This is a genomic window from Tenacibaculum sp. SSH1-16 (genome assembly GCF_040104435.1).
GTDB classification, from domain to species: Bacteria; Bacteroidota; Bacteroidia; order Flavobacteriales; family Flavobacteriaceae; genus Polaribacter; species Polaribacter mesophilus.
On the sequence record NZ_JBECOV010000017.1, the window covers coordinates 1 to 55857 of the forward strand.

General features: G+C 31.2%; 69 protein-coding genes and 3 tRNA genes (1 of these 72 only partly in view). 40 read left to right on the plus strand and 32 right to left on the minus strand.

Annotated elements, in window-relative coordinates; translation table 11 throughout:
* Positions 1-412 precede the first annotated feature (412 nt).
* The 4 genes from ABMY20_RS15100 to ABMY20_RS15115 form a co-directional block, all read right to left on the minus strand.
* The gene (locus tag ABMY20_RS15100; RefSeq protein ID WP_349265689.1) at positions 413-634 is read right to left on the minus strand and encodes a hypothetical protein; all 222 of its coding nucleotides are present in this window, start codon (positions 632-634) and stop codon (positions 413-415) included.
* Positions 635-786: 152 nt separating this feature from the next.
* Complete coding sequence (locus ABMY20_RS15105; protein WP_349265690.1) at positions 787-3204, minus strand: heavy metal translocating P-type ATPase; 2418 nt, start codon at positions 3202-3204, stop codon at positions 787-789.
* A gap of 86 nt (positions 3205-3290) precedes the next feature.
* Positions 3291-3851, minus strand: coding sequence for an AraC family transcriptional regulator (locus ABMY20_RS15110; RefSeq protein WP_349265691.1), 561 nt, complete (start codon positions 3849-3851; stop codon positions 3291-3293).
* A 160-nt stretch (positions 3852-4011) separates the two neighbouring features.
* Positions 4012-6570, minus strand: a complete 2559-nt coding sequence (locus tag ABMY20_RS15115; protein WP_047789771.1) for an ATP-dependent Clp protease ATP-binding subunit — start codon at positions 6568-6570, stop codon at positions 4012-4014.
* A 308-nt stretch (positions 6571-6878) separates the two neighbouring features.
* On the opposite strand from ABMY20_RS15115, the gene gyrA reads away from it, so the two are divergent.
* Together gyrA and ABMY20_RS15125 are read left to right on the plus strand one after the other, a co-directional pair.
* Complete coding sequence (gene gyrA / locus ABMY20_RS15120) at positions 6879-9380, plus strand: DNA gyrase subunit A (RefSeq protein WP_047789770.1); 2502 nt, start codon at positions 6879-6881, stop codon at positions 9378-9380.
* Between the two features lie 16 nt (positions 9381-9396).
* Positions 9397-10635, plus strand: a complete 1239-nt coding sequence (locus ABMY20_RS15125) for a tetratricopeptide repeat protein (protein ID WP_173361126.1) — start codon at positions 9397-9399, stop codon at positions 10633-10635.
* 88 nt (positions 10636-10723) lie between these two features.
* On the opposite strand, the gene ABMY20_RS15130 is transcribed toward ABMY20_RS15125, so the two are convergent.
* Both ABMY20_RS15130 and ABMY20_RS15135 read right to left on the minus strand, forming a co-directional pair.
* A complete protein-coding gene (locus tag ABMY20_RS15130; RefSeq protein WP_073181379.1) occupies positions 10724-11497 on the minus strand; it encodes a C40 family peptidase in 774 nt (257 codons plus the stop codon).
* 25 nt (positions 11498-11522) lie between these two features.
* Positions 11523-12698: an acetyl-CoA C-acyltransferase gene (locus ABMY20_RS15135; protein WP_349265692.1), complete on the minus strand. Its 1176-nt coding sequence runs from the start codon at positions 12696-12698 to the stop codon at positions 11523-11525.
* Between the two features lie 207 nt (positions 12699-12905).
* Here ABMY20_RS15135 and ABMY20_RS15140 point away from each other — a divergent pair, with 207 nt between their 5' ends.
* The 5 genes from ABMY20_RS15140 to ABMY20_RS15160 all read left to right on the plus strand — a co-directional run bounded on the left by ABMY20_RS15140 (position 12906) and on the right by ABMY20_RS15160 (position 16865).
* Positions 12906-14948 (plus strand): HDIG domain-containing metalloprotein, encoded by a 2043-nt coding sequence (locus ABMY20_RS15140; protein ID WP_349265693.1) that lies wholly within the window; start codon positions 12906-12908, stop codon positions 14946-14948.
* 91 nt (positions 14949-15039) lie between these two features.
* Positions 15040-15121, plus strand: a tRNA-Ser gene (locus tag ABMY20_RS15145).
* Positions 15122-15145: 24 nt separating this feature from the next.
* Positions 15146-15220 (plus strand) — tRNA-Pro (locus ABMY20_RS15150).
* A gap of 7 nt (positions 15221-15227) precedes the next feature.
* A tRNA-Arg gene (locus ABMY20_RS15155) sits at positions 15228-15301 on the plus strand.
* Positions 15302-15416: 115 nt separating this feature from the next.
* Positions 15417-16865, plus strand: coding sequence for a site-specific integrase (locus ABMY20_RS15160; protein ID WP_349265694.1), 1449 nt, complete (start codon positions 15417-15419; stop codon positions 16863-16865).
* Between the two features lie 899 nt (positions 16866-17764).
* On the opposite strand, the gene ABMY20_RS15165 is transcribed toward ABMY20_RS15160, so the two are convergent.
* Both ABMY20_RS15165 and ABMY20_RS15170 read right to left on the minus strand, forming a co-directional pair.
* Positions 17765-18166, minus strand: coding sequence for a hypothetical protein (locus ABMY20_RS15165; protein WP_349265695.1), 402 nt, complete (start codon positions 18164-18166; stop codon positions 17765-17767).
* A 95-nt stretch (positions 18167-18261) separates the two neighbouring features.
* Positions 18262-18450, minus strand: coding sequence for a type II toxin-antitoxin system HicA family toxin (locus ABMY20_RS15170; RefSeq protein WP_349265696.1), 189 nt, complete (start codon positions 18448-18450; stop codon positions 18262-18264).
* Between the two features lie 181 nt (positions 18451-18631).
* On the opposite strand from ABMY20_RS15170, the gene ABMY20_RS15175 reads away from it, so the two are divergent.
* Together ABMY20_RS15175 and ABMY20_RS15180 are read left to right on the plus strand one after the other, a co-directional pair.
* Entirely contained in the window at positions 18632-18934 is a 303-nt protein-coding gene (locus tag ABMY20_RS15175) for a hypothetical protein (RefSeq protein ID WP_349265697.1), read from the plus strand.
* 55 nt (positions 18935-18989) lie between these two features.
* The gene (locus tag ABMY20_RS15180) at positions 18990-19406 is read left to right on the plus strand and encodes a hypothetical protein (protein WP_349265698.1); all 417 of its coding nucleotides are present in this window, start codon (positions 18990-18992) and stop codon (positions 19404-19406) included.
* Here the strand turns inward: ABMY20_RS15180 and ABMY20_RS15185 are convergent, their stop codons facing one another.
* The 18 genes from ABMY20_RS15185 to ABMY20_RS15270 all read right to left on the minus strand — a co-directional run bounded on the left by ABMY20_RS15185 (position 19407) and on the right by ABMY20_RS15270 (position 28520).
* Complete coding sequence (locus ABMY20_RS15185; protein WP_349265699.1) at positions 19407-19694, minus strand: hypothetical protein; 288 nt, start codon at positions 19692-19694, stop codon at positions 19407-19409. It abuts the gene before it with no gap.
* Positions 19691-20104: a hypothetical protein gene (locus tag ABMY20_RS15190; RefSeq protein ID WP_349265700.1), complete on the minus strand. Its 414-nt coding sequence runs from the start codon at positions 20102-20104 to the stop codon at positions 19691-19693. The genes ABMY20_RS15185 and ABMY20_RS15190 overlap by 4 nt, the downstream gene beginning before the upstream one ends.
* A gap of 38 nt (positions 20105-20142) precedes the next feature.
* Positions 20143-20472 carry a hypothetical protein gene (locus tag ABMY20_RS15195; RefSeq protein ID WP_349265701.1) on the minus strand — a complete coding sequence of 110 codons (330 nt, stop codon included), beginning with the start codon at positions 20470-20472 and terminating at the stop codon, positions 20143-20145.
* A 27-nt stretch (positions 20473-20499) separates the two neighbouring features.
* Positions 20500-20793, minus strand: coding sequence for a hypothetical protein (locus ABMY20_RS15200; protein ID WP_349265702.1), 294 nt, complete (start codon positions 20791-20793; stop codon positions 20500-20502).
* A 3-nt stretch (positions 20794-20796) separates the two neighbouring features.
* Positions 20797-20931 carry a hypothetical protein gene (locus ABMY20_RS15205; protein WP_349265703.1) on the minus strand — a complete coding sequence of 45 codons (135 nt, stop codon included), beginning with the start codon at positions 20929-20931 and terminating at the stop codon, positions 20797-20799.
* A gap of 8 nt (positions 20932-20939) precedes the next feature.
* The gene (locus tag ABMY20_RS15210; RefSeq protein ID WP_349265704.1) at positions 20940-21284 is read right to left on the minus strand and encodes a hypothetical protein; all 345 of its coding nucleotides are present in this window, start codon (positions 21282-21284) and stop codon (positions 20940-20942) included.
* Between the two features lie 10 nt (positions 21285-21294).
* Entirely contained in the window at positions 21295-22077 is a 783-nt protein-coding gene (locus ABMY20_RS15215; RefSeq protein WP_349265705.1) for a DNA adenine methylase, read from the minus strand.
* 5 nt (positions 22078-22082) lie between these two features.
* Positions 22083-22328, minus strand: coding sequence for a hypothetical protein (locus ABMY20_RS15220; RefSeq protein ID WP_349265706.1), 246 nt, complete (start codon positions 22326-22328; stop codon positions 22083-22085).
* Positions 22329-22355: 27 nt separating this feature from the next.
* A complete protein-coding gene (locus ABMY20_RS15225; RefSeq protein WP_349265707.1) occupies positions 22356-22589 on the minus strand; it encodes a hypothetical protein in 234 nt (77 codons plus the stop codon).
* Between the two features lie 49 nt (positions 22590-22638).
* Positions 22639-22857 (minus strand): hypothetical protein, encoded by a 219-nt coding sequence (locus tag ABMY20_RS15230; protein ID WP_349265708.1) that lies wholly within the window; start codon positions 22855-22857, stop codon positions 22639-22641.
* A 129-nt stretch (positions 22858-22986) separates the two neighbouring features.
* Complete coding sequence (locus tag ABMY20_RS15235; protein WP_349265709.1) at positions 22987-23571, minus strand: hypothetical protein; 585 nt, start codon at positions 23569-23571, stop codon at positions 22987-22989.
* A gap of 293 nt (positions 23572-23864) precedes the next feature.
* A complete protein-coding gene (locus ABMY20_RS15240; protein WP_349265710.1) occupies positions 23865-24200 on the minus strand; it encodes a hypothetical protein in 336 nt (111 codons plus the stop codon).
* 2 nt (positions 24201-24202) lie between these two features.
* Positions 24203-24514, minus strand: coding sequence for a hypothetical protein (locus tag ABMY20_RS15245; RefSeq protein ID WP_349265711.1), 312 nt, complete (start codon positions 24512-24514; stop codon positions 24203-24205).
* A gap of 3 nt (positions 24515-24517) precedes the next feature.
* Complete coding sequence (locus tag ABMY20_RS15250) at positions 24518-26404, minus strand: hypothetical protein (protein ID WP_349265712.1); 1887 nt, start codon at positions 26402-26404, stop codon at positions 24518-24520.
* Between the two features lie 95 nt (positions 26405-26499).
* A complete protein-coding gene (locus ABMY20_RS15255; protein ID WP_349265713.1) occupies positions 26500-26661 on the minus strand; it encodes a hypothetical protein in 162 nt (53 codons plus the stop codon).
* 316 nt (positions 26662-26977) lie between these two features.
* On the minus strand, positions 26978-28027 hold the full coding sequence (locus ABMY20_RS15260) for a nucleoid-associated protein (protein WP_349265714.1): 1050 nt from the start codon (positions 28025-28027) through the stop codon (positions 26978-26980).
* An 11-nt stretch (positions 28028-28038) separates the two neighbouring features.
* Positions 28039-28356, minus strand: coding sequence for a hypothetical protein (locus ABMY20_RS15265; RefSeq protein ID WP_349265715.1), 318 nt, complete (start codon positions 28354-28356; stop codon positions 28039-28041).
* A gap of 8 nt (positions 28357-28364) precedes the next feature.
* Positions 28365-28520 carry a hypothetical protein gene (locus tag ABMY20_RS15270; RefSeq protein ID WP_349265716.1) on the minus strand — a complete coding sequence of 52 codons (156 nt, stop codon included), beginning with the start codon at positions 28518-28520 and terminating at the stop codon, positions 28365-28367.
* Positions 28521-28553: 33 nt separating this feature from the next.
* Between ABMY20_RS15270 and ABMY20_RS15275 the strand changes: the two genes are divergently transcribed.
* On the plus strand, positions 28554-28784 hold the full coding sequence (locus tag ABMY20_RS15275) for a hypothetical protein (protein WP_349265717.1): 231 nt from the start codon (positions 28554-28556) through the stop codon (positions 28782-28784).
* Here ABMY20_RS15275 and ABMY20_RS15280 read toward each other — a convergent pair.
* The gene (locus ABMY20_RS15280; protein ID WP_349265718.1) at positions 28781-29035 is read right to left on the minus strand and encodes a hypothetical protein; all 255 of its coding nucleotides are present in this window, start codon (positions 29033-29035) and stop codon (positions 28781-28783) included. The genes ABMY20_RS15275 and ABMY20_RS15280 overlap by 4 nt on opposite strands.
* A 116-nt stretch (positions 29036-29151) precedes the next feature.
* A complete protein-coding gene (locus tag ABMY20_RS15285; protein ID WP_349265719.1) occupies positions 29152-29451 on the minus strand; it encodes a hypothetical protein in 300 nt (99 codons plus the stop codon).
* A gap of 237 nt (positions 29452-29688) precedes the next feature.
* Between ABMY20_RS15285 and ABMY20_RS15290 the strand changes: the two genes are divergently transcribed.
* Positions 29689-30102, plus strand: coding sequence for a helix-turn-helix transcriptional regulator (locus ABMY20_RS15290; protein WP_349265720.1), 414 nt, complete (start codon positions 29689-29691; stop codon positions 30100-30102).
* Here the strand turns inward: ABMY20_RS15290 and ABMY20_RS15295 are convergent.
* The 4 genes from ABMY20_RS15295 to ABMY20_RS15310 all read right to left on the minus strand — a co-directional run bounded on the left by ABMY20_RS15295 (position 30099) and on the right by ABMY20_RS15310 (position 31742).
* Positions 30099-30380: a hypothetical protein gene (locus ABMY20_RS15295; RefSeq protein WP_349265721.1), complete on the minus strand. Its 282-nt coding sequence runs from the start codon at positions 30378-30380 to the stop codon at positions 30099-30101. The genes ABMY20_RS15290 and ABMY20_RS15295 overlap by 4 nt on opposite strands.
* Before the next feature lie 2 nt (positions 30381-30382).
* Positions 30383-30898 carry a hypothetical protein gene (locus tag ABMY20_RS15300; protein ID WP_349265722.1) on the minus strand — a complete coding sequence of 172 codons (516 nt, stop codon included), beginning with the start codon at positions 30896-30898 and terminating at the stop codon, positions 30383-30385.
* Complete coding sequence (locus ABMY20_RS15305) at positions 30873-31025, minus strand: hypothetical protein (protein WP_349265723.1); 153 nt, start codon at positions 31023-31025, stop codon at positions 30873-30875. The genes ABMY20_RS15300 and ABMY20_RS15305 overlap by 26 nt, the downstream gene beginning before the upstream one ends.
* A gap of 192 nt (positions 31026-31217) precedes the next feature.
* Positions 31218-31742, minus strand: coding sequence for a DUF4468 domain-containing protein (locus tag ABMY20_RS15310; protein WP_349265724.1), 525 nt, complete (start codon positions 31740-31742; stop codon positions 31218-31220).
* A gap of 246 nt (positions 31743-31988) precedes the next feature.
* On the opposite strand from ABMY20_RS15310, the gene ABMY20_RS15315 reads away from it, so the two are divergent.
* From ABMY20_RS15315 to ABMY20_RS15455, 29 genes are all read left to right on the plus strand, one after another.
* Positions 31989-32450 carry a hypothetical protein gene (locus tag ABMY20_RS15315; RefSeq protein ID WP_349265725.1) on the plus strand — a complete coding sequence of 154 codons (462 nt, stop codon included), beginning with the start codon at positions 31989-31991 and terminating at the stop codon, positions 32448-32450.
* Between the two features lie 42 nt (positions 32451-32492).
* The gene (locus ABMY20_RS15320) at positions 32493-32996 is read left to right on the plus strand and encodes a hypothetical protein (protein ID WP_349265726.1); all 504 of its coding nucleotides are present in this window, start codon (positions 32493-32495) and stop codon (positions 32994-32996) included.
* A 24-nt stretch (positions 32997-33020) separates the two neighbouring features.
* The gene (locus ABMY20_RS15325; protein WP_349265727.1) at positions 33021-33833 is read left to right on the plus strand and encodes a S49 family peptidase; all 813 of its coding nucleotides are present in this window, start codon (positions 33021-33023) and stop codon (positions 33831-33833) included.
* Positions 33834-33840: 7 nt separating this feature from the next.
* Entirely contained in the window at positions 33841-34263 is a 423-nt protein-coding gene (locus ABMY20_RS15330; RefSeq protein WP_349265728.1) for a hypothetical protein, read from the plus strand.
* A gap of 2 nt (positions 34264-34265) precedes the next feature.
* The gene (locus ABMY20_RS15335; protein ID WP_349265729.1) at positions 34266-35279 is read left to right on the plus strand and encodes a hypothetical protein; all 1014 of its coding nucleotides are present in this window, start codon (positions 34266-34268) and stop codon (positions 35277-35279) included.
* A gap of 13 nt (positions 35280-35292) precedes the next feature.
* On the plus strand, positions 35293-35712 hold the full coding sequence (locus ABMY20_RS15340; RefSeq protein WP_349265730.1) for a hypothetical protein: 420 nt from the start codon (positions 35293-35295) through the stop codon (positions 35710-35712).
* A 3-nt stretch (positions 35713-35715) separates the two neighbouring features.
* The gene (locus ABMY20_RS15345; RefSeq protein ID WP_349265731.1) at positions 35716-36273 is read left to right on the plus strand and encodes a hypothetical protein; all 558 of its coding nucleotides are present in this window, start codon (positions 35716-35718) and stop codon (positions 36271-36273) included.
* A 7-nt stretch (positions 36274-36280) separates the two neighbouring features.
* Positions 36281-36553 carry a hypothetical protein gene (locus ABMY20_RS15350; RefSeq protein WP_349265732.1) on the plus strand — a complete coding sequence of 91 codons (273 nt, stop codon included), beginning with the start codon at positions 36281-36283 and terminating at the stop codon, positions 36551-36553.
* Positions 36554-36639: 86 nt separating this feature from the next.
* Positions 36640-37365: a hypothetical protein gene (locus tag ABMY20_RS15355; RefSeq protein ID WP_349265733.1), complete on the plus strand. Its 726-nt coding sequence runs from the start codon at positions 36640-36642 to the stop codon at positions 37363-37365.
* A 142-nt stretch (positions 37366-37507) separates the two neighbouring features.
* Positions 37508-38143, plus strand: coding sequence for a thymidylate synthase (locus ABMY20_RS15360; protein ID WP_349265734.1), 636 nt, complete (start codon positions 37508-37510; stop codon positions 38141-38143).
* Positions 38143-38982 (plus strand): DNA adenine methylase, encoded by an 840-nt coding sequence (locus ABMY20_RS15365; protein WP_349265735.1) that lies wholly within the window; start codon positions 38143-38145, stop codon positions 38980-38982. The genes ABMY20_RS15360 and ABMY20_RS15365 overlap by 1 nt, the downstream gene beginning before the upstream one ends.
* An 87-nt stretch (positions 38983-39069) precedes the next feature.
* Complete coding sequence (locus ABMY20_RS15370; RefSeq protein ID WP_349265736.1) at positions 39070-39618, plus strand: hypothetical protein; 549 nt, start codon at positions 39070-39072, stop codon at positions 39616-39618.
* Positions 39611-41122, plus strand: a complete 1512-nt coding sequence (locus ABMY20_RS15375; protein WP_349265737.1) for a hypothetical protein — start codon at positions 39611-39613, stop codon at positions 41120-41122. Before ABMY20_RS15370 ends, ABMY20_RS15375 begins: the two co-directional genes overlap by 8 nt.
* Positions 41123-41365: 243 nt before the next feature.
* On the plus strand, positions 41366-41692 hold the full coding sequence (locus tag ABMY20_RS15380; RefSeq protein ID WP_349265738.1) for a hypothetical protein: 327 nt from the start codon (positions 41366-41368) through the stop codon (positions 41690-41692).
* Positions 41692-43011, plus strand: a complete 1320-nt coding sequence (locus tag ABMY20_RS15385) for a hypothetical protein (RefSeq protein ID WP_349265739.1) — start codon at positions 41692-41694, stop codon at positions 43009-43011. Before ABMY20_RS15380 ends, ABMY20_RS15385 begins: the two co-directional genes overlap by 1 nt.
* 29 nt (positions 43012-43040) lie before the next feature.
* On the plus strand, positions 43041-43925 hold the full coding sequence (locus ABMY20_RS15390) for a DUF6712 family protein (RefSeq protein ID WP_349265740.1): 885 nt from the start codon (positions 43041-43043) through the stop codon (positions 43923-43925).
* 56 nt (positions 43926-43981) lie between these two features.
* On the plus strand, positions 43982-45385 hold the full coding sequence (locus ABMY20_RS15395; protein ID WP_349265741.1) for a hypothetical protein: 1404 nt from the start codon (positions 43982-43984) through the stop codon (positions 45383-45385).
* A 2-nt stretch (positions 45386-45387) separates the two neighbouring features.
* Positions 45388-45774 carry a hypothetical protein gene (locus ABMY20_RS15400; protein ID WP_349265742.1) on the plus strand — a complete coding sequence of 129 codons (387 nt, stop codon included), beginning with the start codon at positions 45388-45390 and terminating at the stop codon, positions 45772-45774.
* Positions 45746-46162: a DUF1353 domain-containing protein gene (locus ABMY20_RS15405; RefSeq protein ID WP_349265743.1), complete on the plus strand. Its 417-nt coding sequence runs from the start codon at positions 45746-45748 to the stop codon at positions 46160-46162. Before ABMY20_RS15400 ends, ABMY20_RS15405 begins: the two co-directional genes overlap by 29 nt.
* Positions 46163-46167: 5 nt before the next feature.
* On the plus strand, positions 46168-46656 hold the full coding sequence (locus ABMY20_RS15410; protein ID WP_349265744.1) for a phage holin family protein: 489 nt from the start codon (positions 46168-46170) through the stop codon (positions 46654-46656).
* 4 nt (positions 46657-46660) lie between these two features.
* A complete protein-coding gene (locus ABMY20_RS15415; RefSeq protein WP_349265745.1) occupies positions 46661-47086 on the plus strand; it encodes a M23 family metallopeptidase in 426 nt (141 codons plus the stop codon).
* Positions 47087-47088: 2 nt separating this feature from the next.
* Complete coding sequence (locus ABMY20_RS15420; protein WP_349265746.1) at positions 47089-47709, plus strand: hypothetical protein; 621 nt, start codon at positions 47089-47091, stop codon at positions 47707-47709.
* A gap of 3 nt (positions 47710-47712) precedes the next feature.
* Positions 47713-48474, plus strand: coding sequence for a hypothetical protein (locus tag ABMY20_RS15425; protein ID WP_349265747.1), 762 nt, complete (start codon positions 47713-47715; stop codon positions 48472-48474).
* Positions 48475-48476: 2 nt separating this feature from the next.
* Positions 48477-48977, plus strand: coding sequence for a hypothetical protein (locus ABMY20_RS15430; RefSeq protein ID WP_349265748.1), 501 nt, complete (start codon positions 48477-48479; stop codon positions 48975-48977).
* Between the two features lie 10 nt (positions 48978-48987).
* Positions 48988-49266, plus strand: a complete 279-nt coding sequence (locus ABMY20_RS15435; RefSeq protein ID WP_349265749.1) for a hypothetical protein — start codon at positions 48988-48990, stop codon at positions 49264-49266.
* Between the two features lie 2 nt (positions 49267-49268).
* Positions 49269-49721 (plus strand): hypothetical protein, encoded by a 453-nt coding sequence (locus ABMY20_RS15440; RefSeq protein WP_349265750.1) that lies wholly within the window; start codon positions 49269-49271, stop codon positions 49719-49721.
* A gap of 64 nt (positions 49722-49785) precedes the next feature.
* Positions 49786-53133 carry a hypothetical protein gene (locus ABMY20_RS15445; protein ID WP_349265751.1) on the plus strand — a complete coding sequence of 1116 codons (3348 nt, stop codon included), beginning with the start codon at positions 49786-49788 and terminating at the stop codon, positions 53131-53133.
* Positions 53133-55268: a hypothetical protein gene (locus ABMY20_RS15450; protein ID WP_349265752.1), complete on the plus strand. Its 2136-nt coding sequence runs from the start codon at positions 53133-53135 to the stop codon at positions 55266-55268. Before ABMY20_RS15445 ends, ABMY20_RS15450 begins: the two co-directional genes overlap by 1 nt.
* Positions 55258-55857 carry the start of a hypothetical protein gene (locus tag ABMY20_RS15455; protein WP_349265753.1) on the plus strand. It continues 1230 nt past the right edge of the window, so only the first 600 of its 1830 coding nucleotides appear in the window; its start codon is at positions 55258-55260; its stop codon lies beyond the right edge, outside the window. Before ABMY20_RS15450 ends, ABMY20_RS15455 begins: the two co-directional genes overlap by 11 nt.

Consider the following 55857-nt stretch of genomic DNA (forward strand, 5'->3'; position numbering starts at 1 on the left):
TCGGGTCGACACCCCAAGCCTAATCGGGTCGACACCCCAAGCCTAATCGGGTCGACACCCCAAGCCTAATCGGGTCGACACCCCAAGCCTAATCGGGTCGACACCCCAAGCCTAATCGGGTCGACACCCCAAGCCTAATCGGGTCGACACTCCTTGCCTAAGGGGAGTGTCATTCACTGCCTAAGGAGAGCAACTTCAAACAACAAAAAAGGTAAAATATTCGTATTGTGTAGAAAAATGTTTGTTAGGTGCTGTGGTGTATAAAGAAACCATTTATAAAAAATAAATACACCCCAAAGAGAGGTGTATTAAAGTATAAAGTTTTATAAACAGTTAATTTAACAGCTTACAAAAGCACAGATGTTCTTGTTTGTTTCAATTTGTACCGTAAGTGAGAGTCGTGTACTTGCTTTTATACTAAAGGTTCAGCTTTAAAACCTTTACTTTTTACAATAGCAATTACTTCATCCGCAGTAATTCCTTTAGAACTTGCGGTAAGAACTTTATCATCAAAATTAGTATCTACATTCCAATGGCAAATACCTTCAGCATTGTCTAAATCAGCTTGAACTTTTGATACACACCCTCCGCAGTTAAGGTTTGTTTTGAATTTTAACTCTTTATTATTTTCCATTATATTAAAAATTTATTTGTTATTGAATACCGCAAATTTCAGCACAACGGGACTGTTTGTTGTTGTACAATTTTAAGATTGATTTGTGAGATTTACAGATTTATTAAGTGAGGTTTAAAACGTTCCGACACTTGCTAGTGCCGAAACACTTGTTACTTTTTCCATTTTAATCGTAAGCTATTGCTAACCACACTAACACTACTCATAGCCATAGCTGCACCGGCAATCATAGGGTTTAATAAGAAACCATTAAATGGATATAAAATACCAGCTGCAATAGGTATACCAATAAGGTTATAAATAAATGCCCAAAATAGGTTTTGTTTAATGGTAGCCACCGTTTGTTTTGATAGTTTTATAGCCTGCGGAATTTTACTTAGGTCAGATGATATAATGGTCATTTTAGCAACATCCATCGCAATATCACTACCTTTTCCCATGGCAATACTTACATCAGCAGTAGCTAGGGCAGTACTGTCGTTAATACCATCACCCACCATAGCAACGGTTTTTCCTTGTTGCTGTAACTCTTTTACAAAATCAGCTTTGTGTTGTGGTAATACTTCAGCTTTGTAATGTTGAATACCTGTTTCTTCTGCAATAGATTTTGCGGTAGCTTCGTTATCACCTGTAAGCATGTATAATTCAATATCCATAGCTTGTAGTTCCTTAATAGCTTGTACTGAGGTTTCTTTTATTTTGTCTGAAATAGCAAGTACAGAAAGTGCCTCTTTGCTATTAGCAAACCAAATAACGGTTTTAGCTTGTTTGCTCCATTCGTCTGCCTGTTTTAAAAGTTCGTCCGCTATGGTAACCTTATTTTCAGCCAATAACTTTTTATTACCCACAAAAAAGGTTTCTCCATTATAATCAGCCTTAGCACCTTTGCCCGTAATACTGTCGAAATTTGTTAGTTGGGTAGTGGCAGTATCTCCTAAAAACTTTACAACAGCTTCTGCTAATGGATGTTCAGATTTTTTCTCTATACTTAAAAGTATGTTCTTAGCAGTATCGTTATTCTGTAACCAAGATATACCAGTAACTTCTGGCTTTCCTTCGGTAATAGTTCCTGTTTTATCTAAAATAATAGCGTTTACTTTTTTAGCAGACTCAAGGCTTTCAGCATCTTTAATTAAAATACCTTTTTCGGCACCTTTACCAACGCCGACCATAATAGCGGTAGGTGTAGCCAGACCTAGAGCACAAGGACATGCAATAACCAATACGGTGATGGCTGCTAATAATCCTTGAACCACTCCGTTATCACCACCTAAAATAAACCATATAATAAATGTAATAACAGCAATACTCATTACTACAGGTACGAAAATACCTGCAATTTTATCAACCAATTTTTGTACAGGAGCTTTACTACCTTGTGCATCTTGTACCATTTTAATAATTTGAGCCAGCATGGTTTCTTTTCCAACCTTAACAGCTTTGAATTGGAAACTTCCTTTCTGATTAATGGTTCCCGCAAACACTTTTTCATTTTCTTCTTTTAGTACCGGAACAGGTTCACCACTTAACATGCTTTCATCTACATACGAGTTTCCTGTAGTAACCATACCATCTACCGCAATTTTTTCTCCTGGTTTAACAAGAATAGTATCATTTACGTTCACATTTTCAATAGGGGTTTGCTTTTCCGTTCCGTCAGGTTGTATCACAACCACAGTTTTAGGTTGTAATCCCATCAATTTCTTAATGGCAGATGAGGTGTTTCCTTTGGCTTTTTCTTCCAATAGCTTTCCTAACAGAATAAATGCGATGATAACTGAAGCTGCTTCAAAATATACATGTGCTTCTAATCCTCTAGATTCCCAAAACTTAGGAAACAACATATTGAATACACTAAAAATATACGCTATACCTGTACTTAAAGCGACCAAAGTGTCCATGTTTGCAGAACGATGTTTGGCTTGCTTCCATGCATTGATAAAAAAGTCTTTACCAAACCATAATAACACGGGGGTAGAGAAGGCCCACATAATAGGGTTAGCGTAAGGCATGTTCATAAAAAACATACCAATAACAACTACAGGCAACGAAAGTAATACCGACCACATGGTTTTGGTTTTTAGTTGCTTGAACTTCTTTTCATGAATAGCTTCGAGTGTTTCTTGTTGTTTGGTTTCATCTTCAATTAACAAATCATAACCCGCACCTTGTACTGCTTTTTGCAGTTTTGTAGCATTGGTCATGTTTGGAAGATATTCTACCGTTAAATTTCCATTAGCAAAATTTACCGAAGCATTTACTACACCTGGTTCGTAGCTAACAATACTTTCAGCACTTCCTGCGCAAGAGGCGCAAGTCATACCTAATACTGGAAATACTTTTTTAACAGTGGTTACACCGTAGCCCAAATCTTTTATAGCGGTAACGGCGTTCGCAAGAACTTCTTCGTTAGTAACCGTAATAGCAGCTCTTTGGTTGTTTAGTTCTACTTTATGGGTTTCAATTCCTTCAACATGTGCTAACCCTTTTTCAACGATTAAAGCACAGTGTTCACTTTCCACACCTTCTAGAGGTAGGTAAATGATATCTTTATTGTTATTTGTTGCCATTTTTTTACTGTATTAATTGTACAATACAAAGTTGGCATTAAGTTAGAGAAAATTTATTGTGGAATTTTGGAATTGATTTATAAGATTTACACCTCGTCTAATGGTTTTCTTCTGTCTTTACGGATTTTTTTAAAGTGACTCGGCGTTAATCCTGTAACTTTTTTAAACTGATTGCTTAAATATGCCACGCTTGAATAGTGTAAACGGAAAGCAATTTCACTTAATGATAATTCATCGTAAACAAGTAGTTCTTTTACCTTTTCTATTTTTTGAGCAATAAAATACTTTTCAATAGTAGTACCTTCTACTTCTGAAAAAAGATTGGATAAGTAATTATAATCGTGATGTAGTTCGTTGCTTAATAGTTCAGATAGATTGATTTTTGTTTCACTTTCTTGATGGTGTACCAAATTGATGATTAAGTTTTTTATCTTTTCAATAATGCGCCTTTTTTTATCATCAATAATCTCGAAGCCTAAATCAAGTAAAACCTTGTCCAGGCTTTCTTTTTCATCTGAAGTAAGTTCTTTTTCTAGTATAACCTCACCTAATTTAATGCTTTTTACACCAACACCTAATTTATCTAATTCATTTTGAATGACTAGGATACAGCGATTGCAAACCATGTTTTTAATAGTGAGCGTCATAGTATTTTTATTATAGTTTGTTAGGTTTACAAAGATAAGGATAAGTGCTTGCTATGAATCAAAAATTATTCCAATCTTATAACTATAAACACTACGATAGTATTGCTAAGGTAGGAGATAAAAAAATCCCGAGTATTTTTTACTCGGGATTTTTGTTTTATTAATCCTCGTCTATTTCAGTACGAGTTTCAGTAGGTTTTTCACCTTTTTCTATTTTAATAATGAGTTTTTGCTCAGGCTCATTTAAGTCCATAAAGATAGCGTCACCTTCATCTAGTTTAGAGTTAACAATTTCTTCAGCTAGTGCATCTTCAATATACTTCTGAATGGCTCTTTTTAATGGACGAGCTCCGTATTGTTTATCAAAACCTTTATCAGCAATATAATCTTTAGCCTTATCGCTTAACGTAAGCTTATAACCTAAATCATCAATACGTTTTAGTAATTTATCTAATTCAATATCAATAATTTTATGAATGTTTTCACGTTCAAGAGAGTTAAAAATTACAATATCATCAATACGATTTAAAAATTCTGGAGCAAAAGATTTCTTTAAAGCACCTTCAATAATACTTTTGGCATGGGCGTCTTCTTGTTCTTTTTTAGAAGAAGTTCCGAAACCAACACCACCACCAAAATCTTTTAGTTTACGAACTCCAATATTTGAAGTCATGATAATAATGGTGTTTCTAAAATCTATTTTTCGACCTAAACTATCAGTTATATGCCCGTCATCTAAGACTTGTAGCAGCATATTAAATACATCAGGGTGTGCTTTCTCAATCTCATCTAATAAGATTACAGAATAAGGTTTACGACGTACTTTTTCAGTTAATTGTCCACCTTCTTCGTAACCAACATATCCTGGGGGCGCACCTATTAAACGAGAAATAGCAAACTTCTCCATGTACTCACTCATATCAATTCTAATTAAAGAATCGTCAGAGTCAAATAACTCACGAGCTAATACTTTTGCTAACTGTGTTTTACCTACACCCGTTGAACCTAGAAAGATAAAAGAACCAATTGGTTTGTTAGGGTCTTTTAACCCAACACGGTTACGCTGTATAGCTTTTACTACTTTGGTAACAGCTTCATCTTGACCAATTACTTTACCTTTTATTAATTGAGGTAATTCTGCTAAACGACTACTTTCTGCTTCGGCAACACGATTTACAGGAATTCCTGTCATCATCGATACTACTTCAGCTACATTATCTTCAGTAACAGTTTCTCTATGTAGTTTAGAATCTTCTTCCCATTGCTGTTGTGCAGACTCTAAAGCTGTTTCTATATTTTTTTCGTCATCACGAAGCTTTGCAGCTTCTTCGTACTTTTGTCCGCTTACCGCTTTAGTTTTGCGTCCTCTAATTTCTTCTAGTTTCGCTTCTAATTCTAAAATTTGTTGCGGAACTACAATGTTTGTAATATGAATTCTCGATCCAGCTTCATCTAAAGCATCAATAGCTTTATCTGGTAAAAAGCGATCAGTCATATAACGGTTGGTTAATTTTACACAGGCTTCAATAGCTTCATCAGTAAAAGAAACATGATGATGCGATTCGTATTTACCTTTGATATTGTGTAGAATTTGTATGGTTTCTTCTACGGTAGTAGGATCTACAATTACTTTTTGAAAACGACGCTCTAAAGCACCGTCTTTTTCAATATTTGTTCTGTATTCATCTAAAGTAGTTGCACCAATACATTGAATTTCTCCTCTGGCTAAAGCAGGTTTTAACATATTAGAAGCATCTAACGAACCAGTAGCTCCACCAGCACCAACGATGGTGTGAATTTCATCAATAAAAAGAATAATATCATCGTTCTTTTCAAGCTCATTCATTAAAGCTTTCATGCGTTCTTCAAACTGACCTCTGTATTTTGTACCAGCAACTAAGCTAGCTAAGTCAAGAGAAACGATGCGTTTGTCGAATAGAATTCGTGATACTTTTCTATCTACAATACGTAAAGCTAACCCTTCTGCAATAGCAGATTTACCAACACCTGGCTCTCCAATAAGCATTGGGTTATTCTTTTTTCGTCTACTTAAAATCTGAGAAACACGCTCAATTTCTTTTAAACGACCTACAACAGGATCTAACTTTCCTGAAACAGCTAAGGCTGTTAAATCACGCCCAAAGTTATCTAAAACTGGAGTTTTAGATTTTTTAACTTGCTTTCCTTTTTGAGGTTGTTGCCCGTAAGGGTTTGATTTTTCGTCAGCAAATTCATCATCAGAAGGTGTTTCCCCTATAGGAGAAATAAACGAGTCATCATCTACGTGTAGTTCTTTGTACAAGTTTTTAGCCTGCTCATAGTCTACATCATACTTTTGAAGTAATTTAGTAGTAGGATCATTTTCGTTGCGCAAAATACATAATAACAAATGTGCAGTATCTATTGCATTGCTTTGGTATAGTTTAGCTTCTAAAAAGGTTGTTTTTATAGCTTTTTCTGCTTGTCTGGTAAGGTGTAAGCTCTTTCTTTGAGGGCTTGAAAAAGATGGGGTTGTCGGATTTAGTTTTTCTAGTTTATTACGCACTAAATCTAAATCAACATCAAAAGTTGTTAATATTTCAATGGCTTTTCCATCACCTTTTCTAATCAAACCCAACAAAAGATGTTCTGTTCCAATAAAGTCATGACCTAGTCTTAAGGCTTCTTCTTTACTGAAAGTAATTACATCTCTAACCTGTGGTGAAAAATTATCGTCCATATATTTATTTTCTATCTCTGTAAAGTTAGTAAGTTTTTTTCTTAAAAATTACAAAAAAGATGCCAATAGTTTTTAACTGACATTCTGACGAGTAAATTAAGAAATTATTGTTTAATATAACATATAAAATTGTTAATAAATAAACGTAAAACAGTTAGTATATTTTTTGTGTAAAACTGAGGGTTGTAGTATCTTGCAATGTTTTAGAAAATGCGGAGAACTAGAAAGCATTTTAAAAAGTGGGTTTTATCAAGTGTAAAATTCACTTTTTTGACGAAAATAAATACTAATATTTTAAAAGAAAATATATGACAGATGGCGAAAAGTTGATTCCTATCAACATTGAAGAGCAAATGAAGTCAGCATACATCGATTATTCAATGTCGGTGATAGTATCGAGAGCGTTACCAGATGTAAGAGATGGTTTAAAACCAGTGCATAGAAGAGTTTTGTTTGGTATGCATGAATTAGGAATTAAATCCACAGGAGCATATAAAAAATCTGCAAGAGTTGTAGGAGAGGTATTAGGTAAATATCACCCACACGGAGACACCTCGGTTTACGATTCTATGGTACGTATGGCTCAAGATTGGAGTGTACGTTATATGATGGTTGATGGGCAAGGAAACTTCGGTTCTGTTGATGGAGATAGCCCTGCAGCGATGCGTTATACAGAGGTGCGCATGCAGAAAATATCAGAAGAGATGTTATCTGATATAGAAAAAGATACTGTAGATCATAAATTAAACTTTGATGATACGTTACAAGAACCAACAGTACTTCCTACACGTATTCCTAACTTATTAGTAAATGGAGCTTCTGGTATTGCAGTAGGAATGGCAACAAACATGGCACCGCATAACTTAACAGAAGTTATTAACGGTACTGTAGCATATATTGATAATCGCGACATTGAAATTGATGAGTTAATGCAACACATCAAAGCGCCAGATTTTCCAACAGGAGGGATTATTTATGGTTACGATGGAGTAAGAGATGCTTTCCATACAGGTCGTGGACGTATTGTAATGCGTGCTAAAGCAACTATTGAAGAAGTTAAGGGACGTGAATGTATAGTTGTTACTGAAATTCCTTACCAAGTTAACAAAGCAGAAATGATTAAGAAAACTGCTGATTTGGTTAATGAAAAGAAACTGGAAGGTATTGCAAGCATTCGTGATGAATCTGACCGTAAAGGAATGCGTATTGTTTATATATTAAAGCGAGATGCAATTCCTAATATCGTTTTAAATAAACTATTTAAATACACACAATTACAAACATCATTTAGTGTAAATAATATAGCTTTAGTTAAAGGGCGTCCTGAACAGTTAAACTTAAAAGAGTTAATCCATTATTTTGTAGAGCATAGACATGAAGTAATTGTTCGTAGAACAGAGTTTGAATTAAAGAAAGCAGAAGCACGTGCACATATTTTAGAAGGATTAATTATTGCTTCTGATAATATTGATGAGGTAATTTCTATTATTAGAGGTTCTTCTAACGCAGATGAAGCACGTGAAAAATTGATAGAGCGTTTTGAATTAACAGAAATTCAAGCACGTGCTATTGTTGAAATGCGTTTACGTCAGTTAACAGGACTAGAACAAGATAAGTTACGAGCAGAGTATGATGAAATTATTAAGACTATTGCCGATTTAAAAGATATTCTTGCAAATGAGCCGAGACGTTATCAAATAATCAAAGACGAACTATTATATATCAAAGAGAAATATGGTGATGATCGTCGTTCTGTAATTGAGTATGCAGGAGGAGATATGCGTATCGAAGACATGATTCCTAACTCTAAAGTTGTTGTTACTATTTCTCATGCAGGTTATGTAAAGCGTACAAATTTAGATGAATACAAGGTTCAGAATAGAGGAGGGCGTGGACAAAAAGGTGCAACTACTCGTAATGAAGATTTCTTAGAACATTTATTCGTAGGTACTAACCATCAATATATGTTATTCTTTACTCAAAAAGGAAAAGTATTCTGGATGCGTGTATATGAAGTTCCAGAAGGAGGAAAGAATACCAAAGGTAGAGCAATTCAAAACTTAATAAATATCGAGCAAGACGATAAGGTAAAAGCGTTCTTAGTAACAGGTGATTTAAAAGATGAAGATTATATCAATAATCATTATGTTATTATGGCAACAAAACGAGGTCAGGTTAAGAAGACGCCTTTAGAACAATATTCTCGTCCAAGAGCTAATGGTATTAACGCAATAACTATTAAAGAAGGTGATGAGTTACTAGAGGCGAAGTTAACTACTGGAGATAGCCAAGTAATGCTAGCACTTAAATCGGGGAAAGCAATTCGTTTTGAAGAAGCTAAAACACGTCCAATGGGAAGAACAGCTTCGGGAGTTCGTGGTATTACATTGTCGCATGAAAATGATGAGGTAATTGGTATGGTTGCTGTTAATGATATGGAAAGTAATATCTTAGTTGTTTCAGAAAAAGGATATGGAAAGCGTTCTAAATTAGAAGATTACCGTATAACGAATCGTGGAGGTAAAGGAGTTAAAACGTTGAATATATCAGAAAAAACTGGTAATTTAGTCGCTATCAAGAATGTAGATGATTCAAACGACTTAATGATTATCAACAAATCAGGACTAACAATTAGAATGGCAGTGGAAGATTTACGTGTTATGGGTAGAGCAACTCAAGGAGTTAAACTGATTAACATTAAAGATAATGATGATATTGCTGCTGTAGCAAAAGTAATGCATGAAAAAGATGAAGAAGAAGATGGCATGGAAATTGAAAATGAAACAAATGATAGTCAAGAACAACAATAAATAAATCATAACAAAAATGAAAAAACAAATCTTAGCCCTTTCTTTAGGATTAATGTCGTTAGGGGCATTTGCTCAAAAATCAGAACTTAAAGCTGCTGAGAAAGCTATAAAAAAACAAGATTTTACAACAGCATTAAATACTTTAAATGCTATTGAAGGATCTTTAATGATGAACGGAGAAGATAAATATAAATCTAAATTTTATTTCTTAAAAGGTAAAGCATTAGCAGCAAAAAAAGATTACAAGAATGCTGGTGAAGCTTTCAATGCTTTAATAGCAATGAAAGAAAACAAGTATACAGATGAAGCTAAGCCTATCTTAAATCAGATGATTCAAGAAGTTTCTAAAAAAGCGGTTGATTTATATAATAATAAAAAGGATTATAAAAATGCAGCTGAAGACTTCTATTTGACATATGTGTTAAGTCCTACAGATACATCTTTTGCTTATAATGCTGCAGTTGCTGCTACCCAAGCTAAAGATTATGATAAAGCGATTGAGTACTATAGAGAATTACAAAAAATAGGTTACACAGGTATTGAAAAGCAATATGTAGCTACAGATAAAACTACAGGAAAAGTTGAAAGTTTTGGAAATGACAAGGCAAGAAGAGACTTAATGGTAAAAACAGGAAACTATGTAAAACCAGACGTAAAATCTTCAGATTCAAAATCAGCAACAATTGTTAAAAATGTAGCTTTAATTTTAAAAGAGCAAGGAAAAACAGATGAGGCTATTGCAGCTTTTAAAGATGCTCGTGCTTCTAATCCAAAAGATTTAAATTTAATTTTAAACGAAGCTCAACTATATGTTGACATGGGTAAAATGGATAAGTTTGGAGAATTGATGAATGAAGCTGTAGCTTTAGACCCTGAAAACCCAACATTATATTATAATTTAGGTGTTGTAAATTTCAATGAAGGTAGAATGGATGATGCGAAGAAGTATTACACGAAGGCAGTTGAGTTAAAACCTGATTATGCAGATGCTTATATGAATTTAGCAGTAGTAGTTTTAGATAAAGAAAAAGCTATTGTAGAAGAAATGAATAAAAACTTATCAAATTTTAAAAAATATGATGAGTTAGCAGCTAAACAAAAAGAAGTTTATAAGGAAGCAATCCCATTTTTAGAAAAAGCAGATAGTTTAAATAGAAATGTAGATACTGTAAAAACTTTAATGAATTTATATGAGGTGTTAGAAATGAGTAATAAAGCGGCTGAATATAGAGACTTATATAAATCAATGCAATAGTAGTAGAAAAATTAGTTGTAAAAAAAACCGAAATTTTAGAATTTCGGTTTTTTTTATAACTAATTTATAAGGTAATCTGTAAAACTATTTATTCAACTAAACGCTTAATTACTCTAAGTTTGTGTGTGTGTTGATGTGTATCAATATTATAAATACCGCTATGATCCAACTTGTCAATACGAACTTTTCCATGAGCGTGTATAATGTTGTAATCATTCATAATAATCCCAACATGGGTAATAATACCTTCTTCATTATCAAAAAAAGCTAAATCACCAGGCTCACTTTCCTCAATAAAACTCAAAACTTCACCTTGAGTTGCTTGTTCCTTTGCATCACGTAGAAGGTTGTATCCACATAATTTATATACTGTTTGAGTAAACCCAGAACAATCAATACCAAAAGGCGATTTACCTCCCCATAAATAAGGAACATTTAAGAATAAGAAAGCGGTTTCTACAATTGCAGATTTTGCTAGTTTACTATTGCATACTTTGCCCTCATATAAAAATGAGGAATTATTAATGTTAATTTTATTGTCTTTAAATAAAGGAAGTCGAGCTCCCATAGGAATAGTAGTTAAATTACTATTATTATCAGTAATAAAATCAATTAATTCACCGGCATAGTGTTTTTTTTCTTTTAATAAAAGACTGTGTACCTCTACTGAAATTTCTTCATATTGTTTATTGTCAACATATCCTTGATAACCATCAAAAGCTAACCGTATTTTACTCCATTTTTTAGTTTTTTCTAAAACTTCAAAGTGCTCACCAAAAACAACTTGATTTACCATTTCTGAAGCATCAGAAGGCTCTGATCGAAGAGGTACAATACTTAAATTACAAATTCCGAAAGACATCTACTGGTTGGGGCTTTTAAAAAAATTATACTCTTTCAATAACCATTGCACTAGCACCACCACCACCGTTACAAATACCGGCAGCACCAATTTTAGCGTTATTTTGTTTTAATATTGAAGTTAAAGCAATAATAATTCTAGCTCCTGAAACGCCTAATGGGTGTCCTAATGAAACGGCACCACCATTAACATTTACTTTATCAGTAGATAATCCTAAGATTTTCATATTTGCTAAACCAACTACAGAAAAAGCTTCGTTTAACTCAAAATAATCAACATCATCAATAGAAACTCCAGCTTTAGCTAAAGCTTTAGGTAATGCTTTTGCAGGAGCAGTTGTAAACCATTTTGGTTCATGAGCAGCATCAGCATATCCTTTAATTTTAGCTAATGGAGTTAAGCCTAATTCAGCAGCTTTATCTGCAGACATTAATACTAAAGCAGCTCCTCCATCATTAATTGTGGAAGCATTAGCAGCAGTTACTGTACCTTCTTTTGTAAATGCAGGACGTAAAGCAGGTATTTTTTCCATTTTTACATTCTTGTATTCTTCATCTTCAGAAAAGATAATAGGCTCACCACGACGTTGAGGTATTTCAACAGGAACAACCTCATCTGCAAATTTTCCTTCGCTCCACGCTTTAGCAGAACGGTTATATGATTCAACTGCAAAAGCATCTTGATCCTCTCTTGAAAATTTATATTCAACAGCACATTCATCAGCACAAACTCCCATAGCTACTTGTTCGTAAGCATCCACTAATCCATCTTTCTGCATTCCATCTTCCATTTTAATAGGTCCAAATTTTGAACCTGTTCTGGCGTGTTGGTAATGAGGAATCATACTCATGTTTTCCATACCTCCAGCTACAACTATTTCGGCATCACCTAAAGTGATAGTTTGTGCAGCTAACATTATAGACTTCATTCCTGACGAACAAACTTTATTTACAGTAGTACAAGGCACAGTATCTGGTATTCCTGCAAAGATTGCCGCTTGACGAGCTGGAGCTTGTCCTAAACCTGCCGAAACAACATTACCCATAAAAACTTCTTCAACCATTTCTGGTTTTAGGTTAATTTTATCTAAAGCTCCTTTAATGGCTATAGCACCTAATTTAGGTGCAGGGGTAGTTGATAATGTTCCTAAAAAACTACCAATTGGAGTTCTTGCAACCGATACTATTACTACTTCTTTCATGTGCTACTATTTGTTAATTTTTTATTTATCCCAATAACCAAAAGTGACTAAAATAATAAAGCTGTTAAGTGCTTAATAACTATTTTCTGCTATTAATTTCATGTATTGGGTGAATTGTATTAAGATTTGTTTTGCGAAAATAACCATTTTATGCCAAGTACTCAAATAATAGAGAAAGGTTATATTTACATTTTATAAAGATCAAAAATGAACGACTTAATTAACAAACTGTACAAAAATAATACTGTAATTTACAAAGCATTATTGTTTTTGATTACGGTAATTGCTATAGTATATTTATTTCCTAAAGGTGGGCAGTTTAAGTACGATTTTAGACAAGGAAAACCTTGGCAATATGACAATTTATATGCTCCTTTTGATTTTGCTATTCAAAAAACTACAGAAGAAATAGAAGAGGAAAAAAACGAACTTAAAAATAGTTCAAAAAAATATTTTGTAGTTGATACATCGATTAAAGAAGAGGTAACTCATTCATTTACGAACCAAGTTAAGAGTATTGACTCATTATCAACAAACGTAATTAGAGACATAATTAGAGAAGGAGAGAAGCTTATAAATAAAATTTACGTACATGGTTTTTTAGATGATGCAAGCATTGATAAAGCAGATAGAGAAGATGTGATAGTTTTACGTAAAGGAAACTCCATTGATGATGTTCTGTTTTCAAGGTTAGTACAATCAAAAGATATTTTAAGCTTTTTAAGAACAAATACAGAGGGACTTCAGTACTATAAACAACGCCTGTTAATAAACTATTTGTCAAATAATTTGCGCCCTAACGTAACCTATGATTATAAATACAGTGAAAAGGAGTTAAATGAACGTTTTCAAGGTATTTCTTATGCTAAAGGAAAGGTTTCAAAAGGAGAATTAATTATTTTAAAAGGAGACATTGTTGAAGGAAGGAAATATAATGTCTTAAAGTCGTATGAAGTAGCGTCAAGCTCTAGAATTTGGACAAAATCTAATTATTATTGGATTGTATTCGGATACACAATTTTAGTAGCCTTGGCATTGTTAATGTTATTATTATTTTTAGAAAGATATAGGTTTGAGACTTTTAATGATAACAATAAAGTAACTTTTATTTTCTTCAATATCTTTTTAATGATTTTTGTACAAACTATGGTGGTAAAATACAATTCTGGTTATTTGTACGTAGTTCCGTTAAGTATTTTACCAATTGTACTAAAAGCTTTTTTTGATGCCAGATTAGGTTTATTTACTCATGTACTTACCGTATTGTTGTTAGGATTTATTGTACCCAATAGTTTTGAGTTTATTTACTTACACATTATTGCAGGGATTGTAACTATATTAACGGTTTCTGAACTGTATAAAAGAGCAAGTTTATTTATGTCTATTGGACAAATTACGCTAATTTACATGGTTACTTATTTTGCCTTTTCTATTCTAAAAGAAGGGAATGCAGATAAGATAAATTGGATGTACTTTGGGTTATTTGCAGCAAATGGATTGTTGTCGTTCTTAGCAGTGTTTTTTATCTATTTTTATGAAAAGCTTTTCGGATTGGTTTCTGATGTAACATTATTAGAGCTTTCTAATACAAATTCAAAACTATTAAGAGATTTAAATGAAAAAGCTCCAGGAACGTTCCAACATTCAATGCAGGTGGCTAATTTAGCTGAAGCAGCAGCGAATGAAATAGGAGCGAACTCTATGTTAGTAAGAACAGGAGCTTTGTATCATGATATTGGTAAAATGGTAAAACCAATGTATTTTACCGAAAATCAATCCACGGGAGTTAATCCACATAATGATTTATTACCAGTAGATAGTGCACGTATTATTTTAGATCATGTAATTAACGGAATAGAAATAGCAAAAAAATATAAACTACCAGATAGAATTATAGACTTTATTCGTACACACCATGGAACAAGCGTTACCTATTACTTTTATAAACAAGAACAAGAAAACAATCCAGATGTTGATATTCAGAAGTTTCAATACCAAGGTCCAATTCCGTTTTCAAAAGAAACAGCTATTTTAATGATGTGTGATGCAGCAGAAGCTGCTTCTAAAAGTTTAAAAAATCCGACAGCACAATCGATAGATGTATTAATTGATAGGATTATAGACAAGCAAAAAAACGATAATCAGTTCATAAATTCAGATATTACTTTTAGAGAGATAGAAAAAATTAAAAAAATTATAAAGAATAAGTTGATGAATATCTATCACTTACGTGTTGAGTATCCAGAATAGGTGATTTTTTTAGCAAAAAAATTTGTAGAAACGTATATATAGTTATACATTTGCACTCGCAATTTTTAATTCACGTTTCGACAAGAATTAAGGAGAGGTGGCAGAGTGGTAATGCAGCAGCCTGCTAAGCTGTCATCCTTCGGGATGCCCGGGTTCGAATCCCGGTCTCTCCGCAAAAAGTTGTAGATGACACTAATCGGGGTGTAGCGTAGCCCGGTCATCGCGCCTGCTTTGGGAGCAGGAGGTCGCAGGTTCGAATCCTGCCACCCCGACAACAATGGTCGCGTAGCTCAGCTGGATAGAGCATCTGCCTTCTAAGCAGACGGTCACAGGTTCGAATCCTGTCGCGATCACTTCAAAACCTCAGTATTACTGGGGTTTTTTTGTATCTGTACTTTTCGTAGCTTTGTAAAAATTACGTGTTTTTACGTGTTTTTAAATGTATTTGTAGGACTAAAGTAGGACTGTATGAAAGGGAAAATTAAATTAGATATAAAAAAAGGTAGATTAAGAAAAAATGGATTTCCAGTAATTATAGAGCTATTTCATAAAAAACAAGTTCGTTTTAACCTTGGGTTGTATTTTTTTGAACATGAATGGGATTTTGAAAAAGAAGAGCCAATTAATGATAAAAGAAGTATTTTATTAATACGAAAAAAGAAATCATTACTAGATGACTTAATATTTTCTTCACTTACTGATAATTCTATTTCAACCGATTATATAAAAGCTGTATTACTTGATGAAGCTCCAATAGAAAAAGGAGAGTACGATTTTTTTTCATTTGCTAAAACATTAATGGATGAAATGATTAAAATGAAAGATGCTAAAGGTTTTGACAAATATGGAAATGCGAATGTTTACAGAACTGCAACAAATCAGTTAAAGCTTTTCAGAGAAAAACTTTTATTTAAAGAAATTGATTATAATTTTTTGCTGGGGTTCAAAAATTGGCAGATTAATAAAAATTCAAAACCTACAGCTAACACATATTTAAGGACTTTAAGAGCTATTTATAACGAAGGAGCAAGAAGAGGTTTAGTAAATGATATAAAACCCTTTAAAGACATTTTTAAGGGGATAACTCAAAAGCAAAACAGAACCAAAAAACGTCACATAAATTCTAACTCCATTTTTGTTTTAGAAAATATGATAGGTTTGCCTGAAGGACAACAAATAGCTGTTGATTTATGGTTATTACAGTTTTATCTAGGCGGACAAGACTTTAAAGATATTTATTACTTAGAAAATTATCAAATTGTAAAAAGTAGAGTTTTTTTTAATAGTGGTAGATCTAAACTAGATGGAAACGGTTATCAATTTGATTTAAAATTATTTGATAAAGCTCAGTCGATAATCAATAAATACCAAGTCGATGGAAGGTTTTGTTTTCCATGGAGAAAAGATTTTAAAGGGTATAAAGCATTTATTCGAAGAGTGCAGGAAAATTTAAAGAAGGTACAATCGAAATACAATGATCATGTTTTAAGAATTTCTAACCAAAATAAAGTAAAATACCATTTAATTGAGGTTCTACCGTTAGGAGGAAACTTATCTCCAAAAGTATCAAGACATACATTTGGAACTTTAGGTTCTAGACTATTTGTTGAACCTGATTTACTAAGGGCTCTTATGGGTCATGAAAGAGATGACGTTGATACTATTTATAAAGATGTGTACCCTGAGAATATAAGAGATGAATGGCATTATCGAATTATTGAGACTAATAATGTTAGTTTTGACTTCATGTATGTTTATGAAGTTGAGTATGTAACAAAGGATAAAAGTAATAGAGTAAAAAAATTTAAATATGCTAATAATATCCTTAGTAAGGAGCAATTAGAATACAATGGCTCTTCCAAATACTATAAATTGTCTAAGGAAGAAAAAATTGTAATAATTAGAGATGATTCTTAGTTTGTATTATAATATATACTTATATTTGATTTAAGTATATGGAGACGTCCATTAACTTTTTCTTTTTCATAGCAATTTCCACTCTTCGGAGTGGTTTTTTTTACTTTACCCTTACTATAACGTCTTCACAAAACATATTTAAATTCCAATTCATTCTACTACATACAAAATTTGATAACCTCCATGCCTGAGGCAAATCTTTTACCCCTCCTATTTCGTAAACTTCCTTAGTACATTTGTTTGTGTAAATTGCTGTCATAATAAATAATATTTTTATATTTCAAATATAAGCACTTATTAAAGAATAAAAAAATAATTCTTCATATATAAGCACATATTTTATATATTTGTTCTATGAATGATCGAATAAAAAAACTTTTTAGCTGTACTGTTAATAATAGGGTAGTTGTAATTGAAACTAACTTTCGTTTATTTCACAAACTCCTTAAAGTTGTAGAGCCCAATTGTAACTCTGATAGATGGTACATTGATAGATTTAAAGAAGATAGAGAATTCTCTCAAACTATAGATGGGAAAGTTTATCATTTTCAGAAACTAGTTTAAAACATTTTTGACTGTTTTAATTTACTTCTTTTAAATCTCTATAATTCTTCTTAAAGCTACATAAAATTCAAGATGTCAATGGTCATCATGCTATCTTTTTTGTTTTTGCTTTATTACTATTATTAAATTAGCAACATCTTAAGAGACGTTTTAAGTTCTTTTTTTATTAAAATGAAAATAAAATATTTAAGAAAGATTCCTGTATTAAAAACAGGAAATAAAAAACCCACTATATAGTGGGTTTAATACTTTTAAGTTTAAAAGTGTGTGTTTTGTGAGAGCTTAGTTTTTCATGTTCTGTTGTTCTTCCTATCCAACCTGCTAATTTTAATAGCTTAAACTAAAACGATATCTTCGATATCCGCTGCTAATCTATGTAAACCATTTGTGATTTGCAACATTTTTTCGCTAGAAAGCGGTGCCAAACCTTTTACATATTGTCTGAATAAACTTTTATTCAATCCTATATATTCGGCAAAGGCTGATTTATTGATAACGTTATAGTGTGTAAAAAATTGTTCTAAATCTACCGAATAATTAATTGTTGCATTTTTTAAATGGGACGCATCTTTTCCCATTTCCTCAAGATAATCAATTTCGTGTTTTAATGCTTCTTGTAACGCTTCTTTTAATTCGGCTATTGTAGCTTCTGTAGCTATTATACCGTCTACTTTTAGAATGTAACCTGAGAAACCTGTGTTAGTTTTCTCAATTACAGCTGTTAGCGCATTTGACATAATTGTTTGTGTTTTTGTGATGTTGTAATACTTTCCTGTTAGTTTTAAATATGAGATAAAAAAGTCTTTTTATAGCTTCCTAAAGGAAGCAGGGGTTATTTTAACCCTGCCTTCTTTAAGATACTGTTTAAGGTGCCTGGAGCTACTTCTTTACTTCCATGTCTTGGGATAGGGATTTGCCCCTCTTTGGTCTTGTGTCTGTACAAATCATGTCTAGAGCCATGTCTGTGCAGATACCAACCATCTGCTGAAAGTAGTCTTAACACCTCATTAATTTTCGCCATGTAAAATTATTTAGTTAATAAAAAGAACTTTAGATTTGACTCTCACCTCAAATCTGATACAAATATATAACAATTTTGTTATATAACAAAATTGTTATATTAAATTTTTTCTTTACAACTTATAAAACCTTAACAGATAATAGTTATTTATATTTTTGTGAATTAATAAACATTAATTTGAATGAATGTTACACTACTTGAAGAGCTTTGCAAAAAGCATGGTAGAATTGTTTTTGAGAACTTTAAAAGTTCTGTAGAAAATAATCCTTTCGGAAAAATAAACGAGGACATTGTTAGTGATTGTTTAGAGTTTGAAATCAACCAGGAGTTTGGAAGAGGTGTTTTAAAAGAATGGATAAAAACAAACAATCTGAACTCTAAAGCTCAGATTGATGTGGTAAGTGGTATTATTAATAATTACAAGGTAACGATTGTAAAGACTTCGTTATTTTGGGTTAAAAAGAAATATGGAATTAAAATTTAATACTACTGTTAATAAATTATTTTAAATTTATGATTATTTTTAATAGATATTGTCAATGACAAACCTTGTATTAACTTTTATTGGTGTGTTAATAGCTGTATTAACTTTTTATTTTCAATTTAATAAAGAACCTAAAAAGAAAATTTCCAATCTAAAAGAAATGGTGTTAGTGCAATTCAAAATAAATCAACAACTATCTATAGATCTTAAAAATTCTCTAAAAAGTTTTACTTCTAAAACAGGTTGCCATAATGAAATTTTTATACCTGGTTTTTCTTTTTCTCAGTATATCGAGTTGCTTGATGATTCACAAAAAACCAATTTATCTAATAAACTTTATCAAGAAATTAAAAAGAACAATATCGATAACGAACATTATTATCACTCAGCTTTAGAAAGTCTAAAAACTCAATACGAAAGCCTTAATATCCTATACAATGCTGTAAAAATCAAATTTGATAACATCTCATAACTACTGTTTAATTGCTTCAATAGTTTCTTTTATCCTGATTTCTTCAGTTAGTGATTCCGCTTTGATACATATATAACCATTCTCTTTTAACTCATCTAAAAGTTCATCTTCACGGAAATCAGATATTTTTTTGTGTTTCACATGATCTTCATCTACCATGTTCAAATAACTTTGAGCATAATCTTCAACATCCCAATCACAAATATTTTGCAGAATAAAAGTGTTGAAACAACCTTTATAATTTTCCCTAGTGTGAATTTTTCCGTTTAGTTTGATTTCGTTTATCATGATTTTTTCTGTTTTAGTGATTTAATTCTTTCGTTATATGGAATAGCGTATTTTTTGAAAAACTCATTTTTTTGATCTATTCCTTTACAAAGTTTGATTCCAATATCAATTAACCCATATTCAATACTTGGGTAGCCTTTTATTTGTTTTTCATGTAATAAAGAACGTTGAGTGTAAATTGACTTGTGTCCAGAATAAGCAGAATAAAAACTATCTACTTTATTTAGCCCATTTTCAACTGCATAACCATTATAATTTCCTTTCCATGAAACAATAAATTTTTCATCAGAATAATAACTTCCATCTTTATTTTTAAAAGCTTCGTCAGGGTTGCCTGCATCTAAAAGTGTAACTACCTTTTGTAGTGCTTTTTTTCTTGATGCTGCTATTTGTTTATTGTTGTATTTCATTTTCTTGCGATTTGGTACCGTAAGTGAAAACCTACAGATTAAATGTTGTTGCGAACTAATGATTCTATCATTGCAACAATAACTGCTGCACTTTGAATTAACTCCACACGACAAGGTGCTGGATTTTTAGATTCTGCTACTTCGGCAATTTCTTCAATCAAAATATCCATGTATGTTAACTCACCCGACTTAACTTTTCTATCCACCGTTCTACGAGCTTCTTCTTCAGATGGAATTTTATAATGCTCACACATTTCTGAGCCTTTCCAATCAATATATTTGTGATTTAAAATAGGGTGATTTTGAACGCCCCATTTAGCATCTTGTCTTTTTCTTTCTTCTCTAATTTCTTGTAAAATATTTTCCATGTTTTGCGTTTTTGCGTAGCTAGACAGCTACTGTTTGTTTGGTATTGACTCAGAATTATAAGTTTCGTTTACTAAATGTCTCTTTCTGTTTTGACATCCGTTATCATCACAATAATTCATTGTGCATTTTTCTTGTGGCGTTTCACAGAACGACCAAGGTTTTTTGGATTGGTTTAATTTTACTTCCATTTCGTCTATTTTTTTTAATCGGCTTATAAGTTGACGCTCTAACCAATTCTCATAAGTTTCTAACTCGTCGTTTTCATTACCTGTTGAAGTAGCGTTATAAGCGTTGTATAAGTATTGTTTGTTGTATTCCATTTCCTACTGTTTATTTGATTCTTCGTATTTTTTAACTAGTCTCGCGCTTAAATCTGCCATTTCAGCATCAGAAATTATCATTGCTAACCATAACTCTCTTATAGCGTTTTTACGTTTGTTGAACTTTGCCTTAGTCATAATTTCTACTATTTAATTAGTCTTTGTTTTTTATGTTTTAATCTTGGATAGAAAACTTCTTCGTCTCTATCATAAACATATTCCGTTTCACAACTAGAGCATTTTAAAACAGGAACATTATCTTCTACATCATCATCAAATTCAATATGATAATTAGTATGTTCAACATGATTACCACATTTTAAACAGTTTAACTCAGCAGTAACATTTACCTCAATATTAAAATCCCCATAACTCATTCCGTTTTTTACTGCTGATTCTAATTTTTTATTTCGCTTGATTATTTCGTCTCTATGATCCTGACGTGATAAATCAACCTTTTCTTTATTTATATAATCGAATGGTGTTTTCATATCTCTTTTATTACAGATTTAATGAATACGTTACCTTTTTTGGTTTTACGTAATTCGTGATTAATATTTCTTGTCTTATGTTTTTTAAATTTCTTCTTTCCTCGAGATAGATTACATTCATTTTGTAATCGGAAGCAAAATCTAAAACAGGTTCAGTTGCAAATTCAGACATTGCAGAATTAATACCTGAAGTATCCATTATTTTAAAACAGTCCTCAGTATCATTAACAGTCCATTTATTAACTTTGTAGGTGTGTTCTGTACCTAAGTAAACAGGATCTAGATAACACAAACAATCACTTTTAGGTGTTACTTTTTCATTAAATGAAATTTTACCTAATACCTTACGAAAATCAACGTTTGTAATTTTTGCGTTTTTAAGCATTTGAAAAGTTGGTTCAATACGATCAATTAAATTTCTTTTACAATGACCTATTCCAAGTCTTATAGTATCTCCCTTCCCCATGTAAGTGAAATTAGATAGCAATAAAAATCTAACCGCTTTTCTAACTGGATCTGTTTCTTCATTTTTTAGGTAGTACTTGATCAAACTTTCCGAAACTGGCAATAATTCCAATTGCTTTTTTAATTCTTCTTTTTGATCAAGCATTACCAAGTACAAATTTGTTACGTCTGAATCAGCATCATTAAGTATTGAAAACTTAGGAGTAGGCAAATAAAAATAACTACCACCTGCGCCAAAGAATAACTCAATTCTCATTCTATGAGGTAAAAAATTCGCATGAAGCTGTTTTGCTAATTTGCGTTTATTTCCTAGTCTTGTTAATACCACTTTATCTACAGATAAGTTAGAATGTATATTTTGTACATAACACCATCTTTTAAAGCTGTAGACGGTTTAATCCACCAATCACACTCACCGTATAATTGTAACAATCTTTGAATTTTATTGATTTGTTGTAAATAAAATTCGTTTCTATCTATGTAGATAATTTCTCCTTCAACCCTAAGAAGCATTTTTCCATCGTCTACAATTTTTCCTAGTTTCTCAATTAAATCTGAGTAAGTCATTTTTTTTGCCATAGTTTGCTTTTTTGCGTAGCGGAAATGCTACAGATAAGTTAGAATGTATATTTTGTACATAACACCATCTTTTAAAGCTGTAGACGGTTTAATCCACCAATCGCATTCTCCATACAATTGTAATAATCTTTGAATTTTATTGATTTGTTTTAAATAAAATTCGTTTCTATCTATGTAAATGATTTCTCCTTCAACACGAAGAAGCATTTTTCCTTCATCTACAATTTTGCCTAGTTTCTCAATTAAATCTGAGTAAGTCATTTTTTTTGCCATAGTTTGCGTTTTTGCGTAGCGGAAATGCTACTGTTTATTAAGCTTTACCTTTTACGAAAGTCAGATCGTAACTTCCTTTTTCTTTTAACCAAGTCATTGCGGTATGCCCCCCCATTATTGTTGCTTCATGTTTAATCTCATCAACAAATGTTTCTCCTCCTGGTGTTCTGTAAACTTCTACCTTATCACCAACTTTAAAAGCAGAATTAAAGGTGTTAACTTGATTTTCTAATTGTTCTTTTGATAATTGTATCATAATTTTTGCGTTTTTGCGTAGCAGAAATGCTACAGTTTAAAAACACAACGAGTTACCGATACTCCGTTTATTGCTCTTGAGCTCTGAGGCGTTGAGAATATTCGCCCTTTCACTCATTGTGTTTGGTTATTATATATTTTTAGGATTATTACTACATCTTCCTTTGTGAGCATTAAGAGCATTTTTACTTGTAAATTCTCTTTCACAATACTCGCAAGTGTTTTGTTTTAATTCGTTAATTTGTTGCTGCAACTCGCTAAACACTTGCTCTTTTTCGCTATAAGCTTGAAGGAGCTCGCTCAATCCTTGCTCTTTTTCTGTTTTAATTCGTTGATATTTAGCCACGAAAACAGATATTAATTGATAGCCTATAAAGGCCATAAAAAAACTGATAAAGCTTAGTGTAACTGTATCATTAAGTGAAGAACTGTTTAAAATATCAAACACTAATAGCAACATGAAAGCGTCCATTACAGCAATTATGTAAGGTGTATATTTACTGTGATCGTTTACAGAAACAATTAATAAACCAGTTGATAATGCTACACCTGTAAAACCTGCAGCAACACTTCTTATTAACATATTTGATATAACGGGAGTTAATATATCAATAAGGAGCACAGATATTTTTAATGCATAACCTAGTATGTAAAGTAGCACAGCTAGCGAAACTGCTCGTAGGCTTGTCATTTTATCTTCTAACGTATATTTCATAGCTATTTTATTCTTTTAATAGTGTGTTTTATACCACCTATATATTTATAATTTTGTTTTTTAAATTGAGGAGATTCACAAAATAGATTTAGTTCTCCTAGATTGTTGAATTCTACTGTATCTCCTATTTTTATTTGTTTTTGGTCTTTCATAAAATCGGTCATGTCTTTATTAATAATTTGTAATAGTTTTTTGCAATATGTTGTTACACTTGCTACATTTTTCAGCAGTTACTTCCCAAGAGGCAAAACCATCGATAACCACTAAAGAAGTTTTTGTATGCAAACAATTTTTTACTTTTTTGAATCGAGTTGATTTATTGATTTCTGAATGTTCGTTTTTTGATAATCGTTTTTGGCTAGATGAATCTGATCTATCAATATGTTTTTTAGTCCCCAAGCTTCATGGTATTTAAGTGTTATACTTACTTTTTTATGAGAGTTTAATAAGTCTAACTTTTTTATCAACTCCCTTCTTTTTTTTTCAAACGTATCTGAAAGCGTGTAGCCCACCGAAAAAAATATTTTTGTTTCTTGGTTAAGTGCATTGAACGGTATTTCATAAATCAAGTTTAAAACTGTGCTAATTGCCACTATTTCGTCAACACTAAATTTTAGTTTTGTTTTCATAGCTAAACTGTGTGAGAATGAACTAATTTTTTTGTTTTATTGTCGTAGAATAAAAGCTTATTTGTAACAGAAGTGTATTCTGTTTTTTTATTAAACCTTCGTATCATTCCATCTATTAAATCATTAAATGATTTTCTATTTTTACTCAAATGATTATACCATACAGGGTTACTTCTTTTTCCGTTTGGTCCTTCTAACTTTAAATGATGCTGTTTGTTTTTAAGCATAATCACCATTTTTAATACACTACATGTTGGGCAGGTAATTTTATTCTCTTTACCACAATTACATTTTTTACTTATCTGATCACTCATTTTTTATGCTTTGTTTTTGGTAGCCCTAGCACTTAATGCTTGTAGCTGAATTTGATATTTTTTTGGTAAGTTTTTTCTTACGTATTCAAACAATTGCTGTTGTGTAATTTTTCCTTCAAAATACTCGTTCAGCTTCTTGTTAAGTTTTGTGCTGTAACGTTGTTCCTTCTCGTTTGTTTCTATTTTTATTATTTCACGCTTACGCTCGTTTGATTTACGTTTAAGCTTCTTTTTTGCTGCTTCTTGTTTAGATTTCTTCTCAAGGTGCTTTTGCCAAGCTTGATGAAGTCCATAAAAACCGACCTCTTTTTTGTGGGTCCTGTTAACATCAAAATAAAGTGATGGATAAAGTGCATTAATTCTGCTATGAACAAACCATTTACGAGCATATTCAAGTTTCCAGCGATATTCTTTAAGCTTGGGTATTAAGTCATCTTTTTGAGTTATTCCTGCAAAAAGTTGATTTTGAAGCATGCTAATTGCATTGTACCAACTACCTTCTAAAACATTGTGGTTTTTCCAAATTTTTGCGGAAGATTTCACAAAATCATGCACTAAAAACAATTTTAACTCATCTAGGAATAGCCCTGAATATTGAATTATATTTTGAATTTGATCATATCTAATCCCTTTGTAAGAATCAAACTTACCTAGTGATAACATTTTTGAAAAATCTGCTTGTTTTAGCATTGTTTTTTCAACTTCAGCTAATAGTTTTGGATTGTGCTGCGGCCTTTTTTTGGATGATTTCATAAAATCAGGCAGCAATTTCTTTATATCCGCGCGGCTTGGTGCGGTATTTTTTTTATCTTCTACCTGGTTAGTGTTCTTGTAGCTGTCTGCAAGACATCCATTGTTGCTTTCGTTCTCCTCCAGCATCGAACCGGATTTGTTATGATCTGTGATATTTTCACAGTCATCTATTTTATTTTCTTTTGATAAAGTTCTAGTAGTATGATTAAGAATACGAAACTTTTTCGTTTTAGAGGGGTTAAGGCTAGGGTTATCAGTATGTTGCGACTTAGGTGGATTTCCGTCTAAAACATGTAAGATTTTAAAGCTAATATTGAAAAATACAGGTCTGTTTCTATCAAAAAAAACATAGTTTTCTATTACTCCAGCTTCTATTAATCTTTTAACTGCATTCTGAAGCGACCTAGGTGTTGTTTCCAAGCGTTTATTTCCATTCTGCTTGTGCTCTGCAGTATTAGTGTAATTTATTTTTAATTTAGGGAATGCGCTTTTATGTGCTGTTGTAGGTCTTTTGCTATTCATCAACTTATAATTGCGGATTTTTAATTGTTTTACATAAAATCCAACAAACACATTTAGTATATCGTTTAAGTTGTTATATAGTTTTTGTAGTCTTTTTTTACGTACATAATTAGCTCCTAAGCAACTATTAAAACTATCTACCTTTTCATTATACTCTTTAGTAAAAAGACCTTGGTTTTCTTTCTTAAAAGCTTCTATTTTAGCTAATATGTTCTTATCTTTAGTTTGAATTACTTCTTTATTGAAATTATTAATTTCTTTGTTATACTCTTTTGTTTTAGCATTATATTTATCTCTATAAGCCCTGTAATTATCCATAGTAATATTAACAGCATCCCTATCCATATATGGGTAGTTTATATAGTGATAATACTTTTTTACTGTTTCTTTACCTTTTTTTGGAATATAGTATCCGTGAGTACTATTAAAGTCTTCTACAGCTTTGTTGTATTGCAGCTCTGAATATCTTTTTCGATATGCCTCTGCTTTGAAATTTTTTATTGCGTGAGCAACTATTTCAGTAATTGGGTGTTCTTCTAAGAAGTTTTTTACACTTTGGTTATACTCACCAATTTTTGTGTAAGAGTAATTTTGTGGGGTAGTATTATTTTGCATACTTTTGCGTAGATAGTGTAGACATCTTTGATGCCTACCTGATTAGTATTAAGCGGGCAATGATGGTCGAATATTCTTGCCTGCTTTTTTTGCATCTAACTTTCCAAGTTTTTTATTAAAAATTCTGCTTGCCTGGTTGCATAATCTTCTGATGTATCTATATCTTCAAATTCTGAAGGTGTTTGTAAAAATTGCTTGTTCCACTTTTTAAAAGCCTTTGCTATTTTTACTTTTGTTGTAATTATTTGTTGACTCATTGTTTTTGTTTTATTTAAGAGGTTTTGATATTATCGCCACCTCTTATCTATTTATAATGAAATAACATTGCTACTATATTCAATAGTAATATTTTGCTTAGGTTGTGTAAATCTCAAAATATCAGAAGTCAATTTACACCCTCTTACTCCAACTATATCATACATGTTATCTCTTACTTAGGTTCTTGTTTTTGAATTAAAGACTAGACAGTAAAAAACCTCCATAGACAATAAATTGCAATGCCTAATAAAATAGCTAGTACTATATAATCTTTTGTGGTGAGATATTCTGGTTTATTAAACTTCATTAGATTAATTATTTTTCGGCGTTGTAAAACACTTTATAAAACTTCATTTTTTTATCTTCATCGTATCCTTGTTCCAAATACTCTGTAGAAGCATCTGGCGCGTCTACATCAACTTTTATTTGGATATTAGTATCAAGCTTTATATCAGTTTTAAACTTGCTTTTAACTTTCTTTAAAACGGGGTCTGATACTTCAAAATTGTTAAGAATTTTAACATCGTTAAGCTGTTCAAAGTACTTTTTATAATCTTCAAATTGCTTAGCATTTTTTTCTTCAGGAAGCACTATGTTTTTAAAATCTTCATAGTTTATATCTTCGTGTTCTTTAAAATAATCAACTGTATTAGCTAAAAAAACATTTTGTTCTTTCTTTCCAAGCTCGGGTTTTAAAACTTCTTCTGAGAATTCTTTACACAGTTCTAAATAGTTTTGTGTATGAAGATTTCGATCATTAGCATACTTAACATTTAAAAAGTTTTTTATCCAATATTGTGTGTCGTATTGATTATTATCTACTGAAAGAACCACAGTACCTTCAACATCTGAAGTATTTAATATTAAGCAGCCTTTATCTAGTTTGTTTGGAGAGATTCCTTTTTGTACAACTACATCAAAATTACTATCATCTAAATAGGTCTGAAAAAAATCTACCTTACTTTCAATTTTAAAAACACCAACAGCCTCGGTAAGCATATCTTTATATTCAATACCCTCAAAAAGAACCACAAGTACATCACCGGTTTTAATTTGAGCAGAATTAGACTGTTCAAACAAATGATTTACTATGTTTATTGAATTTTTTATAAAGGTTGAGTCGTTATCAAATACTTCAGAAGCATATTTATTTAAGTTATTTAACCTAGTATCTGAATGATGTGTAAAACGATAACTTTGAGTAAGATTACTAAAAGGCTTTAGTAAAAAAGGCAGTAGAAGTTCGTAGCTTTCTTCATCAAATTTCACCAAATCTGATGAAAAGGAATTATGGCCACTATTGTATTTATTAGCTACTTTATGAATAATACACTTACTTATTTCTGAACGGGTTCTTTTAATCATAACTTTGGTTTTTATATTCCTAATCGTTCTAATTCGTCTATAATGGATTGCTCTTTGTATTTCATGGTTGATTTTTTATACTTACCAGGATCCACTTTTAAAAGCGTTCTTGGATCTTTTAATTGTTCATTTAACCAATACACCGTAACACCATATTTTTGTTTCGCTTCTTTACGAGTTATCCATTTATGACTTAATGGAACTGATTCTTTTTGTTTAGCATTTGCAATTAATTCTTTAAGTGCTGCTTTATCAATAACAGCCAACCCTAACGTATTTAAATGATCTACGAATTGCTTTGCTTGCTCTATGTTTATTGCTGCACTCATTACTATTATTACTTTGCTAATATGAAAGTTCTATTAGGTCCTTGAACCCACTTACGGCCTTCTAATACTAATTGTTTTTCTACTTTTTTAGCTATTTTTAAAGCTGCTTCACCTTTCTTTTTTTGGAAGCTTATTGATATTTCTGCTAAACTATTTTCTTTCATAATTGTTTATTTTTGGTAGCTAAAACTATTAATATGATTAAGTACGAGATAAAAACAGGATGTAGCTTTTTGAATGAAAAAGCACGACAACAAAGAGACATCGGATTTAAACCTAAGTTAAAAGGTATGAGATGTGGCAAATGCTCTGAACATACAGTAATAAAATTTGTAGAAACAGATTTTACGCATGTAAAAGCAGTATTTAATAGTTGTTGTTCTGAATTTGAAAATCGCATAAAAGACAAGCTTTGGAATAAAAATTAATTATTTAAAAGTTCTTTTGGCCTAATTACAAAATAGTTTTTTTCAGCAGAACCGTTAACTTTAAAAAACTGAACTAAATAACTTATTGGATAAACATTTTCGCAGATAATTAATTGATGTTCAAATTTTTCAAAACCTTCAAACTGATAAAAAACAGAAAAGGAGTTGTAATGAACTTTTATCTTTGAAAGCATACCTGGTATTATTAAATCGGCAGCTGTTGGTTTATGATAAACTTTTTGTTTCTCCATGGTTAAAATTTCTTTTAAGTAGCAAGTGGCGAAGCGTACGCCACTTGCTTAAGTACTTAGTGTGTTTAATCCCCAAAAAACTACTTTCTAAATACCTATTGTTGCTAACTATCTACTTAATTTTTAATACCTAATATTATTTCTGCTTCTACTAAAATGTTTTCAATGTTTTTTACATTTCCTAAAAACTTATCGTAATGAAGCTCTAGTTCTTTATAAGTGCGAAATATTTTATTGTTGGTGGTTACTATTTTTAAATAATCTAAAAAGTCATCAAAACGTTGTTTTCTACCAACACAAAATGGTATTGCACTAGGAGGTACCTTATAGTCTTTAGTTGTTTTCTTGTAAAACACTTGATGCTTTTCTGAATAAAACACCTCTTGATAATTGCTCTCACTGGTTAAAACACTCATAATTATTTTATTTTTTTGTAAAAACAAAAGCAACTAAACAGCCATGACCAGTGAGCTGTAAAGTTGCCTTGTGATTGGTAAGGCATCTGCCTACCTGATTAGTATTGTTTATATTTACACGAGTTTTGGTCATTTTAACACGTAAACTTTTTTATATTTGTTTTGTAAAGACTCTACAAACATACAGAAAAAATATGTATTCATACATATAAAAACTGTAAAAAATACAAAAAAAATATGACAACTGATTTTATCTCTCACAATATCAAGTACTTAGTAGAAAGAGAAAAAGAGACAAAAGATGCTTTTGGAAGGATGTTTGACCTTAATAGAGGGTCAGTAAGTAGTTATATTGAAGGGAAAAGCAAACCTAAAATTGAAACATTACAAAAAATAGCTGTAAAGTTCAATGTAACAATTGATGATTTAGTAAATAGAGATCTTTCAAAAATAGACAAACTAGATGAAGTTTTACTTCCGAATGATATTATAAAAAAGTTTGACGAGATAAGTGACGATGAGCTAACATTATATATTACAAAAAACAAGAAGAGAATATTGGAGAATGAAATAATATCATTATACATTGATAAGTTAGCAACTGAAAAAGCATTAAAAATATTAGCTAATGAGATTAAAAATAAAATTTAAATATACTTAAAAACAACTTCTTTTTCATGCTGGGTTAAAGGCATGTCTCTTAATAACTTTGACTTAATTAAGCTTAATTTTTCTAACTCTTTTAAGTTAAAGTTAATTTCATTTTGATACTCTACAATTTTACAGGTTTTAACCTCTTCAACCTCTTTCAATAAAAACCTCCTAAAGGTTTCTGGAGAATCAACACCATTTTTAAACCTATCAAACCCATTATTAAGGTCTCGTATTTTAGCCTTTATTTCACTCGCCTTTTTCTTGTTTATATTCATGATTATTGCTTAATAGATGATTCAACAAATTCCAGACCTTTATCAAGTAGTTGTTCTTTATATATATATTTAATTTTAACAAGTTTTACATAATCTAGAAATCTTAAGATTGAAAACACAGAGAAGCCACTAATACACAACCCGATAAATATGTAAGCAATTAAATTAAAATCAACATCAGGTATTACAACCCAAGACATAAAGAAAGTGGCAGACACCAAGGGAGATAATAATGAGAATTTAAGCGTCTTTTTGAAATGACTTATATTCTCATTATCTAAAAAAGTAACAAGTATTAGTATTCCAATAGTTACAAACAACAGACTTGAATGAGTACCTGCACTGTACAAAAATCTATGGATACTTGTGTAGCCTAAAAATTTATCATTAAGAGGTTCGTCTTTCACTAATACATGTACAAACGGCAATATCCCACTTAAATAAATGAGGATATTACCAATTGTTTCTATAGTTAAAATTCTAAAGGAATCATTAACCTTTTGTGGTTGGTGTTTCAACTTTGTCTTTTTCGATGAGCTTAAGATCTTCATTTTGTTTTTGTAATTTTTCTAAATCAGAATCTGTACATGCATTAAATGTTACTGTTAACATAGTTACTACTGCTAAAGCGAATACTTTTTTCATTTTGTTTTTGTTTTTAGTTAATAAATAAAAAAACAAAAGTAAGTTGTAACTTTTTAGTAATAAAGGACAGTAAATAATTTATTTACATAGCATTACATATACTTAATTTAAAAAGTTATGTATTTAAGGGAAGTAATTTTTTGGGAATACTTCGCAAATATACATTTTTATAAGTTCTTTTTAAGTTTATTTTTACCAATCTTCATCTTTGGTAACAGTTTTTCCTGTTACATAATTGTAAAAAGATAGTGATAAGTTATTTATAGTTTTTTCTAAGCTTGGAACAGCATCTTTAGCTGCCCTCTTAACTTTTCCTGTTTTCTTTTTGAAAAAAGTTTTATAGCCAGTACCTACAGAATTAGCGTTTTTAATATCTATATAAAACCTGTATTTACCTTCTTTAAAAGAAATTTCTAAATTATACTCAATATCATAATACATCTTTGATCCTAAAGCTTTATACCACCAAGCATTTTTTTCTAACCCATTAACTCTAATTTTTTTATTAGGTATGTTAGCTTTAAGCACATAGTCTGGGGTATTGTAATATTCTTGAACCCAATTTAATGCATTATTATAAATTTCGGGCGCTTTCATTCCTTTAACTTCTACAATAATAGGTTTTATACCATCTCTAGACAGTTTTAGCTGAGGAATTTCTTGACAACTTGTAGAAATTGCAAAAAATAAGATTGGAAGTAGTAGTAATTTTTTCATCAAATTTTTTTTGTAAAAGTGCGAAAATAATTTGTATAAACAAAGTCCACAATACACAATACCCCTAATTTTTTTAGTTTTAAATAGGGATAACCCTGAGTTTTTTTTAACACTTTTTAACATTTAACACTAATAATAAAATAACTTATTATTAAAACATAAAATAGTACATTTGTAACAAAGGAATTACTTGCCTGGTTAGTAAAATAGTTAAGTAACAAAAAACTGTATTTATACTAACCTCTTATGATTACAATTCACTTACCTGTAAAAAAATACTTAAAAAAGTATTTGATATCTAAGTACGGAGACAACTTTAATGTAACAATGAATTCTGCTTTAGGTATAATTGTTAGCTCTGTTTTACAAAACAAAAAATACATTTACAATTACACGCTTAAAAAAAACAAAAGTGAAGATGTTTTTGTGTTTAACGTGTCTTTAAGACATTTTAAAGACAATGGCTGCCACATTACAGAGCATCATTTATACTACATTAACAAAGCTTTAGAAGATGATTTTGCTCAAGATATTTTTATGCAAGCAATTACCAATAAACATAATTTTAATATAGCTTATAAGGATACCATCATCGCAATTTTACAAACTTACCATATTGATGAGAGCGAACTTTCATACTCTACCATTAGAAAGCGATTTAACAGAAATAAAGATGGAATAATGAAAAAATTAAAAATATCTGCGTAGCAAAAAGGACAAAAAAAAAATAGCCAAAAAATATGCCGATTTATGAATACAGAATTATGCAATACACCAGAAGATTTTATAAGAGAAATAAGACACGTTATAGTGTACAACGCTTCTGTTTTAACCTTTAATCAAAACCTTAAAGGTCTTTACCCGCCTACTATTGAATACTTATATAAAATACCAGTACAGACGCCTGAGAGCTTTAAAAGAAGGTTTAGATTAAAGAAGCAGAACAAAAACAACTATTTTACAATAGATCTTTCGTTTCCTTTTTTTGATTTAACCTTTCAAAATAGAGCAAAATTATACGACTTAGCAAAAGATAATAATTATGTTGTTGTTGTAGCATCTAACAGAGAAATGATGGTGCTTGGTAACGATAGAGAACGCTTAAGTATTGATGTTATTGATAATATACAAGATAACAGCAGGGGGAAAGATCATTTTTCTATCCAAATTACTGGAGAAACAATTATACATCCTTTACTTAGAAAAGTTAGCGAGCCTTTCCGTGTCCTTTTCTTTGCCAACCGACTACAATAAGTTTGCTTGCATAAAGAGTATTTTATGCAAAACAACCATTTTATTAATCAACCCTTAGCAATAGACAAAGGATATTTAACTTCAGTTTTAACTGGAATTATAATGTCTTATCAAAAGGAAAACTTTTTAAGTGAGTTAGAAATTGAAGCTGTAGCTATGCACAATATAGAGCTGCAAGCAGCAGAACATCAATCAAACGGTTCAGAGTCTTTTCCGGTTGTCCTTAATATTATTGGTCCTATTATTAAATACTCTTCTTGGAATTATTTAGGTACGCAGTCAATCATTAAAATTTTACAAAGACTTGAAAACGACGATCGCGTAATCGCAGTCGTTTTAAATATTGATTCTGGTGGTGGTATGGTTTCCGGAACCGCTGAATTATGTAACGTATTACAAAATTTTAGCAAACCTACTTATGCTTTTACTAATGGATATATGTGTAGTGCTGCACTTGATATTGCTGCTGCATGTAAACACCGTTTTTCTCACCCTAATGCCGACTTAATTGGAAGCTTAGGCGTTATGATGAATTACCAAGATTACTCAGCAATGTTTGAGAAATGGGGTGCTACAATTTACGAAGTGTACGCACCACAATCTACCGAAAAGAACAAAGAATTTAGGGAATTACTAAAAGGAGACAAAACTTTATATGAAGAGCGATTAGCATATTTAGGTAATGAGTTTATTGCTAGAGTAAAATCTAACATTGGTAAATCTATTAAAGATGATGGTAAAGTTTTTAAAGGAAAAACCTACACACCTAAAGAGGCTTTAAAAGTTGGTTTGATTGATGGAATAGCGACCCTAAAAGAAGTATTAACACAAATTTAAAAAATAGATGAAATACGCATTACTAGCAGGTTTACTTGGTGTTGAAGCTGTAAACCTTAAAGCAGGAATATTTGGCGGAAAGCCTTTTGCTTCTTTTGATGAGGAAGCTTTAGAGAAAATTGAAAGCGCTTTACAAGAAAAGGACACTTCTGGATTAACAGAACAAGTAGCAACTTTAACTCAAGAAGCAAAAAACACAACCGATGCGGTTACAGCTGCTTTAGAGTTAAATGAGTTAGCAGTTGAGGAAAACGCTTCTGTTGCCGAACAAATTAAAGCTCTTGGTACTAAATGTAAAGAGTATGGAGAAAAGAAAACTGTACACACTGCGATTACTAATGATGGTAAAGAAACTGATCTAGACGATGGATTAATTGAAGGCTACATTGACCCGAATGCCGAACATAATAAACTTTTAAATAACATTTAAAAATGAAGGTAGAAGAAATTAAAAAAGAAATTTTAGGGTATTTAGCTAAGAACCCAAAGCTTTTACAAGCTGCAATTTTGTCTCAGGGTATTTTATTAAATCAACACTCAAGAACCATTACAAAAGTAAGAGGTGAGTACCCTACTTTACATTCTTTAATAGGTCATGTAGTTCAAGGATTTAGCTCAAAGAAATGGACGCCATTTGGAGAAGTTCAGTTCAGAAATAAAGTGATGAAAAATTATCATCAAAAAGTAGATTTTACACTAGATCCTGCTGAAATTATTGGAACTGTTATTGAATCAATGTATGATGAAAATAAAGCACTTAAAGATAAAACGATTTCAAAACATGGAATTGAATTGTTACTCAAAAAAATTATTTCTGATGTAAATATTTTATCTGTGCATGGTGTGTATGATCCAGCTAAAATTGGATTAGATACTCCTGAGTTTGGTTTCTCAATGGATGGTTTAAATGAAATCATTAGAAAAGGATTGTTAAACACCGATAATCCGTATTACTTAATACCTGGTGATGCAGTTACTGAAACTAATATTGTGGATGTAATGACTTCTTATGAAAGAAACCTTCCTGAACATGCAAAATCAAGGGTTAAAAAAGTATTCGTTTCTGAAAACGACAAAGAAGCTTATCAGATTAATTATGAAGAAAGATTTGGACAAAACAAATTCCAAGACAACAAACTAAAAACTCGTTTAGGTAAGCGTGAAATAGTTGGTATCCCTGGCTTAACTAATGGAACAATTATTTCAACTATTGATAACGGATTTGTTAAAATGGTTGATGTTATAGATAATCCTGCTACAATTACAGATGTTCAAGTAGATAAGCGAATCTTAAATGTTTTAGGTGAGTTTACTTTAGGGTATGATTTCGCAATTAATGAATTAACATTTGCACATACACCAGATGGTACCAAAAACAAAGGTTTAGGAATTACAGAGTTAAACAAACTGTATTTCCCAGAAGAACAAGGTTTAATTGGAGTATAATACTTAACTAATTATGTCAAAAAATAAAACTAAAACTTCTGAAGTAAACAATACTTCAGAAGTTTCAAAAGAAGAAACATTAAAAGCTAACGAGGAGGCTTTAGCGAAACGTGAGCAAGAAGTAGTAACTAAAGAGGAGGCTTTAGCGAAACGTGAGCAAGAAGTATCAACCAAAGAGGAAGCTTTAGCGAAACGTGAGCAAGAAGTAGCAACCAAAGAGGAAGCTTTAGCGAAAGGAACCACAAAAAAAACTCCAAAACCACAGATAGGTTTAGATTTTAATTTTAGAAATGAGAAGTATAAATTCTCAGATGGCGCTCCAGTTAAAATTAGATTTGGAGGAAAGGTTTACACCCAAAAACAGCTTGCTGAAGATGAAGATGCTTTAGTTGAGTTATTAGGAGGAAATTCAAGTTTAATTAAAAAATTATAAACTATGGGATGTTTTGACAACGTTGCACATGAGAATATAGATAACTGTCCTAATGTTGAAGTTGCCGGAGGAACAGCAACACGATTACTATACATACCTGCTCCACATTTAGATAAGTTGGATTTACCTTCTGATTTATCTTCTTACAATTCAAGAATGACTATTCCTGAAGCTAACCTAGTAGTTGCTACAGATAAAGGGTTTAAGGGAATTGATGTAATGGTGGATGAGAGTGAATTAAAATCTACTTTAGTTGGTAATAGAGGAAACAAAAAAGCTAAAAGTGAATTGGAATTTTACATTCCTGGTTTCAATCCAAAAGTATTAGGTTTTGTAGACGCCTATAAAAACGTGCCAATGGTATTAGTAATTATTGATGCTAATGGCAATAAGTGGGTTTTTGGTACTAAATTAAATCCTGCTTTTGTTGAAGGTGGTGACGGAACTACCGGTAAAAAGTATGAGGATAATTCAGGAGTTGCTTTTAAAGCTGCTGCTAATAGCAAACTGTATTACTACCCAGGAGCCATAACTGAATTAAAAGATACACCAACACCATAGTGTAGTTATGGATTTGAACATATATTTTAAGAACTTATTACCTGGAAGTAAAACCTACTTACCAGGTAATAAAATTGTTGATTTAAGCAAATTACCAGCTGATTCTTTAGAATTGTATTTAACCGGATTCCCTCACATAGGATTGAAACCTGAAGCTGTTGAATTGTTTAAAAAAAACAAAATACCGGTTAGCAAACTAAAAGAACTTATTGAGCTAAAAATAGCTCAAAAAAATAAAACTGATGTTAAACTTTTAAAGTCATTATTACCTAAAAAGTAACCTTGCCATTTTATAGTGATTTTTATTTATCGTGTCTTTAAAGCCTCTATTCTTCCCCAAACTATAATAGGGGCTTTTTTTATGTTATGAATGTAAAGCAGCAATACAAAAAACTAATTAGTGATTATTTGGCGTTAGGTGGCAACCAACGTTTTATTGATAAGCTACCTAAGCTATATTCTTTACAGAATGAAGCAAAGATTCGTGCTGAATTGAGAAAACTAAAACAAAGATTGCCAAAAACTACTGAAGTTAAAGAAACTCTGGTTGAAAGAACCACTATCGAAAACAATTTGAAAAAGATTGTTATTAAACCCGAGTCATCGTTAAATGATATTGGTTTGATTTCTGAGTATCCGGTAGAACTTCATCCTGTTTATTTAGAGCGAAGAAATGAGTGGATTAAAGCCTGTTCATTAAAAATTCAACTAAACAATGTAGCAATTAAAGACGAAGAGGAAGCTTTTAGATTACAACTTGAAATTTATAAAAGCATAAATATTGTTGACGCTGCTAACAAGGAATTACTTCATTACAAAACTTACAAACGTTTATTGCCAAAAGATGTTAAAAATGATTTTTCTACCCTAACAGAAGTTGAGTTATTAAAAAAACGCAACAACCTACGCAGCAATATATCTAACAGGAAAAAGACTATTGAAAAAATCAAAATTTCTTTAAGTAAAGCAACCGATAAGAATAAATTAAAATTAACGGACAAGTTATCTAGCAAATTAGAACAGTTGGAGGAATTCCAAATTCAAGTTGATAACATCAATAAGTTATTAGAAGAAAAAGAAACAAGGGGTTGATAAAAATCCCCCAGCTTTAAAAAATATCTCACCACTTTTTAAACAAGAGCCACACAAGCTACTGGAGGACGTAAGTCTTAACAGTCTCGCTTGTGTGGCTTTTGCTATGAGTGGTGAGAACAGCAAAATTAAAAATTTAATAATGAATAAGTACCATAAAACTTTAGAAAAAATACTAAAAAAAGGTAAGAAACAGTACAACAAAAAAGGATTAATAAAATATCTTATTAATGAAAAGTTAGAGTTAAAACCAGTTGATTTACTTGAAATTCTTGAAGGTCATGCAGTTGCAAGAAATAAACTGAAAAATGAACTTGATTTGTTCATGAAAGGAGAAAGAAACACAGAAAAATACAAAGAAATAGGTGTTTCTTGGTGGGATTATTGTGGTCCTATTTTGGTTAACTCATATCCTACTTATTTCGAACAACTTCCACCTTTAATAAATAGGATTAACAAAGAAAAACGTAACTCAAAAAACTATGTTTTATTCCTTGGAGCAAATAATACTGAAACTAATCAACAACCTTGTTTGAGCCTAATTCAATTTCAAATTGACAGAGGAAAATTGGTTTTAACAGCTTATCAAAGAAGTAGCGATGCCTCTTTAGGGTTGCCAGCAGACATCTATCACTTGTATTTAATTAGCAGGCAAATAAACCTACCACTTAAAAGTATTACCATAATGTTGGGTAATGTTCATATTTATGAAAATAACATTGATAATACTAGAGAACTAATAAAAGGAAACAAACCAAAATTTAATTTAAATACATAATGAGTAAACAACATAAAAGCTCACCATTACCTTTTCAAGGACAAAAAAGAAATTTTATTAAAAACTTTAAAGAAGAATTAAAAAAATATCCTGAAGACGCAATTTATATTGATTTGTTTGGAGGTAGCGGTTTACTGAGCCACACAGTTAAACAACAAAACTCTAAAGCAAAAGTAATTTACAACGATTATGACAATTTTAAAAAGCGATTAAATGCGATACCTGAAACTAACAAGTTGTTATCTAAGATTAGAGGTTTGGTGGAAGATATTCCAAATAAAAAAGCTATACCAGATAATATAAAGTTTAAAATATTAGATATTGTTACGGAATCAGACCGAAATGGTTATGTTGATTATATTTCACTATCAGCTAACTTGCTTTTCAGCATGAATTACGTTCAAAATCTAGAAGATTTTAGAAAACAACGATTTTACAATAGGGTTCGAAAGACTAATTATGATGCTAGTAATTACTTGAGTGGAGTTACTTTTGTTAAGTATGATTATAAAGAATTATTTGAAAAATACAAAAACGAATCCAACGTAGTGTTTTTGGTTGATCCACCATACTTATCAACCGATTGCTCAACGTATAATAATTACTGGAAGTTGTCTGATTATTTAGATGTTTTAAAAGTATTAATGAATACTAATTATTTTTATTTTACATCAAATAAATCAAGTGTTGTGGAGTTGTGTGAATGGATAGAGACTAACACTGGAGGTAAAAACCCATTTAATAATGCTAAAGTTATTTACCATTATAACAATACAACACATAATACAGGTTATACTGATATAATGCTTCATAAAAAATACACAACAACAATTACTTAAACAACACAAAAAAAGCCTTGTTAAACTAATTAACAAGGCTTTTTTATTGTCCTTTAGTACGTTCTCTGCTGCAGGTATTTTAGCAGTATGGAACTGACAAAATTTTCAAAAGATAATACTTTTCAGCTTATTAAAGCTTCATTTTTAGATGATACAATTGAGTTGTCTAAAGAAGTTGCAGAAAAAAAGAAAAGACTTCGACATGCTTTTGCTATGCGTCTTAATAACAAGTACAACAAAGGTCAAGTTTTAAAAAAACTTCTTGACGAGTATGGTGTTAGCCAAGCAACAGCTTACAGGGATTATAATATGGCCATGGAGTTGTTTGGCGAGTTGGACAAAACTGATAAAACCGCCGAAAAACTTGTAATTGCTCAGGGGTATTGGGATATATACCAAAGAAACTTAAAAAAAGGCAAAGATGAGATAGCTCTTAGAGCCTTGGAAAAATACCAAGCTTTATTTGATTTTGAGGATAATGGAGAAGTTATAGATCCAAATAAAATACAAGCAAATGTATATAACATACACATGTCGAGAAAAGGAAATAAAATACTTAAAAAGGTTTTAGCAGAAGGAGTAGTAGATTTTAATTCAATGGCAGAAGATGCTGAATATGAAGACGTAAATGAGTAAATATTTACCACAAAAAAAACTAATTCTAAATCCTTTACAGATTGCTGCTATTGAGGCAAACAGGACTCATAAAGCAAAGCATATTAATATAGAAGCGGGTAGGGGTTCTGGAAAGTCTACCTTATTAGGGTGGTACATGAAAGAAGGTGTTAGGCAGATGCCTAGAGCTACCGGTGTATTGGTTGGTGAAACTTTTGTTCAAATTAAATCAAGAACATTACCATCTACAAAAGAAGGTTTGGAAATGTTCGGCCTATATGAAGGTATAGATTATGTAGTTGGTAAAAGTGGGCAAAGTATGGGGTTTGAGCTTCCTTTTCAAGCTCCCAATAGCTGGAGTAATGTTATTCATTTTAGAAATGGTTTTGTATGGGTAATGGTTTCGTTGGATAATCCTGATTCGGGACGTGGATTAAACTCATACATAGTAATAGGCGATGAAGCTGCATTATTAAGTTACGAGCGTCTTTTTAACAATGTACTTACTACCAATAGAGCAAAGAAAGTAGAATTTGAAAAATGTTCATTGGTAAATGCAACTATTTTTACTTCATCGGTAGCACTAACAAAAAAAGGCGATTGGTTTACACAAAGAGAACAGTTAGCTAAGAAAAAACCTAATGAATATGTGTTTTTGAAAGCACCTGCACACGTTAACATCGAAAACCTTAAAAAAGGTTGGATTCAAGAAATGCGAGAGCAAGCTGTCTCTGAACTGATATTTAATGCAGAAATAAAGAACATTAGACCTAAAGGAGTTGCTGAAGGGTTTTATGCACAACTTAAGGACCATAAACATTACTATAAACACAAGTACGATATAAATCTACTTGGAGGGGTAACCGAAAAGTATATTGCGAGTTGTAAGTACGATACTGATTTATTGAAGAATCAGCCTATAGATTTTGCCTTAGATTTTGGGGGTAGGATTAATACTGGTATTGTATCTCAGTATCTAAAGTCTTTAAACCAAGTCAACATACTTAACGAATTCTTTGTTAAAAATCCACACAAACTATCTGATTTAGTTAAGAAGTTTATAGACTATTACCAGGACCACAATTGCAAGGAAGTAAACTTATATCACGATCGTTCTGGATACAAAGCAGAAGCTAACAGTAAAACAACTTTAGCTCAAGATGTAGAGAATCAACTAAGAGCTGCCGGATGGAAAGTAATGAATAAGACTCCAAATTCTAATAACCCTGCGCACATGTTGAAGTTTAGGCTTATTAACGAGATACTTTCTGAAGCATCACATGGATTACCACACATAAGAATAAACCAGGACAACTGTCCTAACTTAATTATATCAATGGAGAACGCAGGGCTTAATCATAAAGGAGATGCTTTTGAAAAAGATAAAAGCAGCGAGAGATCAACAGTTATACTTCAAGAGCATGCTACTCACTTATCTGACTGCTTTGATTATTTATTATGGTGGAAGTTCTCTTACTTGATGGACTACAACTATCACTCATCATACATAGTTACTAACCTATAGCTCAAAAAACACAAAATCAACAGGTATAATTTCATATTTCGCTCTTTTCAAAAACTCAAATTTTAATTTTTAGTAAGGCGGCTGTGGTATTTTGAGTAATTCAATGAGAACTTTAAGTATATTTTTCCATGTAACTATCTGTAAATAATCGTCTTAGTTTTTTAAGTATGATAAAACAACCTGTTTAAAGGATAAAAAAAGTGTGTCCTTTATTTACCACCCCCGTATTAGCACCTTTGAACCATGGTAGAAAACATAAGTTTAAAGGATGTTCTCATAGACATGAAGAAATTGGATGAAAATAAAAACCCAATTCCTTTTACAATATCAGTCAGGAGCTTTGATAAAAAAAATAAAACTGGAGGGAAATATACCACTTACTTTAACGCAACATTAATGCAGCAAGGAAAAAAAAGGAGCCTAACCAGCCTTAAGGAAGGTAAGGAATTGAAGAACCCTAATCATTGGGAAAACAAAACAAGAAATTTAAAAATCCCTGATTTAGATAGACCTCAAAAAATAAACATTCTGTCAATTATTAAATATAACGGTTTTAATGTAGTGTACTAATGGAAAGAATCAGTTCAAATATTTATGCTGTAGGAAACACAGTTTCTTTTTTTGACAAAAAGAGCTCCCGACATACATCAGTAAAGAAAAAAAAAGGAAGCAATGATACCGGAGAATTTTCTGCATGGGGAGAAGATAATTTGTCTCCACAAAATTTCTATAAAAAACTTGTAAAAACTGACGCAGCTGTAGGAGGGCTTGAAGTTTTAATATCTGCGCATTACGGCACCGGTTTTAAATTATATGAGGAAATAGAAACTGAAAAAGGAGTTGATTTAAGAGAAAGATTAATACGTTCTTTTCCTGATATTCACAGTTTCTTTAAACAAGTAAGATGGCAAATTTTCATAAGTGAAATAGTTGCTGATTATGAGACTTTTAATATTTGTTATCCTGAATATTTATTATCCCCAGATAAATCTAAAGTTATATCAGTTAAAAGGCATCAATCAGCATACTGTCGACTTTCTATTCCTGATCAAAAAACAGGGTTAATAAATTATGTTTACATCAATTCTGATTGGGAGAATTATGATGAAGATTTAACTGAAAAAGTTCAATTTTTTAGTCCAGAAGTTAGCGTGGAAGAAGCAAGGGAGTATTGTAAAAAAAAGAATATCGAAAAATTTATAATACCAGTAATTGCTCCACTTACAAATGAAAAAAATTACCCTGTTGTAAAGTGGCATAGCTCATTTAGAAACGGTTGGGTAGATGTTGTATTATCTGTTCCGGAGTTTAAGAAATATATGTTTGAGAATCAAATTAATTTAAAACATTTGGTTTATGTAGCAGACGATTTTTTTTCTCATAAATACGGGCAAAATATTTGGCAAGAGTTTGACGAAAAAACACGAGAAGAAAAACGCGTTGAATTAGTAGGGAAAATCGATGAACATTTAAGCGGTAATAAAGCGAGTGGACGTTCTTTGGTTTCACCATATTTTCGTGATGGTAATGGAAACCTTATAAAAGGAATTGAAGTGGTTCCTATAGATGACAAAATTAAAGACGGAAACTTTTTACCTGATGCAGCCAGTGGTAATTCTCAAATTCTTTTTTCTATGGGTGTTGACCCTTGTTTGTTGGGTGCTGGAATTCCTGGCGGAAAAAATCTTAGCGGTTCTGGATCCGATAAAAGAGAAGCCTATACTATTCTATGCTCAAGAATGCCAATAAGAAGAGCTAGAACTCTAGAAATTTTTACAAGAATTAGAGATTGGAATGGATGGAACGAAAATTTGATAGGTAAATTCCCTAACATCAACCTAACAACACTAGACAAAAACCCCAACGGAAGTAACGAACAAACATATTAAAAAGGACAAAAAAAAAATAGCCAAAAAAAATGCCATTATTTACTACTATAGAAGGTGTAAAAAAACATATTAATGTTTCAAAAAATTTAGATATAAAGTTGTTAATGCCTTACAAGGTTGAAGCTCTAAATAAAATTTATGAATTTATACCACAAGATATTTTTGAAGAAATAGAAACCACACATCCAGAAATATTCACGAGTATAGAAAGAGCTGCAGCAAACTATATGGTAGCATTTTCTATTCCATTTATTAAAATTCATATATCAAACACAGGTGGGCAAAACTTCGATGACAATAAATTAACCAAAGCGGATTGGTGGGATGTAAGAGATTTTGGTATAGCAGCTGTGAAGATAGCCGACAAAGCATTATCAAAAGCAATTAACTTACTTTTAAATACTACTTTAAAAAGTCAATTAACTTTTTTAAACTCAAAAGAGTTAATAATATCTACTCCTCAAGAATTTTCTAATATTTATGAAATTGGAAGCTCATGGGACGTTTTTAAAAGGTTAATCCCTTTGATGAGGAATTCGTGGAAAATCTATTTAAGTAATCAATTAACAGGCTGTACGATTGAAGAAATCAAAGTTGATGAAGGAACTAATGAACTTTTAAAAAGCATTGTAGCCTATTTTACTATTGCTGATGCAATAACAGAACCAACTTTGCTATTCACTAATACGGGGATAGTAATTCAATGGGAGGAATTACCATGGCAAAAATCACAAGTCCTAGACTTTAAAAACCTAGAACTACTTAGTAAAAAATACTTAAAAAAAGCAAACGATTTATTGGTGTTACTTCATAAAGAGTTAAAAGACAATCCTGAAAAATTCCCTTGTTATCAATTTAATTCAACTATATCGCACAGGCCTACTATAGCCAAGAAATCAGGTTTATACCTATAAATTCACGTCCTTTCTGTATTCTGACCGCATCTTTAATTTAGCTTAAAAATTTTTACATGGGTTATAAAATTAAAACAGTTGATGGAGAGCTTAAAGAGTATGCTTTTGATATTGGTGGAGTTTTAGCGTTAAGAAACTTTAAAGCAGTAACTAACGGTAACAGGTTAATTATTGAGTCTCATGAGAAGGCAAACTTTACCATTCTTGATGCTCTAGTAAATGAGGTTGAAATTGATGGAATTGTTTATGATGACCCCACAGCAGCTCAAGAAGCTTTACAACGATTAGTTTTTAACCCGTTGGTGCCAGTTATTTTGCCGCAGGCTTTACGTGATTTAATAATTACTTCTTTACAACCAAATAGTATTGCCGATAATTTAACAACTAACGACAGTAGTAAAACATTATCTGCAAAACAAGGTGTTGTTTTAAAAGAGTTAATAGACGCTGTAAATCAAATTCTAACATCAGATGACACATCTTTAGACGAATTACAAGAAATTGTTTCTTATATTAAACAAAACAAGACAGATCTTCAAAATTTATCCATATCAAATATTGCCGGATTAATTGATGCTCTAGCTAGTAAAATAACACTTAATCCAACAGGTGACGAAAATAAGTATTTTAACGAAAAAGGAATAGCTGTTCCTATTGTTATTCCCGAACAAGTACAGTCAGATTTCAATCAAGAAGACAATACTAAGCCCGATTATATAAAGGGTTATCCCTTAAGTGTTTTAAATCATAATAGCGCTGTAGCTTTTGAAACTAAAACATTACAATTTGACAAAAATTTTGAATTTAACAACTCAGAAAAAGAAGTAAAACTCATCACGGAAAATTTCAGAACTCTGTCTTATAAAAAATCACCAGTCTCAAGTATAAGCACAGGCAATGTTAATATAAACACAACAAAAACTAATCAAGTAAGTCTAGGACTTGTGTTTTCTTCTAAACAATTTCATGTTTTACAATTAATTTATTTATCAAGAAATGATTTTGGTTTCTCAGGTGTTTACCCAGTTAAGCTAGTGAAGAAAATATACCTTGTAGGTAAAAACGCTAAGTTTGATAACAGTAGTGAAATTTTATTACTTACAGAAGTTACCGAAAATCAAAGTAGAATTAATGATTCAAAAGAACATTTTAAAATTCACAATGTTGACTTTTATACAGATAGTTCTTCATCGGTTAACAATGTACACTATAGTAAGATATCATTTTTAGAGAAAAAGTATAATGAAGGTGGAGTTGAAATTGAATCAATTAGCAAATCGTACTACGTAAGATCTTTAAACTACTCAGGAAGCCTTGGTGATATGTTAATTGAAAATGTAGACTTTGCTATAAAATTGGAAACCACAATAGAATTTACAGATTTAAATAATTCTGAAAACAATAACGTAGTTTTTAACTCTTTTTTAGAATTAAAAACTTTAATAAATGAAAAAATTTAACAATGAAAAAAATATGCACCACTACAAAAGTTCGTCAAGGTAACGATGGACAAATGTATTATGTTTCAAGAGAAATTTTAAAGTTCAATCAAACGCACAATGGTTTTGTTGCTATTTATAAAGAGGAGCTTTTTGATATTGTTGACTCTAAAATAGTGGTAAAAGAAGAATACCCTCAGGTTGACTCAGAATTTACTAATGAACGAGTAGCGTCATTATTCTCTTTAATCAACCAGCCAATATTAACTTCTGAGAACTTTGTGGATAAATTTAATGCGCTTCAAGTACAAGCTATGCTATTTGATACTATAAATCAAACAGAGCTTGGTAGATATGGAACAAAAGAATGGATAGTTTACAATGAAGATCAATTACTTGCAACAACCTAAATATATACCACTAGCTTATATAACATCGAGTAGTCGTGATTTCATCACCACTACAGCCATTAATGTTGAGCTGTCAGATGGTAGAGAAATTATAATACCAAAAGGCTATAAAACTGATTTAAGCAGTAAGCCAAAATGGCTATGGAGCTTTTTACCACCATTTGATGAAAGATTAATTTCCTCGTTAATACATGATTTTTTATGGACTAATAAATTAGAAGAAATAAAACACCATGGAAATATTTACAAGGCTTTTGTTTTTTCTAATAATGAATTTAATAAATGGAATAAGTCATTAGCGCCAAATAGTAAATTAAAGAACTGGTTAGAGTACCAGTTTCTAAAAAATTTTAGCACCCCCTTTTATATAGGAAAAAAAAACATTTAACCCTCATGAAAACAACTCATATAGATTATTCTACTTCTGGAATTTTTAAAGCTATAAGCTACGTGTTTTTTTGCTTTTACACTTGGTTAAATAGCATAGGAATAGATGCCTATGCTTTTTATACACTTATAATATTCATGTTTTTAGACATCATAACAGGTTTATTAAAAGCTAAAAGAGTACCTAATTTAAAAAACCCAAGCTCAAGAGAAGGGAAAAAAGGAATTTTATCAAAAATTATAATGTTTGTCATCCCTGTTATTTGTGGGTTGATGTGGGGGCTTTTTGATAAGCAAAACGCTTTAAAAGTAGTTAATACATTATTAGTTGCATTAGCTATGGCAGAAGGTTACTCAGCAATCGCTAATGCGGGTTCTGCTTACTCACGAAAAAACTTAGTTGAATATGATGCAGTAACATACGTGTTTAAATCTATTTCTTCTATTATAAAAAACTTGCTAGAGAAATTACTTAATAGTTTAAAAAATCAATAAAAAAATGAAAGCGCCATTAAAACCTATAATATTAAGAGGAAAAGACTCAACCGGCAATGGTTGGTTTGGAGCTTCAAGAGGTAGCCGTAAACATGAAGGAGTTGACTTTGTTGGTGTGCCAGGGCAAAATGTATACGCCTGTGAAAGTGGACGTGTAAGAGTAGGTAATGTCTACCAAGGTTCAACTAAAATGAAATTAGTTGAAATTAAAAATGATACTTATAAAGTAAAACAAATGTATGTTTTGCCAACTGTAAAAACAGGGGATGTTGTAAGTGAGGGTGATGTTATTGGTACGCTTCAGGATGTAGCTACTTATCATGGTTCAAATAAAATGAAACCTCATTGTCATGTAAGTGTTTGGAAATTTGGTTTATTAACAGATCCAGAACCAATAATAGTTCCTTGCAAATGTTTAAACCCTTTTTAATTATGTGGTTATTAAAATTATTAAACTTTAAAGATTTAAAGTACTTAATCATCATTGCATTATTTGGTTTTGGTACCTATTTATACCAACAAAACAAGGAGCTTAAAAAAGAAAACCAACGAACGGTAAACAATTATCAAACAGCTTTAAAACTTGATAGTTTAGAGATAGCAATCTTTAAGGTAAAAAAAGATAAAGAAATTAAGGAGCTGTTACAGCAAAATAAAGAGCTTAATAGCCTGGTAAAAAAATCTAAAGTAAAAACCAAACGAATACAAGGACTTTACTATCAGAAAATAAGTTATATAGATAGTTTAAAAAAGACAATAAATGTTACTCCGATAATAAAGTACATTAGAGATAGTACCCCTTATACTATTCCATGGAGAGATTCAACAACGTGTTTAGATATAAGAGGCAAGCTTGTTTATCGTAATGATAGTTTAAACGTTATTATTAATAAAAGAGAATTCAACAATGAAACCGTTTTAATAAAACACGAAGGAAGGCGTAAGAAAGTAAAGTGGCTCTTAGGTTTACGTTTAGGACCTCGAGATATTACGTTTACTCCAGAATCTAAATGCGGAAAAAACAAAGTTATTATTATTGACAAAGACAAATAATTGATGAATATTACTACTCCTCAGGACTGGCAAGAACTAAACAATTGGCAACAAAGAGAAATTGCATATTTATATCTCAATAGTACAGAATATAATTTTGAAAAAAATATTCTACAAATCCTTAAAGTAACCATTCAAAAAAACGATACTTTCCTTTCTAAAATAAAAGCATATAGTGTGTTTAGTCAAGTAGCACCTGATGTACTTATGCAGCATCATAAATTCCTATTAACAACCCCATCATTAAATATATTTCCAAAAGTTAAGAAGTTAATTGCTCCAGGTCCAAGACTAAATAACATATCAATAAAACAGTTTTCAGTAACAGATGCAATTTTTTTTAAATGGAAACAAACAAATGAAGAAGTGTACCTATATCAATTAGCAGCTTCTTTATATAGTTTAAAAACCGGATACGACTCTTTAAAACTCCCAGAAGTAGCTAAAATAACCGACAAGCTTCCATTAAAAACAATTTATCAAATAGCATTAGTTTATTTGTCAGTAAGAACACTAATAACAAGTAAATACCCTATTGTATTTCCTAAACCAAAAGAAGATGAAGAAGAGCAATTAAAACCAGTTTTTAAAAAGAAGTCTTACACACCATTTAGTAAGATTATAACCACCATGGCAATGGACGAACGACAACCGTTAGGAGTATTAAGTGAATGCAATAAAACCAATGTCTATGATTTTTTTAATGTATTAGAAGAATCAATAATTCGTCATGAAGAACAAGAAAAGGCACTAAAAAAATCTTAAATATGAATAATGGATATCTTGAAATAAAGCACTACTTCAAACAATTAGTTGAAAACAGTAATTTTTTAAAAGACTTTTCTGGTTATTTCAATAGGGAGCTGCAAAATGTAATTGGCAGTTCTGATGGCGTTGATAATCCTTACTTAGCACTATACAAGTATAAATTAGGCTTAGAGGGGCCAGAACAAAACACGGTAGCAGTTAGGAAAATCGGATTCGCTATTATGTTTGACAATGTGGATTCTGAAGACTTTGAGTTACAATATAAAAGCGTTGATGATGCAGAACAATTTGCATTAAAAGTTATATCAAGAATTAAATACGATAACAACCTTAAAAATCACATTCTTTTTAACTCCTTTATCAAAGATAGTGTCCAAATTTTACCGGTTGAACTTTCAAACACCTCATTTGGTGTAGAAGTTTTATTAAGCTTAAGAAACAAACAGTCATTAAGTTTAATTGCTGAAGACTGGAAAGACATTAATAGTGTTTGTGATTAAAAAATAAATTATGGAGCAATACATAGAAGAAGCTAAGGATTTATTATTACAATATTTCGAACCAGAATTTAGCGGGAAATTACCCATTCATCTAACCACCTTAGAAGTTTTTAAAACACTTAAAGGTATTGTGCCTTCAGGTATATTTAATGAGCATGATGTTTACGACATACTAATTGAGTTAGGTTTTTCAAAAGACCTTCAAATATTTTATAAAAAAGATGAAGAAGGAAATGAAACCAATGAGGTAAGCCATCAATTATTCATGTGGATTTTATATAAGAAATAACCATGTTCAAGAATGAAAGAGAAATAGCTAAAAAAGCAGAACAAATGCTTGAAACTTCGCTAAGAAGTAAAACAGCAAGTTTTGCCAATCATGTTAACAACACCAATACGCCCTCTTTAAAAGAAGCCACTGCTAAGGCTAGGTTAAAAAAATACGGATTAGTTCGTGCTGGTACCGCTAAATATTACATGCGCAGTTTATCCATTAAAATGGCACGTCATGGTTTTATACAACACTATGGAGTAGACACTATACGAGAAGCAGGAAAAAGAACGCGACATAAACCAAAGGAAACAACTTACCGTTTCAAACATCATATAATGAATATGAAACCAAAACCATTTATAAACAAGGCGGTGGAAGATAGTAATGTAATTGAGTTTGTTACTACCAATATTGCTAAACACAGAAGTGAAGAAGTTTTAATTAACATAACAGGAATAATAGGAGATTAACCTTTTTCAATGTCCTTTCGCAAAATAGAATCTATGCACACTTTTGAGCATAGATTTTTTATTTATGGGAAAAACAGTTACTACTACTGCAGTACTTAAAATTAATGGTAAAGAGATACAAAATACATGGTCTGCCTTATACAAAGAAACCAAGAAACTTGAAAAAGAGTTAAAGAAACTACCTCATGAGAGTGAGGAGTTTATTAAAAAATCAAAAGAGCTCGATAATGTTAAAAAACATTTTAAAGAAGTTGATGACAGTATAAAGAGTACCAATATTTCTTTAGAAGAAGGAGGTGAACACTTAGCTATGTTTTTGGGTGGATTAAGCTCTGGAAATATTATGCAAGCAAAAGCAGGTCTTTTAGCATTAACATCTAACTTAAAAGGCCTTTTAATTACACTAAAAGCAGTTGCGTTAACACCTATAGGGATATTCGTTTCAATTTTTGCAGGAATAGCTATTGGAACAAAGAAGTGGTTAGACTACAATAAAGCCTTAATTAAAACTACAAAACTAACAAAGCAACTTACTCAATTAACTGGACAAGCTTTAACAGAACACAGAGACACGGTTACAGCAATTTCAAAGCAAAATGATAAATCATTTGAAGAAATTTTAAAAGGAGCAAATTCTTTGTCTAAACAAATGAATATTTCACAACAAGAAGCTTTAGAGTTATTAAACCAAGGTTTTATTAGGGGAGCTGATATTAATGGAGATTTTCTAGATAAGGTTAAAGAATACCCTATACATTTTAAAAATGCTGGTTATTCTGCACAAGATTTTATTGATGTTGCTACTCAGGAAGTAAAAGGGGGAGTATATAACGACAAGTTATTAGATGCTATCAAAGAATCAGATCTAGCTTTAAAGGAGTTAACAAAAACTCAAGAAGATGCATTAAAAAATGCCTTTGGAGATAAGTTTACACAATCTCTAAAAAAAGGATTAGCTTCAGGAGAAATTACTACAAAACAAGCAATAGACAATATTATTAAAGAGTCTAATAGAGTAGGGCTTAATCATCAGCAACAACAACAACTAATTGCGGATATCTGGAAGGGGGCAGGTGAAGACGTTGGTGGATTTAACGAGATAATTAAACAATTAAATGCTTCTTTTGATGAAGGTAACAAACAGTTAACTGATTTAGAAAAAGCAACACTTAGAGTAACTGAAGCCAATGTTGAGTACGAAAAAGCGGTGTCAAACTTATTTGATGCCACACAAAGCGACTTTCCTGTGTTTTTAGAAAGCTGGAAAGCTTTTGGTACCGAAGTTTTAACTGGCATTTTAACCACTTTTGATAGAATTATTACATCACAAGACAAACTCTTAAAAAGAGCAAGTGATAAAGGAAGCTATAAAGCTGCTGAAACAATAGCTGACAATATGAAACTTTTTGGTAGCGATGCTAAAAAAGAGGCAGAGATAGAAATTATAGCCACTGAAAAAAACATCAAAAGGTTAGAAAAAGATTTAGCAAATGTAGGATGGGAACTCATCGGAAACAAGAAGGAAATACTAACCGAAAAAATAGCAGAATATAAAGCGTACCAAAATGAGTTGGTGAAAATTACTAAAGGAACCTCAGGTATATTAGATAAAATTTTAAAACAAAGAAAAGAAGATGAAGAAAAAGGGAAAGGAAATGGAAATAGCACTGGAGGTAAAATCACGAAAGAAAAAAAGGACAATACATTAGAAAAAACACTAGAAGAGCAAAAGAAAGCAAACAGAAGACTTTTAGAGCTGGAACACGAACTACAAAAAGAAAAACTACAAATAAAAAAGGATAGCTTAAACAAAGAAGTAGAATTAATAGAACTAGATTTTAAAAGGCAAATTGAAAAAATAAAACAAGGAAATTTAGATATTCAAAAAGAAATAGAAAACACAAATAGTACTATTTCATCATTCCAAAAAAGAAAAGCAAACACAAAAGACCCAAAAAAAAGAGCACAATACAACACCACTATAAAAGCTTTACATCAGCTTAACAACAAACGTATTGAAATTAAGAAAGAAAACGATGCTATTCTAATACAACTCGAGAGCACAAAACAATATAAAATAGCAGCTCTTCGAGAAAAGTGGTTTGTTAAAGATTTGAAATCACAACTAGCCAAAATCAATAAAGAAAAAGAGTTAGAAGTTGATAGAATCAACACTATATCAATCTATGAAGAAGCTGTTCAAAAATTAAAAAATGATTATGGTATTAAAGACCTTAGTACTGTAAGAAATATAACTGAAGCTAAAAATAAACTTAGAGAAGAAGCAAATAAAAAAGCTTTAGACCAACAGATAAAGTTTTTAGAAGTTCAATCCGCTTTACTAGAAAAAGAACTAGAAGGAGCCACAGGTCCTGCTGCTGAGCAACTAAAAAAGAACCTCCAGTTTTTAGAAGAAAAGCTCACTAAAATAAGAGGAGTTTTACAAGGAAAATCTGATGATGATGAGTTAGCGCAAGAACAAGAACAACAACAAGCCCTTGAACAAACAGATATTTTAGGTTTTTCTGCTGCACAATGGCTTGATACTTTTGATAATTTAGATACTACCGAAGGAAAACTGCAAGCTGTTGGTATGGCCATGCAAGCATTAGCTAATGCCGGTCGCATGTTTGCAGAACACCAAAGAGCTAATAACGAAAAGGAGCTTCGAGATTTTACTAAGTACCAAGAAAGAAGAAAAAAAGCATTAGAAAAAAAACTTGACTCTGGGTTATTTACTCAAGAAAAATACCAGAAGGAAGTTGAAAAATTAGAAATTGAAGCTGCTAATAAAAAAGCTGAATTAGAATATAAACAAGCAAAAGCAAACAAAGTTGCCAACCTTTTTGAAGCTATGGGTAGTACTGCTGTAGCAGTAGCCACCGCATTAAAAGCTGGCGGGGTTTTGGGACCTATTTTAGCAGGTATAGTAGGCGCTCTAGGAGCTGTTCAAATTGGTTTAATAGCATCACAGCCATTACCACCTAAAGCTAGTTATGCTAGCGGAGGTTTTACAAAAGGATTAGGTTTTAAAGATGAAACAGGTCACGAAGTTGCGGGCGCTGTGCATGCTAATGAATATGTAATTCCAGAGTGGTTACTAGCGCAACCAAAAGTAGCTAATGTAGCAAAATGGTTAGAAGCTAAACGAACTAACAAAAATGAATCATTTGCTGAAGGTGGTTCGGCAACCGATATTGAAACATTAAATAGTCAATCACCTGATACAAATAGTTACTCAAACGACACAAATATAATGCTCCTTTATGCAGTAAATAGGTTAAATGATGTTTTAGAAAACATTGAAGATAATGGGATAGAAGCCTTTTTACTTTCTGATGAAAAAAACGGAAAATTAATGCATGAAGCAATAAAGAAGTTTAACACTATTCAAGATAAAAACAAACAATAATGAGATTCATAATAGAGAAGGTTTATCCTATAGCAGGAAGTGAAGAATTTTACTATAAAGAAAAAGAAATTAGAGAATGGGGTTTAAGCCCAGACTTAATTTATGAAGTTCTAAAATTAGGTTCATCAATACCTACTTCAAGAGCAATATCAGTTGTATATCCAGAAATAGAAAACTTACCAGAATATTCCGATATAATTTCTTTTAGGTATGCTATAGATGTTCCTAATGATTTTCTTGGAGTTTTTACAGTTGAATCAAAAGATCAAGATTTTAATAATTTAACTCTATCAAACCAAGGTGTTCACTTATTTAAAATAAAGTACAACAATTTTTCCGATTTAAATTACGGTACCAACAAATGGAGATTTAAACACATTATATATGGAACAGATAGTAATGGAGTTGAAAGAGAGTTAGAAAGTAGAACTCAAGAATTAAGAATAATTAAATTAGAGTCAACTAACGATAAATACTTATTACCTAATAAAGGATTGTATTATTTAGAGTATGATTTAGATTCTAAAAAACTTTTAGGAGATACTCTTATTTCGATTGATAGATCTGTGGTCGTAAATCCTCATCAAACTAGTGTTAAATTAACTATACCCGCTTATTATGAAGATAAAATAATTTTAAAAAAGAGTACTCCACAAGTAGGATTTGATGATGCTTTTGCAATTTCTATGAATCAAAATTTCAACTTTTCTAAAGGATCACATGTTTTTTGGGGTAAAATAGAATGGTCACAGTTTGATTGGGTAAAAGTAGGAAGTAATTGGCTGTATGAAGAATCAAAAACTACTGAGCAGGTAAGTATAATCTTAGAAATAATAGATAAATCAGATAATTTTAAAATTTCAAAAAACTGGTTTAATGGTTTGTTAAAATTACATGAGGATTTAAAGTTCAAAGAAGTTATGGAAATAACTAACTATGATAATGCAGCATTAACTATTACTTCATCTGATTGGATTACTACAAGTTTAAACAATAATTCCCTAAGTTTTGAAACATTAAAGGCTTCTCAATTAAAAATTGGAAAAAATTATGGTTACATAAAAATACAATCCTCAAACATTACTAGAGTTTGTACTATTGTTATAGAAGTTAAAGAAACTATTACAACAAATTTTAATGATGTTAATTTTTGCTTGGATAATCATCTAATTGATTATCAAAAACAATCTAATGGTGAGTTCTTTCTCAGAATGATCCTTTCAATGGAATTTTCAGGATACGGTAAACCTAAAGAAATTATTAATCAAGTTTATGAGTATGCTTTTTTTAATGATAGAGTTAGTATTTATCCTGGAGAGGAGATACAAGATTTTTTTAACGAAATTGAATCTTTAGAGTTATTAAATATAAACAACACAACAGCAACAATCCCCACATCTAAAGAACTTTTTACAGCTTGCAAAGCATCAATAACGCTTGAAGAATATAACACAAGTGGAGATGTGAGTGTTTCTAGCGTAATAAACAATTTATACTTTTTACCAGGAAAAAAACCCAAAGCTTTTCCTTATCTAACCAATGGTACTGTGAGAAAAACATACAGTAACTCATTAATTTCCATCAATGCTATAAAAAGTATTTTTGAAGTAAAACGCTTAGGCGAAATAGCTGGGAATTTAATTGACAACTCTAACCTATCAAATGATAAATCTGTAGTTAATATTTGTTTTAAAAGATTTGTAGCAGACAAGACTTATGGTGAAATAAATATTATTGAAAAAGAAAATTTGAGCTTAAATCCAATCCCAGAAACCCAAACTGTAATTGATGTTATTTTTCAAAATCAAAACATGTGTCCTGATTGGTTTTCTTTTACTGGAGAATGGCAGCAACACCCAGAATTAAATCATATTATTTCTGAAAACATAAGAAACGGTAGAGAGTTTAAATCTTCAGTAGAACAAAAAAATACAATTAAACTAAATACAGGGTGGATGTTTGAGGAAGAGGTTGAACTGTTGACTGAATTAATGGAGTCAACAATCTGTTTTGCATTTTTAAAAGGAGAATGGGTTAAACTAATTCCTATTACAAAAAAACCGCTTCCGTATTTTTCACAAAGAACATTAAATAGCCAAATAGTAGAATTTAAAAAAGTAAATAATGAGAGATAGTTTTGTTTCAGCAGCCTTTACTTTAGACTTAAGAAATATTAAAGTCACATACGTAGATCAAAGTCCGCGATTTAAAGACTCTTTTTTTACTAAATACTCTTTCCCTTTTGATTTTAAAATGGATCGTGATTTAAAGGTTCAAATGGGAAATTATACTGCTTTAGAAGCTGTTAATTTAAAATCTAAACATAAAGGGTATCATGTTTTTGAAGGGAAAATCAATGCTGCTGTTTTAGAAATATTAGAAGTTAACGGTGAAACTGTTCGGGCTCAGATTGATTCTGGATTTGATGAATTACCAAACTTTGAAAAAAAACTATCAGAGTTGCCTTTAGAAAAGTTTAACGTGTCAAATATATACACTCATGCGGAAAGTATCTGTAAAAAAAAATATCCTGAAGTTAATTATAACTTTCCAAGAGTTATTTATGATAAACATAATGAAGATGAAACAGGCTGGGAGTATTTTAATAAGTTTATAAATGACCGTAGAGAGGAACATTTTGTGAATAATAACGAATTATCACAAGATGGCCCTGGTACTTATCATGTAAATAGAAACATCATCCAACCAATGCCATACTTGTTA

What these genes read in the sequence shown, in the direction of transcription:
- ABMY20_RS15100 (WP_349265689.1), bottom strand. Translation starts at nt 634, where the DNA reads ATGGAAAATAATAAAGAGTTAAAATTCAAAACAAACCTTAACTGCGGA.
- ABMY20_RS15105 (WP_349265690.1), bottom strand. Translation starts at nt 3,204, where the DNA reads ATGGCAACAAATAACAATAAAGATATCATTTACCTACCTCTAGAAGGT.
- ABMY20_RS15110 (WP_349265691.1), bottom strand. Translation starts at nt 3,851, where the DNA reads ATGACGCTCACTATTAAAAACATGGTTTGCAATCGCTGTATCCTAGTC.
- ABMY20_RS15115 (WP_047789771.1), bottom strand. Translation starts at nt 6,570, where the DNA reads ATGGACGATAATTTTTCACCACAGGTTAGAGATGTAATTACTTTCAGT.
- gyrA (WP_047789770.1), top strand. Translation starts at nt 6,879, where the DNA reads ATGACAGATGGCGAAAAGTTGATTCCTATCAACATTGAAGAGCAAATG.
- ABMY20_RS15125 (WP_173361126.1), top strand. Translation starts at nt 9,397, where the DNA reads ATGAAAAAACAAATCTTAGCCCTTTCTTTAGGATTAATGTCGTTAGGG.
- ABMY20_RS15130 (WP_073181379.1), bottom strand. Translation starts at nt 11,497, where the DNA reads ATGTCTTTCGGAATTTGTAATTTAAGTATTGTACCTCTTCGATCAGAG.
- ABMY20_RS15135 (WP_349265692.1), bottom strand. Translation starts at nt 12,698, where the DNA reads ATGAAAGAAGTAGTAATAGTATCGGTTGCAAGAACTCCAATTGGTAGT.
- ABMY20_RS15140 (WP_349265693.1), top strand. Translation starts at nt 12,906, where the DNA reads ATGAACGACTTAATTAACAAACTGTACAAAAATAATACTGTAATTTAC.
- ABMY20_RS15160 (WP_349265694.1), top strand. Translation starts at nt 15,417, where the DNA reads ATGAAAGGGAAAATTAAATTAGATATAAAAAAAGGTAGATTAAGAAAA.
- ABMY20_RS15165 (WP_349265695.1), bottom strand. Translation starts at nt 18,166, where the DNA reads ATGTCAAATGCGCTAACAGCTGTAATTGAGAAAACTAACACAGGTTTC.
- ABMY20_RS15170 (WP_349265696.1), bottom strand. Translation starts at nt 18,450, where the DNA reads ATGGCGAAAATTAATGAGGTGTTAAGACTACTTTCAGCAGATGGTTGG.
- ABMY20_RS15175 (WP_349265697.1), top strand. Translation starts at nt 18,632, where the DNA reads ATGAATGTTACACTACTTGAAGAGCTTTGCAAAAAGCATGGTAGAATT.
- ABMY20_RS15180 (WP_349265698.1), top strand. Translation starts at nt 18,990, where the DNA reads ATGACAAACCTTGTATTAACTTTTATTGGTGTGTTAATAGCTGTATTA.
- ABMY20_RS15185 (WP_349265699.1), bottom strand. Translation starts at nt 19,694, where the DNA reads ATGATAAACGAAATCAAACTAAACGGAAAAATTCACACTAGGGAAAAT.
- ABMY20_RS15190 (WP_349265700.1), bottom strand. Translation starts at nt 20,104, where the DNA reads ATGAAATACAACAATAAACAAATAGCAGCATCAAGAAAAAAAGCACTA.
- ABMY20_RS15195 (WP_349265701.1), bottom strand. Translation starts at nt 20,472, where the DNA reads ATGGAAAATATTTTACAAGAAATTAGAGAAGAAAGAAAAAGACAAGAT.
- ABMY20_RS15200 (WP_349265702.1), bottom strand. Translation starts at nt 20,793, where the DNA reads ATGGAATACAACAAACAATACTTATACAACGCTTATAACGCTACTTCA.
- ABMY20_RS15205 (WP_349265703.1), bottom strand. Translation starts at nt 20,931, where the DNA reads ATGACTAAGGCAAAGTTCAACAAACGTAAAAACGCTATAAGAGAGTTA.
- ABMY20_RS15210 (WP_349265704.1), bottom strand. Translation starts at nt 21,284, where the DNA reads ATGAAAACACCATTCGATTATATAAATAAAGAAAAGGTTGATTTATCA.
- ABMY20_RS15220 (WP_349265706.1), bottom strand. Translation starts at nt 22,328, where the DNA reads ATGGCAAAAAAAATGACTTACTCAGATTTAATTGAGAAACTAGGAAAA.
- ABMY20_RS15225 (WP_349265707.1), bottom strand. Translation starts at nt 22,589, where the DNA reads ATGACTTACTCAGATTTAATTGAGAAACTAGGCAAAATTGTAGATGAA.
- ABMY20_RS15230 (WP_349265708.1), bottom strand. Translation starts at nt 22,857, where the DNA reads ATGATACAATTATCAAAAGAACAATTAGAAAATCAAGTTAACACCTTT.
- ABMY20_RS15235 (WP_349265709.1), bottom strand. Translation starts at nt 23,571, where the DNA reads ATGAAATATACGTTAGAAGATAAAATGACAAGCCTACGAGCAGTTTCG.
- ABMY20_RS15240 (WP_349265710.1), bottom strand. Translation starts at nt 24,200, where the DNA reads ATGAAAACAAAACTAAAATTTAGTGTTGACGAAATAGTGGCAATTAGC.
- ABMY20_RS15245 (WP_349265711.1), bottom strand. Translation starts at nt 24,514, where the DNA reads ATGAGTGATCAGATAAGTAAAAAATGTAATTGTGGTAAAGAGAATAAA.
- ABMY20_RS15250 (WP_349265712.1), bottom strand. Translation starts at nt 26,404, where the DNA reads ATGCAAAATAATACTACCCCACAAAATTACTCTTACACAAAAATTGGT.
- ABMY20_RS15255 (WP_349265713.1), bottom strand. Translation starts at nt 26,661, where the DNA reads ATGAGTCAACAAATAATTACAACAAAAGTAAAAATAGCAAAGGCTTTT.
- ABMY20_RS15260 (WP_349265714.1), bottom strand. Translation starts at nt 28,027, where the DNA reads ATGATTAAAAGAACCCGTTCAGAAATAAGTAAGTGTATTATTCATAAA.
- ABMY20_RS15265 (WP_349265715.1), bottom strand. Translation starts at nt 28,356, where the DNA reads ATGAGTGCAGCAATAAACATAGAGCAAGCAAAGCAATTCGTAGATCAT.
- ABMY20_RS15270 (WP_349265716.1), bottom strand. Translation starts at nt 28,520, where the DNA reads ATGAAAGAAAATAGTTTAGCAGAAATATCAATAAGCTTCCAAAAAAAG.
- ABMY20_RS15275 (WP_349265717.1), top strand. Translation starts at nt 28,554, where the DNA reads ATGATTAAGTACGAGATAAAAACAGGATGTAGCTTTTTGAATGAAAAA.
- ABMY20_RS15280 (WP_349265718.1), bottom strand. Translation starts at nt 29,035, where the DNA reads ATGGAGAAACAAAAAGTTTATCATAAACCAACAGCTGCCGATTTAATA.
- ABMY20_RS15285 (WP_349265719.1), bottom strand. Translation starts at nt 29,451, where the DNA reads ATGAGTGTTTTAACCAGTGAGAGCAATTATCAAGAGGTGTTTTATTCA.
- ABMY20_RS15290 (WP_349265720.1), top strand. Translation starts at nt 29,689, where the DNA reads ATGACAACTGATTTTATCTCTCACAATATCAAGTACTTAGTAGAAAGA.
- ABMY20_RS15295 (WP_349265721.1), bottom strand. Translation starts at nt 30,380, where the DNA reads ATGAATATAAACAAGAAAAAGGCGAGTGAAATAAAGGCTAAAATACGA.
- ABMY20_RS15305 (WP_349265723.1), bottom strand. Translation starts at nt 31,025, where the DNA reads ATGAAAAAAGTATTCGCTTTAGCAGTAGTAACTATGTTAACAGTAACA.
- ABMY20_RS15310 (WP_349265724.1), bottom strand. Translation starts at nt 31,742, where the DNA reads ATGAAAAAATTACTACTACTTCCAATCTTATTTTTTGCAATTTCTACA.
- ABMY20_RS15315 (WP_349265725.1), top strand. Translation starts at nt 31,989, where the DNA reads ATGATTACAATTCACTTACCTGTAAAAAAATACTTAAAAAAGTATTTG.
- ABMY20_RS15320 (WP_349265726.1), top strand. Translation starts at nt 32,493, where the DNA reads ATGAATACAGAATTATGCAATACACCAGAAGATTTTATAAGAGAAATA.
- ABMY20_RS15325 (WP_349265727.1), top strand. Translation starts at nt 33,021, where the DNA reads ATGCAAAACAACCATTTTATTAATCAACCCTTAGCAATAGACAAAGGA.
- ABMY20_RS15330 (WP_349265728.1), top strand. Translation starts at nt 33,841, where the DNA reads ATGAAATACGCATTACTAGCAGGTTTACTTGGTGTTGAAGCTGTAAAC.
- ABMY20_RS15335 (WP_349265729.1), top strand. Translation starts at nt 34,266, where the DNA reads ATGAAGGTAGAAGAAATTAAAAAAGAAATTTTAGGGTATTTAGCTAAG.
- ABMY20_RS15340 (WP_349265730.1), top strand. Translation starts at nt 35,293, where the DNA reads ATGTCAAAAAATAAAACTAAAACTTCTGAAGTAAACAATACTTCAGAA.
- ABMY20_RS15345 (WP_349265731.1), top strand. Translation starts at nt 35,716, where the DNA reads ATGGGATGTTTTGACAACGTTGCACATGAGAATATAGATAACTGTCCT.
- ABMY20_RS15350 (WP_349265732.1), top strand. Translation starts at nt 36,281, where the DNA reads ATGGATTTGAACATATATTTTAAGAACTTATTACCTGGAAGTAAAACC.
- ABMY20_RS15355 (WP_349265733.1), top strand. Translation starts at nt 36,640, where the DNA reads ATGAATGTAAAGCAGCAATACAAAAAACTAATTAGTGATTATTTGGCG.
- ABMY20_RS15360 (WP_349265734.1), top strand. Translation starts at nt 37,508, where the DNA reads ATGAATAAGTACCATAAAACTTTAGAAAAAATACTAAAAAAAGGTAAG.
- ABMY20_RS15365 (WP_349265735.1), top strand. Translation starts at nt 38,143, where the DNA reads ATGAGTAAACAACATAAAAGCTCACCATTACCTTTTCAAGGACAAAAA.
- ABMY20_RS15370 (WP_349265736.1), top strand. Translation starts at nt 39,070, where the DNA reads ATGGAACTGACAAAATTTTCAAAAGATAATACTTTTCAGCTTATTAAA.
- ABMY20_RS15375 (WP_349265737.1), top strand. Translation starts at nt 39,611, where the DNA reads ATGAGTAAATATTTACCACAAAAAAAACTAATTCTAAATCCTTTACAG.
- ABMY20_RS15380 (WP_349265738.1), top strand. Translation starts at nt 41,366, where the DNA reads ATGGTAGAAAACATAAGTTTAAAGGATGTTCTCATAGACATGAAGAAA.
- ABMY20_RS15385 (WP_349265739.1), top strand. Translation starts at nt 41,692, where the DNA reads ATGGAAAGAATCAGTTCAAATATTTATGCTGTAGGAAACACAGTTTCT.
- ABMY20_RS15390 (WP_349265740.1), top strand. Translation starts at nt 43,041, where the DNA reads ATGCCATTATTTACTACTATAGAAGGTGTAAAAAAACATATTAATGTT.
- ABMY20_RS15395 (WP_349265741.1), top strand. Translation starts at nt 43,982, where the DNA reads ATGGGTTATAAAATTAAAACAGTTGATGGAGAGCTTAAAGAGTATGCT.
- ABMY20_RS15400 (WP_349265742.1), top strand. Translation starts at nt 45,388, where the DNA reads ATGAAAAAAATATGCACCACTACAAAAGTTCGTCAAGGTAACGATGGA.
- ABMY20_RS15405 (WP_349265743.1), top strand. Translation starts at nt 45,746, where the DNA reads ATGAAGATCAATTACTTGCAACAACCTAAATATATACCACTAGCTTAT.
- ABMY20_RS15410 (WP_349265744.1), top strand. Translation starts at nt 46,168, where the DNA reads ATGAAAACAACTCATATAGATTATTCTACTTCTGGAATTTTTAAAGCT.
- ABMY20_RS15415 (WP_349265745.1), top strand. Translation starts at nt 46,661, where the DNA reads ATGAAAGCGCCATTAAAACCTATAATATTAAGAGGAAAAGACTCAACC.
- ABMY20_RS15420 (WP_349265746.1), top strand. Translation starts at nt 47,089, where the DNA reads ATGTGGTTATTAAAATTATTAAACTTTAAAGATTTAAAGTACTTAATC.
- ABMY20_RS15425 (WP_349265747.1), top strand. Translation starts at nt 47,713, where the DNA reads ATGAATATTACTACTCCTCAGGACTGGCAAGAACTAAACAATTGGCAA.
- ABMY20_RS15430 (WP_349265748.1), top strand. Translation starts at nt 48,477, where the DNA reads ATGAATAATGGATATCTTGAAATAAAGCACTACTTCAAACAATTAGTT.
- ABMY20_RS15435 (WP_349265749.1), top strand. Translation starts at nt 48,988, where the DNA reads ATGGAGCAATACATAGAAGAAGCTAAGGATTTATTATTACAATATTTC.
- ABMY20_RS15440 (WP_349265750.1), top strand. Translation starts at nt 49,269, where the DNA reads ATGTTCAAGAATGAAAGAGAAATAGCTAAAAAAGCAGAACAAATGCTT.
- ABMY20_RS15445 (WP_349265751.1), top strand. Translation starts at nt 49,786, where the DNA reads ATGGGAAAAACAGTTACTACTACTGCAGTACTTAAAATTAATGGTAAA.
- ABMY20_RS15450 (WP_349265752.1), top strand. Translation starts at nt 53,133, where the DNA reads ATGAGATTCATAATAGAGAAGGTTTATCCTATAGCAGGAAGTGAAGAA.